The organism is Bradyrhizobium sp. Kon69 (assembly GCF_055807515.1).
In genome coordinates, this window is sequence record NZ_JBVVOS010000003.1 from 165,640 (window position 1) to 220,027 (window position 54,388).

The following is a 54,388-nucleotide window of genomic DNA, read 5'->3' on the forward strand; positions in this document are numbered from 1 at the left end:
TTTGGCAAAGACATCGCAAAATTCGTCGAACTGTTGATCCAGATTGCGCCCGGGCGAGTTCGTTTTTTCCCATTTGTCGAGTGGCCCAAACTCCTTCACCAAACGCTTGTAAAGCACCCGACGCACGTCGCCCGTCCAAATGTCCGGTTGCCAAGCCATCAAGCCCCCCCTGTTGTTTGGACCGCAGTATGCGGTAGCCGTTCCGATTCTCGCGGACGCGCTTAGGCGTCAATAAGACCACCTTTTGAGTGCCCAGTCCGCTATCGTTTTCGAACGATCCCGAATGGATTTTGAGTTCCAGATTTTTACCTTGGCTACGTCCCTGGCAGAAGCAAAAATAGAATCGGCGTAAGCTTTACGCTTGACGGCAAAATCACTTTGGCCAGCTGCTGGATTCATGGTCGGCGTAAGCGGAAGCAGGTTACCCCAAGTATGTACAAGGTTTTCGTAATCATCTGGAATAGCATTCTGCCACTCGCTTGTTGGCGTTTGCGGAGCGATATGTTCGATGTGATGATTGTCGGATGGGGATTCACCTTTAAGACTCAGTTCGTATTCACGAATGGCGTAATTGGCGATTTTTCGGTGATAAAGGTCCCCAGTCTCTATAGCGGCACGAAACTCCTCGTCATTGGGCCAGCTTATGGTCGGCTTGCTGCTGATGGATTGAAAAGTCCGTTCGGGCGTGACCACTTGATCTAAATTGCTGCTTTCGCCAACGAGGTCTTGCCAAAGACCCTTAAACACCGCGTGGAGGCCGGTGGGTTCGATTCCAGCAACCGCGCGCCGGATTAGAAAGGACTCTACGGCATCTAGGGTGGCGCACGCATTCCCTTCCGAGATAAGTCCAAGTTCAAAAGACCGAAGTACCTTGAGCAAGAACGGATAGACGGAGGACGGCCGACCTGACCTATAGATACGGTCAACGCGGAGGGCGACCTTGGGGTAATCGGACTTATACGGTTTTCCAGAATTCAATGCCAGGTAAGCCGGCTGATATTGTTCGAGATCATCTATGATCTGTTTGGGATCAAACTGTTCCCAGTGTTTCCGAAGAGCGCCAAAGAGATCTGCTTTCTTTACGTTTGAGTTATGTAACAGGCCATACGGAAACAGAAATCTATCGAGGTCGGTGTTTTTGTCTTCGAACCTACTAACGAACGGCTCCCATCGGGACTCAAAGAGATGAAGGGCTGTTTGCGGGTCGTCGCCTGAGCGGGCAAAGACCTCGTTTCTCACAAGGTCGGCGACGGTGACGGGTTCAGCACCGTAGTTCAATCTTTCGAAAATCTTAGGCGCGACCGTTGGATCGCGGAGAGAAATCGACACAACACTTAGTCGAGAGGTAATTATCTCAACGCGATGCCCGAGCGCGTCCAATCCTTTGTCACGCAACAGCTTGCTTAGATCGGCGCGAATCCGGTTGTACTGCGTGACCATTGTGCCTTCTGCCCTTCCGCTCGGAATGGGCGGCTTTGGCGGATTGGACGCAACAATCTGGTGCTGACTAAAATTTTTGATCTCAATGATCCGTTTCCAGAGCGCAGCAAACTGTGCGCGGTCATTAAATGAGGGAATGAGTTTGGTATTTACTGACAAGCCTGACATCGGCCTGACCAAGAGATAACGCCCCAAAATGTCGGACGCCCAGTTAAGTTCACCGGCGCGAGCGGCCACTTCGACGGCGGCCATTACGCTAAGATAGAGCGTAGTAATTCGTTGCTGGCCATCGACGATCATCCACGTCGGCGGACGGCCTGGACCCATTCCGATGCCAAATGAAACAACGACACCAAGGAACACGGCGGCATCGGTCTCTTCGTCGATAGTGCCAATGTCTTGCAACATCGTCTTGTAATGACTTTCCTTCCACATATAAGGTCGCTGGAAGAGCGGGATTGAAAGCGTGTTGTCCCCAGACAAGAGGTCATAAAAATTTGCCTCTTGAGGCAGGTCCGTCACCTTCAGTTTGTGATCCATTTCATCGCCCTTGCGCGCCCGTTTCGATCATCTTGCCATAGGATTTACGCTGACAGTGCACTAAACTCCAAATCCAAAGCATCAGTGGGAGATAAAGCATCAGTGCAGATGGTTTAGTGCACTGTCACCGTAATCCCGCACACGTATCGCTGTCGTGGACCATTTTTCGCTAGCGAACGGAGTTAACCGCAAAGCACATATGAGAGCACTCTCTCAGGACTTAGCGAAAACAAGGCGGCTGTATGAACGACCCTTGGTACGCCCCGAGGGAGATGGATTTGTGGTGTTCGACGGCAACCGGCGGACTTGCTGCATGAAGCTGCTCACTAATCCTCGGCTGGCGCCAAGCGAAGCCTGGGTCGAATTTTACTCTGAGCTGAGCTCACCTGAGGTAAATGAAGCATTTCTGCAAATCGAGTGCGAAGTGGAGGAGGATCTGGAGGTAATAGACGAGACCTTGTTGCGCCGTCACACTGGAAGTCAGGAAGGGGTCGGTCAAAGTCCTTGGGACCCAGAAGGTAAGTCGTTCTTTCTTCAGCGAACTGGAAAGGCCAGCGTCGGGTTGGGAGAGTCGATCGAACGAGCCTTGAAGACCGAACAGTTGATCCCCGCAGAGTTGAGTTTGCCTTGGTCCAACCTTGAACGACTTTTTAGTTCCGAGCCCATCCGGAAACGCGCCGGATTCTCATTTTCCGGCGGGGAACTAACCTATCTTACCGATAAGCAGAAGAATCTCGAGACGCTTCAGCGCGTCGCCACTGATCTTGCCGGTCGGGGTAGCAAAAGAATTGTGCTCAACGATCTGTGGAACAATGCAAAGAAAGGACAGTATTTAGACCAGCTCAAAAGCGAGGGGGTCATGATCGATGCGGTGACGATGCGCCCGGTGGCCCCCGAAACTCAGGACCCACCGATTGCGCATACGAGCTCTCCTGCCCGGACGTCGAGAGGCCCGGCTCCCAAGGACAAGCACCTAATCTCCAGCGCCGATCAAAATCCATTCATGGAACATCCTGGATCGGAGCGCGCGCAAAATATCTGGCGCGAGCTTCAGTTCTCGTTGCAGTTTGACCAGCATGACAACGCAATCGCGGTACTCATGCGCGTTCTCCTTGAGTTAGCGATCATCCACTACGCCCGAGAACACGGCCTTGTATTTGGACCTTCAGACTTTTTTGCGCGTCGCGTGTCTTCCGTTGCAGATTCAATGCTGAACCGTGGTCTAATTGATCAAAGAGCCCGCGCGATTATTCGAAAGTTCGAGAGCGATAAGCCGATCGTTTCGGCTCACTCAATGCATCAGTACGTTCACAATCCTGATTACCACCCTGCCAGATCGGATTTGAAGGCAATATGGACGGTGATTCGTGCAGTTGTGATTATCCAATAACCATTGAATCGATGATGCTTCATCTCTCAACGGACCATGGCGGTCGTTGTAGGGATTCAAACGCAAGCGCGATAATTCGATTTCAGCAATTTCCATGGAAATGCACATCAAAAATAGGAAAGGAATTGAACAACTTTGAATTGATTATTTCAGTAGGTCAACTGCCCCACGCGAGTTCAGCCAGCTAATTCTGCGTAAATGTGTCCAGCAGGGCTCCGGCGTCCTTGGACAGATCGATGTAGCGCAGGCTGCCACAGTTGCTTCCTCTTCGAGCCGCGAAAGCGGTGAATTGAACGAAGCTTGTTGGGTATCGGTGGCGAAGCAGTCTGGCTGATTAGTTCTTGTTTTATCAGTGTTTTTGAAGGCGGCCCATCGTCTCATCTAAGGGAGAGCGTCATTTCCAATCGACCTTTGGGATCATTGTTGCTTTTGTCGATTTCGCCGGACACTAAGATTGTCGCATTCTAAGAATGTGGGACGATTTCTGCCTGCGTTTCCGCCAAGGAGAAGCAAACTATGCGGGAGTTATTTCTCTGCAAGGCCGCCGCTCACTGGTTAGCATATAAGAAAGCTGCTGGCTTTGAGCACGCCCTTAGTGAAGCCCTTCTCATCGTTCCAATAGCCGAATGCTTAGCCGCCAATGGATATACCCTCAGGACAGAGACAGACACCACGAAGTACGACGTAGGGACGCCGGGTTTGTTCAACTACGACGTAATCGCTGAGAGAGCAGGCGCGATCGTATTTCTTGAGACTAAGTATCTAAAGACAAAGCCCAACGTAAATCGGTGCCTGACAGATTTGCTGAAACTGGCTCTGCCCCCCGCCGATAATTGTCAGCGTCTGTTGCTCGTCGCCGGCAAGGCGAAAGCTTTAGAACTTCTCCGATTGCAGCCGCAGTATCACGTGGATGATCTTGAGAGCGTAGCTAAGTCAGATAAGGAGTTCGGCCGCTTTCTGAACAAATTTAAGACCGAGAAAAGCAGTCCCAAACTTGTTTCTGTTCAGGCCTCAGACTCTATTGAAGCGGATGGCGAGGTCGTAAAGGCATTCACTGTTAGCCGCAAATAAAGTGGGTTTGGTGCCCGCGCTTCATTCAAGCTTCAAGATCACCTCTCCCGGGCATGCTGCTGGGCCTACCCCTGCTTCCCCGCAATAATCTCCTGCAACGTCGCCACATGCCGCGCGAACGCGCCGCGGCCCGTCGCGGTCGCGGTGACCGTGGTCTGCGGCTTCTTGCCGACGAAGGCCTTCTCCACGGACACGTAGCCCGCCTTGGCCAGCGTCTCGATATGCGCGCCGAGATTGCCGTCGGTCGCGCCGGTGAGCTTCTTCAGCCGGGAGAACTCCAATCCTGCGGAGACCGGCAACGCGTTCAGCGCCGCCATGATCTTCAGCCGCAACGGCTGGTGGATGATGTCGTCGAGCTCGGCCATCAGATCCGCCGCATCCAGAGGCCGCCGAGGATCAGGCCCCCGCCGTTGACGAAGGCCATCCAGAGCGGAAACGCCTCGCCGATGTAGAAGTAGCCGATCAGCGTCAGCGCGGAGATGCCGAGACCGATCGCGATGAAGGCATAGCCGAACCAGAGACCCGCCAGCGAATAGAACAGCATGAAGTAGAGCGGCCAGAACGTGCCGAGCTGGCGCGGACCGAAATGACCGAGCAAATTGGTGCAGAGATAACCGAAGGCGAAGAACAGCACGAACACCAGAAGGAGTCTGACGTTGAAGGCGGCGCCATGGGAGTGGTGCGGCGGATTGAAGATGCGCAGCGCCACCAGACCGCCGGCGCCCAGCGCGTCCGCGGCAACCCAGGCGTAGACCGCATAGACCGGCCAAAGCCAGGTCACGAGATTGGCCGCGAACACCAAGATGCCCCACCAGACGGCGGCGTGGCTCGCCAGCTCATAGAGCTGCGATTGCTTCACGCGCTGGACGATGTCGTCGATATCGGCCAGCGCCGCGGAGGCTTCCTTGCTGTCGATCATGTCGTCCCTTTCTGTCCCTGCGCTATCTCGTATGACGCTCGGTGACAGCTGAGCAAGCGCCTCGTCCTTCGAGATGACCGCTTGCAGCGGTCTCCTCAGGATGAGGCTCAGCTGCACCAGGCCCCGTTGCAGCGACCGCCGCACACTCCGCCCTCATCCTGAGGGCCCGCCGCAGGCGGGCGTCTCGAAGGATGGCCGCGAGCTCGGTGACAGCTGGGCAAGCGCCTCGTCCTTCGAGACGACCGCTGCGCGGTCTCCTCAGGATGAGGCTCAGCTGCGATTGCCTTGCCGTCAGCGGACCGCATCATGACTGCCCTGCCCCGCGCGTCGCCACATCGTCGGCGATGACCGAGATCGCCTTCGGGTTGGTGACGATGCCCATGTGGTTGATGCCGTCGATGACCTTGACGTCGACCGACGGTTTGATGGCCTGCACGACTTCCGCATACTTGTCCGAGATCATCATCTCGTCCTCGGCGCCGCCGAAGATCGTGACGGGGCGGGTCGTCGCCGGAAGATCGATGCGATAGCCGCGCGTCGCGAAATTGCGCGTCAGGCGATCGGAATAGGTGGCGACGAGGTACTTTGCCGAAGTCGCGGGCACGGCGAGCGCGAGCACCGGGAGCTGCGAACAGCAGTCGATGCCGAGCTTGCGCAGCGTGGCAAGCGCGAAGAAGCGCGGCAGGTCGACATTGGCCCAGCCGCCGGCATGCGGCTTATTGGTCGGCGCGTCATAGCCGAGATAAGGCGCGAGCAGCACGGTGCGCACGAACATGTCCTGCATGATCGGCGTCGCGGCGACGCGCAGCGAGAAGCCGGCGCCGGCGGAATGGCCGATCAAGGTGAGCGGCAGCTCCGGCGCGGTCTTGCGCACCTCGGCGACGAAGTCGACGAGGTCGTCCTCGAGCTGGCCGACATAGAAGATGTCGCCGCGCGTGCCGGAGCCGCCATGGCCGCGGATGTCGAGCGCCCAGGTCTCGACCCCGCGCGCGGCGATGGCATGGGTCAGGGCATGATTGACGGTGCCGCTGGAGCCGGACGAGCCGTGGATGAAGATCGCGCCGCGGCGCGTCGCACCGCCGCTGGCAGCGTAGTGGCGGAAACCGATCCAGGTGCCGTCGCGGGCCTGGAAGCGCTCCAGGGGCGGGAGGGTGGTCCAGTCGATGCCCTTGGCGGAGTCGGAGACCGATTTCATCTCCGGTGGTCGCTGGAGCGGGGTCGCGATCATCGCGGCCAGGATCAGCGCCACGGCGCCGACCGCACACAAGGCCCATTTCAGCCCGCTCAAAACACCGCGCAGCAGTCGAATTGCCATGATCCACTCCCCTCAAACTGATCAACTATAGAGCACTCTATAATACAGAGTACTCTTCTGATCAATCCCCGGATTGGCGCGGCGCTGCAAAAATCCTTAACGTCGGGTCTGATCCCCACATGCCGAATCGTTTGCCGATGCCTTCAGCGGAACCCCTGCTCAACACTCCCGAATTCACCGTTTCCGAGCTCTCGCAGTCCCTGAAGCGGACGGTCGAGGACACCTATGGCCATGTCCGGGTCCGCGGCGAGATCTCCGGCTTCCGCGGGGCGCATTCCTCCGGCCATTGCTATTTCGCGCTCAAGGACGAGAGCGCCAAGATCGAGGCGGTGATCTGGAAGGGCGTGCACGGCCGCATGCGCTTCAAGCCCCAGGAGGGGCTCGAGGTCATCGCCACCGGCAAGCTCACGACCTATCCGGGCTCCTCGAAATACCAGATCGTGATCGAGGCGCTGGAGCCGGCCGGCATCGGCGCGCTGATGGCGCTGATGGAAGAGCGCAAGCGGAAGCTCGCGGCCGAAGGCCTGTTCGACGAGGCGCGCAAGCAGCTGCTGCCGTGGCTGCCGGAGGTGATCGGCGTGGTGACCTCGCCGACCGGCGCCGTCATCCGCGACATCCTGCATCGGCTGGAGGACCGCTTTCCCCGCCACGTGCTGGTGTGGCCGGTGAAAGTTCAGGGCGAAGGCTCGGCCGAGCAGGTCGCGGCCGCGATCCGCGGCTTCAATGCGCTGCCGGAGGGCGGCAAGATTCCGCGCCCGGACGTGCTGATCGTCGCGCGCGGCGGCGGCTCGCTGGAGGACCTGTGGTCGTTCAATGAGGAGATCGTGGTCCGTGCCGCGGCCGAGAGCATGATCCCGCTGATCTCGGCCGTGGGGCATGAGACCGACATCACGCTGATCGATTTCGTCGCCGACAAGCGCGCACCGACGCCGACGGCGGCGGCCGAGATGGCCGTGCCGGTGCGCAGCGATCTCTTTATCGAGGTCGGCGATCTCGGGCGACGCACCCGGTCCTGCTGGCAACGCGGCCAGGAGAGCCGTCGCAGCGAGCTGCGTGCGGCCGCGCGCGCGCTGCCGGCCGCCGGCGATCTGCTGGCGATCCCGCGGCAGCGGCTTGATTCGGCCGGCGCGTCCCTGCCCCGCTGCCTCAAGGCCAACACCCATGCGCATTTCCGCAGGTTCACCGCCGCCAGCGCCAAGCTGACGCTGCGGGTGCTGCACGGCCAGATCGCGCAGGCCGATCATCGCCTCACCGTGTGCGGCGAGCGGCTCGGGCTGTCCACGCGCTCGCTGCTGCGGCGGCGGCGTGATCGTTTCGCCGGGCTGGAGGTGCGCTTGCGCGCCTCAAAGCTCTCCAATGCGCAGGCGCAGCGCAACGCGATTCACCGCCAGCGCGAACGCACGCATCGCCTTGCCGAGCGCGCGGGCCGCGCGCTGGCGACGCTGTTGCAGCGGCTGGATGCCCGCGTCGAGAACAGCGGCAAGCTGCTCTCCGCCTTGTCCTATCGCGGCGTGCTCGCGCGCGGCTTTGCGCTGGTGCGCGACGAGGCCGGCCATCCCTTGCATTCAGCGGACGCGATGGGGCCTGGTGCAAGGGTCGAGATCGAGTTTGCGGATGGCCGCGTGGGTGCGACCGCGGATGCGGATCGGCCCGCGGCTGCAGCGAAGCGCGCGCCGGCGCAAGCGAAGGCGGCTGCGCAGGAGGCGAAGCCAGCTCCGAAGCGCGTGGGCAAGCCGGTGGATCAGGGGAATTTGTTTTAGGCGGGAGGGTGGCGCTCCACCCTCGGTGTCATTCCCCGCGGAGGCGGGGAATCCAGTACGCCGCGGCTTCTCGATCGATCATATCCGTCTCGGAATACTGGATCGCCCGGTCAAGCCGGGCGATGACAGTGAGTATGTGGGACGCGTGCCACGAAATCGCTGTCGTAGCCCGCATGAACGTAGCGACATGCGGGACCAGTGGTCCCGGATATCGCTACGCTCATCCGGGCTACGAGTCTGCGCGTCTCAGCGGCAGGACAAGCCCGCGTCGATCGTGGTCCAGAAGCCGCAATGTTCGGGCACGAGTTGCGGCGCGCCGGCATGGGCTTCGAACAGATGGGCTTCGAACAGGAAGACCGCGACGGTGAAGACGATCAGGGCGGAGGAGAACAGGACGAAACGGTTGCGCATGGGATTGCGTTTAATCGACATCATGGTCGAATGATGGCGTCGTCACGGGCTGAAACCATCGCGGCGCGCGGCCCGTAGAGTCACGGTCGGCCATTTTCCGTGCAGGGCGGTGGTCGATGCGGGGCTGTCCGCTGTTGTTCCCTTGGGCGGCCCCGCCTTCGCTCTCACGAGCTACGGCGCGGCGAGCCCGCTCGGCACATGTAGCCCGCATGAGCGCAGCGATATGCGGGACGGACCTTCCCGGATATCGCTACGCTCATCCGGGCTACGGCACTGCCGTCACCGCGCCAGCCACTCGACGACCTCTTTCTGCGACTCCGCGCGCGCTTGCGCATCGGTGCCGAGATGGCCGTGCTCGGGCGCGGCGGCATCAAGGCTGCCGGCGGCGGCGTGCAGCGGCGTGTTGGCACGGTCGAAATCGTGATAGGCGCCGGGATAGACCAAGATGCGCGCAAGCGCGCTGCGGCCATGCGCACCATCGACCATCTGGCGGCAGGCCGGCGGCGACGAGACGTCGTCATTGCCGCCGATCAGCACCAGCGTCGGCACCCGTGTGCTCCACCCAAGGCCAGCGGAAATCCTGCAATCCGGATAGAACGCGATCGCGGCGCGGAAATCCGGGCCCACCTCGCGCGCGAGGTTTTGCGGACGCACGGCCCAAAGCAGCGCGCTGGCGCCATTCGCCCAGCCCATCAGGCTGACGCGGTCGCGCGCAACCCAACTCTGTTTCATCAACCAGGCGCGCGACGCCGCGATGTCGGTGACGCCTTCGCGCCGCGCCTTGACGTGGATGTCCTTGACGCGGCATTGCGGCCCGAGCTCGCGCGAGCCGTAGCTGTCAGGAAGCAGGACGGCGTTGCCGGATTTGAGCAGCCGCTCGGCCCAGTCGCGATAGCGCGGCAGGACGGAATCGGAATGGCCGCCGAGACCGCCGCAGCCGTGCAGCGCGATCACGGTCGGAAACGGCCCCGTGCCCTCGGGCTTGTAGAGCTGCGCATGCAGCACGCCGGACGAAAGCGGAATCTCGACCGGCTGCGGCGCCGGCGACGCTTGCGCGGCCGACATCAGCAACGTCAGGAACAGGGCGGTAAACGGAAGGCGCATCGAACTTTGCCGTTGGATCCTTCGCTCAAGCACTATCATGCGGAAACGGCGCCAAAACATCACAAACCGGTGGGTTTTACCGGGCGGACAAGCCACCCTATCTATGCTACATCCCGTCCAACACATCGTGCCCTCCATGTGATCCCGGAGCGGCCTTCCACGGAGACTTTCGACCGTGCTGAACAAGTTCGGCCCCTCGGGCCATGGCGAAGCGCAGGTGCAGTATCTCGACGGCGATTTCCGCGTGATCTCGCCGGGGACCTTCGTGCGTTGCGCGATCACCGATACGCGCATCCCGCTCGACGAGTTGAAATACTGGAGCGTAGATTTGCAGGAAGCCTACGCCACGCCCGCCGCCGTGCTCGAGCGGCATTACCCGGGCGCGCCCAAGCCGCAAGCTTGAGGCGGCGGGCGGTTGTTTCATTGAAGTCTCCTGATCGTGTGAGATCGATAGGAGCTTTGCGATGAATGTCGCGTGAATGGTGGTGCTGTAGGGTGGGCAAAGCGCAGCGTGCCCACCATCTCGACCGTCGAACCGGAAGCATTATTGGTGGGCACGCTTCGCTTTGCCCACCCTACGAGATCAACGCCTTGAAAAGCGCCGCTCGCGCGCCTTGTAGAGATGATCGCTGATCAGCTGCCGGAGCGCTGCCGGGTCGTCGAACTCGAGCTGGACCGCGAACGGCACGATGCCATCCGGCACGCCTTCGCGGCCGTGCAGACGGGCGAGATCCTTTTCCGTCGTCACCAGTGTTTGCTGCTCGCGCTGCGCCTCCGCGGCGAGGGCTGCGATCTCGTCATTCGAAAACATGTGATGATCGGCAAAGGCGCGGGTGCGCGCGAGCTCGATACCGCCAGCGCGCAACGTACGGAAGAACCGTTCGGGATCGCCGATGCCGGCGAACGCGAACACCGGCTTGCCCAACAGTCTTGCGACCGACCCGGCGTCGGGTTTCAGCCGCGCGCGCAGCACCGGCTTGTTGCGCCTGGCAAGCTCGGCGGCGACAGCGTCGGCGGCGCGGCCCCCGCCGATCAGGACCAGCGCGTCGGTGCGCGCGAGCTGCGCCTTCAGCGGCGCACGCAGCGGACCGGCGGGAAACACCTTGCCATTGCCGAGGCCACGCTCGCTGTCGATCACGATCAGCGAGGTGTCCTTGAGGAGACGCGGGTTCTGGAAGCCGTCGTCCATCAGGATCACGGTGGCGCCTTGCGACTTCGCCAGCACGACGCCGTCGAGGCGGTCGCGCGCGACCGTGACAGGAACGTCGCGCGCCATCATCAGCGGCTCGTCGCCGACATCGGAGGCGGTGTGACGCATCCGGTCGACCATCACCGGGCCCTTGAGGCTGCCGCCATAGCCGCGGCTGAGCACCACCGGCGTCTCGCCGAGCTCGCGCAGGAGCTTGGTGAGCGCCAGCACGGTCGGCGTCTTGCCGGCGCCGCCGACATGATAGTTGCCGACGCAGATCACGGGGATGCCGGCGTCGACGCCCTCGCGCAGCATCCGCCGTTCCGTGATCGCGCCATAGAGCGCACCCAGCGGCCCCATTGCGTAGGATTCGAGGGAACGTGGCCGGTACCAGAAGGCCGGCTCACGCATTGGCGGCCCCCATCTCGATCCGCAACTGCAGAAGATAAGGCTCGAGCGCGGTCATGGTGCGGTTGAGTGCGCCGCCGAGATCCTCGACCACGCCGGCGCCCGACTGCTGGATCTTCCGGCGCAGGGCAGGATCGGCGAGCAGCTGGCCGAGCTGCTTGATCAGCAGCTCCTGCGTGTCGGCCTGGCGCGCGCCGCCACTGTGATCGAGCGCCTCGTAGACATCGGCGAAATTGAAGACGTGCGGACCATGGACGATGGCCGCGCCGAGCTTGATCGCTTCGATCGGATTCTGGCCGCCATGGTGGATCAGCGATCCGCCCATGAACACGATCTCCGAGAGGCGATAGAACAGGCCGAGCTCGCCCATGGTGTCGGCGACATAAACGTCGGTGGTCGCCGTCGGCAGCTCGTCGCGCGAGCGCAGGGCCGGCTTCAGGCCGGACGCCGTGATCAGGCCCGCGATCGAGGAGCCGCGATCCGGATGGCGCGGCACGATCACGGTCAGGAGCTGCGGGAAGAAACCGCTGAGGCTGCGATGCGCCGCCACCAGCATCTCCTCCTCGCCCGGATGGGTCGAGGCCGCGACGATGATCGGACGCCCGCGCGTCATCGCCATCAACCGTTCGAGCTTGGCGGGGTCGGCCGGCGGCGCCGGCACGTCGAGCTTGAGATTGCCGGTGGTGACGACGTCGCGGCCGCCGAGCGCCGAGAAACGCTCGGCATCGGTCTTCGACTGCGCCAGACAAATGTCGAACCGCGACAGCAGCGCCGAGATGGTGCCCTGCATGCGGCGCCAGCGCGGGAACGAGCGCGGCGACATCCGCCCGTTGATCAGCACCATCGGCACGCGGCGCGCAGCGCCAGCCAGGATCAGGTTCGGCCACAGATCGGATTCGATGAACAATGCCAGCGACGGCTTCCAATGGTCGAGGAAGCGCGCGACATAACGCGGGGAATCATACGGCACGTATTGATGGATGACGTCGGGCGGAAAGCGCTTTGCCACAATGGCAGCCGACGTGACGGTGCCCGAGGTGAGCAGAATGCGCAGGTTCAGATCGCGCAAGCGCTCGATCAGGGCCGCCGCGGCGAGGACCTCGCCGACGCTCGCGCCGTGAATCCAGACCAGCGGACCGTGCGGCCGCACGTCCCGGGACAGGCCGCGCCGTTCGCCGACGCGCGCGGGATCTTCCTTGCCCTGCTTCAGGCGCCGCTTGATCAGCACAGGCGCGAGCGGCACCAGGCCGCGCGCCAGGCGCCGGTACATCCGCAGCGTCAACGGCAGCGAGCCGGGCAGCGATTTAGGCATCTGCAGGTCCCGGCCGGCCGAGTTGCGCATAGGCGCGGCGGGTCGCCTCGTTCAAGGTCTCCTCCAGCTCGAGCCGCAGCGCTTCCATGGTGGCGGCGTTCGCATCGGGCGGAACGTGGATTTCCTTGATGCCGACCAACGCGCCCCGCCCGAACGGCAGGTTGATGGTGGTGCGGTCCCAGTTCTTGAGCCGGACGAAGCGGCTGGTCGCCATCGCAAAAGGCATGATCGGCCGCCCCGATTCCCGTGCCAGCATGATGATGCCGAGCCCGGCCACGCGCGAGCGCTTGGGGACGTCGGCGGTCAGCGCGACATTACAACCGTCCTCGAGCGTCCGCACCATTTCCTTGAAGGCACCGACCCCGCCCTTGCGGTGAAACGCGCCGCCATGGTCGCCGGACCCGCGGATGGTGCCGATGCCGAGCCGCTCGGCGGCAATCGCGTTGAACTCGCCGTCGCGGTGACGGGAGATCAGGACCCTGGCCTTGTACCAGTCCTTGTTCTTGATGAAGGGGGTGAGGAAATGCTGGCCGTGCCAAAAGGCGAAGATCGCCGGGATCTGCGGCTCGACCCGGTCATAGACGTCCGGCGGGTCGAACGTGAATGTGTTCGTCCGCCAGACCAGGCGCAGATATTCCGCCGCCAGGATTCCGACGGCACGCTGGACGAAGCTGCTCCTCAGCGTATTGCGAAGCAGCTTTTTCAACGCGCCGGTTCTTGATTCGGGTCGAGCAGCCGGTGGAGATGGACGATGAAATAGCGCATCTGCGCGTTGTCGACCGTGCTCTGCGCCTTGGCGCGCCAGGCGGCGTGCGCGGTCGCATAGTTCGGATAGAGGCCGACGATCTCGACGTCGTCGAGGTTCTTGAAGGTGTTGTGCTCGAGGTCGACGAGCTCGCCGCCGACGACGAGGTGGAGCAGTTGTTGCGGGGCACTATCTGGCATCGGTTCTGTTCCTAACGGGCTGCCCGGCAAAGCAGTGTTCGACAAGCACGAGAAAGCGCTTCACGGCAAGGGGCGGTTTCGAAAATGCGAGACAATGTTCGCATGACGATCGCGCCCCGCTGCCACCAGCACCCCATGCGTGACTTGCCGGCGGTTATAGAGGATGGGATCTCCGGAGAGATCGCTCATCCTACCATCGGCTTCCTGCACGATCAAATCCGCCGCGGCAAGGTCCCAATCATGACTGTTGCCGCCCGCAAAAGCCGCATCCAGCGCGCCATGGGAGACCCGGCACAGCCGCAGCGCGAGCGAACCGATTCGCGGATGCAGCTTGATCTCGCCCAGTGACGGCTTCAGGCGCTCGACCAGGGGCTTCGGACCCGCGACCCGCGAGAAGTCGAGCTCGGACCCAGCCGTCGCCCGCACCGGCACATCGTTGAGGGTCGTGCCCTGGCCGCGGGCGGCGAAGAAGAACTCATCGCTCGTCGGCGCGAACACTGCGGCCAGCACCGGCGAGGCATCCTCGACCAGCGCAACGCTGACGCACCATTCGTCATGACCATTGAGGTAGTTGCGGGTGCCGTCGATGGGATCGACGATCCAGGTCAGCCGCCGCGACAGCCGCACCTCGTCGTCGGCGCTCTCCTCCGACAGCCAGCCATAGTCGGGCGTCGCCGCGCGCAGGCGCGATTCCAGCAGATCGTTGACGGCAATGTCGGCTTCCGAGACCGGCGAGGACGCGCCCTTGGTCCACTTCTTCAGCTCGGTGCGGAACATCGACTGCGCGAGTGCGCCCGCCTCCCGCACCGTGTCTTGCAGCAGCGCCGCGTCGCGCGTCAGGATGGCTTCACCTGTTGCGTTCGCGTCAACGTCCGCCAAGCGTCAAACCCTCGATGCGCACCGTCGGCGCATTGACGCCGTAGCGGAACTCGAGATTGTTCGCCGGCTGCATCGACTTGAATATCTCGAACAGATGGCCGGCGATCGTCACCTCGCTCACGGGATAGGTAAGCTCGCCGTTCTCGATCCAGAAGCCGGAGGCGCCGCGGCTGTAATCGCCGGTCACGCCGTTGACGCCCGAGCCGATCAGATCGGTGACGTAGAACCCCTGCTTGATGTCGGAGATCAGCTCGGCCGGGGTGGGCGTGCCGGGTTCAAGATGCAGATTGTACGGGCCGGGCGACGGCGAGGAGGAGACGCCGCGATGGGCGTGGCCGGTGGTGGTGAGACCGAGCTCACGCGCGGTGGCGCAATCGAGCAGCCAGGTCGTCAGCACGCCTTCGTCGATCAGCGCGATCTTCTTCACGGCGACGCCTTCGGCGTCGAACGTCTGCGAGCGCAGGCCGCGTTTGCGCAAGGGATCGTCGATGATGCGGATGTTCTTGGCGAACAGCTGCTGGCCGAGCTTGTCCTTCAGGAAGCTGGTCTTGCGCGCGATCGAAGCGCCATTGATGGCGCCGACGACGTGGCCGACCAGCGAGCCCGCGACGCGCGGATCGAACACCACAGGCACCTTGCAGGTCGCGACCTTGCGCGGATTGGCGCGAGCCACGGTGCGCTCGCCCGCGGATCGACCGACGATCTCCGGCGACAAGAGGTCGGCACCATGCGGCGCCGAGGTGAAATCGTAGTCGCGCTCCATGCCGGTGCCGTCGCCGACAATGGCGGTGGCGGAGATGCCCTGGCTGGACCGCAGATAAGAGCCGTGGAAGCCGGTGCTGGTGACGAGCACCATGCCGCCCATGCCGGCGGAGGCCGAGGCGCCGCCGGATTTGGTGACGCCCTTCACACCGAGCGCCGCAGCCTCGGCTTCGAGCGCGCGGCGCTCGAGTTCCGAGGTCGCGGGCACGTCAGGATCGAGCAGATCGAGATCGGGGAAGTCGCGCGCGAGCAGGGCGGGATCGGCAAGGCCGACATATTTGTCGTCGGGCGCGACACGCGCCATCGCAACCGCTCGCTCGGCAAGCTTGGTCACGGCATCGCCGCTGGCGTCATTGGTCGAGACCACCGCCTGGCGCCGGCCGACCAGCACGCGCAAGCCGACATCGTCGCCCTCGGAACGTTCGGATTCCTCGACCCGGCCGTCGCGCACCTCGACGCCTTGCGAGACGCCGCGCACGGCGACCGCATCGGCCGCATCCGCGCCGGCGCGCCTGGCAGCCTCCACCAGCCGCTGCGCGAGATCGGAGAGCGCAGACTGGTCGAACAGGTCGCGACCGGCTGTGGACGAATCCTTGGGCGAAAGCGTCGAGCTTGGTGAAGGGTTCACAAACGAAATCCTGTTGAGGCGGGCTGCGGGACCGGAACCCACAGATGTGCCCTGATCGCGCGGACTTCAAGCATTTTCAGCCCACCAAAAGCTCAGATTCGCAGCTTGCGCGCAACGTCTCGTCAATCATGCGTGCCAAGGTCTTGTCAATCATGCGCGGCGGTGAGGTTGGATTAACCAGCCTTTTTAAGCGGTTTCGGAAAGGCTCGCGCTAAGGTCCTCACATCGACCGGGAACATAATCCTGGCGGGGAGAACTAAAGCCGTGAGGCGTCAAACAGCAACAAGCGGGATCAATCCCGCCGGGTCGAGCCGCTCCCTGCGGCTCGACCCCCTTTCCCTTCCGGTCCGCTTCGATGCGCATGATCCGCGCGCCGACGGATATGTCCGGCAGATCGAGCTTCATCGCGAACGTGTCGTGCTGCACCGTGCCGTCCGCGGCATGCGGATGGCGATCAACGTCCGCGTCAGCGACTTCATCGGCGTCGCGCTGCGCGGCAGCCATGAGGCCCAGACCCTCGTCCTCGTGCATCGCGATCCCTCGCTCTCCATTCCGCTGCTGGTCAGCGCCGATGGAGACGAACTCGTTGAGGCCTGGGCGATCTGGAGCGAGCTGTTCGCGCTTCCGCAGCTCGACGAAGGCGCACGCAAGCCCGCGCCGCGGCGTCGCCGCGCCAACGCGATCCGCCACCGCCGTCCGAAATTTCTGATGCGCCGCCGCACCGGTGTCGCATGCGAGTTGTCGGTGCATCGCGATGAGCGCGAGATCATCGCACGGAGTTAAGCCGCCCGCATCACCGCGTCGGCCAATAAGCCCGCAAACAACAACAGCCCCGCGTCGCGGTTCGAATAGAACAGGCGCTTGCAGAGATCGCCGTCGCTGATATTCAGCCGCGCAATCTGCGAGACCAGATGCACGGCGAAGGCCCCAAGTCCGAGCCAGGCCGGCCAGCGCGCATCGCCCGACGCCAGCGCCACGCCGATCAGCAGCACCGCCAGGCCGTAGAACAGGATCAGCGCCTGGTGCGTATGCGCGCCGAACAGGCGCGCGGTGGACTTGATGCCGATCAGCGCATCGTCCTCGGCGTCCTGATGCGCGTAGATCGTGTCGTAGCCGATTACCCAGGAAATCGCGCCGGCATAGAGCACGAGTGCGGTGACGTCGATGCGCCCGAAGGTGACGGCAAATCCCATCAGGGCGCCCCAGGAGAACGCGAGCCCGAGCACGATCTGCGGCCACCAGGTGATGCGCTTCATGAACGGGTAGATCGCGACGATCAGCAGTGAGGCAATGCCGGTCAGGATCGCGAAGCGGTTGAACTGCAGCAACACCACGAGCCCGATCAGCGCCTGCGCGACCATGAAGGCCAGCGCCTGCTTCGCGCTCACCTGGCCCGACGGCAGCGGCCGCGAGCGGGTGCGCTCGACCTTGTCGTCGAGATCTCGGTCGGTGATGTCGTTCCAGGTACAGCCGGCCCCCCGCATCACGAAGGCGCCGATGAAGAACAGGACGATGGTGAGCGGCAGGCCGCGGACGTCATGCGCCATGCCGGCGGCGAGCGCCGCCGACCACCAGCACGGCATCAACAGGAGCCAGGAGCCGATCGGACGATCGAAGCGGGACAAGCGCAGATAAGGCCGCGCCCATTGCGGCGCACGCGTATCGACCCAGTTGCCGGTGGAATCGGCAACTCGGGCGGATGTGTCGCTCATCGGGTCAGGACGTTGCCGTTGAGTGTATCGAAGGTGCTGCCGCCCTTCTTGCCGGCATTGGCCTCGGGCGCCGAGCCCGAACCCAGCACTTCGCTCAGCGACGGACCGGCCGGACCGCGCGGCTGGTTCTGCATCTGCTGCGCGACGTTGCAGACCTTCGCCGTCATGGCTTCGGTGTTCTTGTGGCCGTCCTTCATCTGCGCGCCGACCTGCGCCGGAATCCCGCACTTCGAGGCATTGGCCTCGATGTACTTGATCATCTTGGTCTCAGCCTGGCTGAAATTGCGGATCAGCTTGCAGGCCTCGTCAGGCGGGGCGTGACGGTCGCTCGCGGCCTTGATCAGCTTCCCGCGCTTTTCGGCATCCTCGCGCAGAGGCATGAAGGCCTTCATGCAGTCCTCGCCGGGACCGGCTTGCGTCGGCGGGGCCGCGCTGAAGGCGCCGGCGCCACCGACGGGTGCGGCGCCGTTCACGGGGAAGGAGGATTGCGGCGCGCCGCCGACGGAGGCGACTGGCGCCGAGCCGTTCACGGGCGGAAACGCGGAACTCGTTGGGGCCTGGCCCGGCAGCGGCGCGGGGAAACCCTGCGCATAGGCACAAACGGCGCCCATCGTGACCATGGCGGCAGTGATCGGAACCATCAAATGACGGATCATCAAGGCAGTCTCTCCGGCAGGAGCTTGCGGGGTTCGGCGTCTTCCCAATTGAAGCGCAACCAGCGTGCTCGCGATTTTACGATTCCCGCCGGCGCTTAACAACCCGTTGAATAGGGCAGGAGCGCGGCGCGCCGACGCACCAATTTGGCAAAATTTACCCCCGAAACTACTGCTTTCGGCTAAGAACGGCGCCAAATCGGACCTTTGAACGATGCCCTCTCACGATTTCCGCGGCCCCCGCCTGTTCGTCGATGCCCCCCTGGCCCAGGACGGCAGGGTCGAGCTCGACCGCGACCAGAGCAATTATCTCGGCAATGTGCTGCGGCTTGCCGCCGGGGCCGAGGTTTTGGCGTTCAACGGCCGCGACGGCGAGTGGCAGGCGGCCATTGAAGGCCGCAAGCGGCCGGACGGCCTCGTCATCCTCCAGCAGACCCGGCCACAGGACCGGCTGCCCGACCTCGCCTACGTCTTCGCCCCGCTCAAGCATGCGCGGCTCGACTACATGGTGCAGAAGGCCATCGAGATGGGCGCGGCCTCGCTTCAGCCGGTTCTGACCCGGTTCACCCAGGCCTCCCGCGTCAATACCGATCGGATGCGCGCCAATGTCGTCGAGGCAGCCGAGCAATGCGGCATTCTCAGCATCGCCACCGTTGCCGAGCCGATGCCGCTGGAGCGCTTCCTCAGCCAGCGCGCCGCCGGCAGGCTGCTGATCTTCTGCGACGAGGCGGCGGAACTCGAAAACCCCATTCAGAGCCTGCAAGGTGCACAGGGGGCGGACGGAATCGACGTGCTGATCGGCCCCGAAGGCGGCTTTGCCGATGAAGAGCGGGCGCTGCTGCTGCGGCAGCCGAAAATCCTGCGACTGGCGCTGGGACCCCGGATCATGCGGGCCGACACGGCCGCAGTGGCCGCGCTGGCGCTGGTGCAGGCGGTGCTGGGCGACTGGGATGGCGAACGCGGCTAAGCCAATGATTAGTTGGCCTTCCGGCTGGCGGCCTATCGTCTGGACAGACCCAGGCCATCGAACCAGTTAGACGGCGACCGCACGTTGCTATTCGCCTCGTAGCGATCGGTTCAGGGTCTCCGAAGGCAACTCTCCGAAAGCCTCTCTGTAGCTCGCTGCGAACTCGCTTAGATGCCAGAAACCATGCGCAAGCGCACAGGACTTCACACTCCGTCCCGCTCGGCCGGTGCGCAGTTGCTTGCGCACCGACCAGAGGCGCAAGACCCGGCTATAGCGATGTGGGCTCATGCCGCAGATGGCCCGTGTCGCACTCTGGAGAGTCCGGACCGACACACCCGCCTGTTCCGCCAGTTCGGTCGTCTTGTGCCAGATCATCAGATCGCGCCGGATCAGTTTCTCCATATCAGCCACGATCCGCCGATAATGCTCGGTGGTGGATGACACAGGTCCGCTTGCGACACTGGACCAGATCGCCGCATCCATCGTGCTGAGCAGCGACTGTTCGACAATCGTTTGCGAAGCCGGCTCGTTCAGGAAGTCTGGGTCATTTGCTGCGGTTTCAAGCGAGATCGAGATCAGACGGCGTAGCGAGGCAAGCACGTCCGGCGCCGGATTCAGCAAATGGCATCCATCGCCTAATTCAGGCAATGGCTCCCGCCCGGATGGACTGAAGTAGACCACTGCCAGCAGACGCCCCTCCGGCTCATGCACCAGGCAATCTGAATCACCTTTCAATACGAGGACAGAACCGCCCATCGATTGCCCGTTGATGCGGGCAGAGGTCACGTGATCCATCGGTACCGCCACTGCGGCAGCATTGGTGAACTGATAGCCTCGAATGATCCGGGGGAAGGTTTTCAACAGCGACAGGGTCAGGGTCGGCAAGGTGAGCCGGGCACGCATGATCGCGGTAGCCCCGGCCGATAACGGCATGCTCGATGCGCCGGCGTATTTCTCGGTCTCGCCGAAATGATCGATGTCATAGGAATTGAGCTCGAGCGCCGAGGACGGCTTGAGATCCTGGAACGACATCAAGCGATCCGCCGCTCTCTTTTGAATTCCCTCGCGAGCAGGGACTAGACGGCTTTGATCCATGTTCTGCTGCTTACCTGGCCTTCTTCTTGGAAACGGCGATTTTAGCGCCCCGCAAATCATCCGGCCCGCTGACGCCGGCGCGCCGCAGGTCGCGGAGCATTGAGATGGCATGAACGATCAGAAGGTTGAGCGGATCGAATTCGTCTTAGTGCCGGAAACGTCGCAGATCGAAAACAGCATATAGGCCAGCGTGTGTCGCGCGACCGGATACCATCGGTTGCGTTGCACATGAATCGGAAACCAACTCGCATTGTAAACGAAGGCTCTGCGAACGGATCGTCCCCCTACCCAAATTGAGTATGCGACCGGTGGAGCATTCTCAAACCGGCCGAGCAGCTCGCGGGTGAAGTTGCGGCCGAGCTTTCCGCCGCCTCAGGCGACCCATTCATCTTGGTAGCGCCCTGAGACGTCCCTGCCCCGAAATGATGAAGGTCCCTATTCATCTGGGTCCACGCAGCGGGATGTACAGGTATTATATTACCCGAACTGGGAGAGACGTAATTCAAGCTTCGCCTCCTGTGCTGACTGCGCGTCGCTCCGACGTTGTTAAGCGATTGATCCTTTGGAGGTCGAAACCGCTTTCGGGCCATGCTAAGGCCTGCGGCAATTCGCTTCCCCTGCTTGCCCTGCCCGGTTCCACCGGGACGATGGACCCTGAGATGACCGCGACTGCCACCTCAAATGCTGCCGGCTCCGCCGCCTGGGCGGACACGCTGCTGCTGTCGTTCGCGCAGGCCGGCTATGTCAGGGCCGAGCCCGCCATCCTGCAGCCGGCCGAACCGTTCCTGGATCTCTCCGGAGAGGACATCCGCAAGAGCCTGTACCTGACCACGGACCTCTCCGGCGAAGAGCTGTGCCTGCGCCCGGACCTGACCATTCCGGTGGCCCGCGATTACCTCAGCTCTGGCCGTGCCGGCCAGCCGGCCGGATTCAGCTATCTCGGCCCGGTGTTCCGCTACCGCAACGGCCAGAGCAGCGAATTCCTGCAGGCCGGCATCGAATCGTTCGGCCGCCAGGACCGCGCCGCGGCCGATGCCGAGATGCTGGCGCTGGCGCTGGAGGCGACCGCAGCCTTCGGCGTCCGCGATGTCGAGATCCGCACCGGCGACGTGGCGCTGTTCAACGCGCTGCTCGACGCGCTCGACCTCTATCCGGTCTGGCGCCGCCGCCTGGTCAAGGACTTCAACCGCAAGATCAGCCTGCAGCAGGATCTGGAGCGGCTGGCAGCGGCGACCACCGCGACCCGCAGCGAATATGAGGGCGTGCTCGCGGCGCTCGCCGGCTCCGACCGCAAGGCGGCACTCGCTTTCGTCACCGATCTGATGTCGATCGCCGGCACCACCAATGTCGGCGGCCGCACTACCGCCGAGATTGCCGACCGCTTCCTCGAGCAGTCGACGCTGAAGGGCGGCGCGCTGCCGCGCGAGGCCATCGCCGTGCTCAAGCGTTTCCTGTCGATATCGGGTAACCCCGACGACGCCGTCGCCGAGCTGCGCGCGCTGACCAATGATGCAAGGCTCGACCTCAGTGCTGCGATCGACCAGTTCGAAAGCCGGGTCGGCTTCATGGCGGCGCGCGGCATCGATGTGAAGGCGACGCGCTTTTCGACCTCGTTCGGACGCGGGCTCGACTACTACACCGGCTTCGAATTCGAGCTGCATCACCGCGGCAACGGCGCCGAGCCGCTGGTTGCCGGCGGCCGCTATGACGGGCTGATGACCCAGCTTGGATCGGCCGAGCCGATCCCCGCGGTCGGTTTCTCGGTCTGGGTGGATGCGCTGACCCGGATCGGCCGCAAGGTGGGAGCTTAAGTCATGAGCGCGCCATTCGTTCTGGCCGTTCCCTCCAAGGGCCGCCTGCAGGAAAACACCGAGGCCTTCTTCGCCCGCGCCGGGCTGAAGCTGTCGAAGGCGGGCGGCGCCCGCGACTATCGCGGCACGCTCACGGGCCTCGATAATGTCGAGGTCGCCTATCTCTCGGCGAGCGAGATCGCCTCGCAACTGTCCCGCGGCTCGGCGCATCTCGGCGTCACCGGCGAGGATCTGGTGCGCGAGACCATCGCGGACGCCGACAAGCGCGTCTCCCTGATCGAAGGCCTCGGCTTCGGCTATGCCGACGTCGTCGTCGCGGTGCCGCAGGCGTGGATCGACGTCCGCACCATGGCCGACCTCGACGACGTCACCACCGGCTTCCGCGAGCAGCATCACATGCGGATGCGGGTCGCGACCAAGTTCATCAACCTCACCCGCGCCTTCTTCCAGAGCCAGGGCATCACCGATTACCGCATCGTCGAAAGCACGGGCGCGACCGAAGGCGCGCCGGCCGCCGGCAGCGCCGAGTTGATCGTCGACATCACCACGACCGGCGCGACCCTCGCCGCCAACGGATTGCGGGTGCTCGACGACGGCGTGATCCTGCGCAGCCAGGCCAATCTGGTCGCCTCGAGAGACGCCGATTGGTCGCCGCAGGCGCGGGAGACCGCGCGAATCATCCTCGATCACATCGCGGCGCGGGCGCGGGCCAACAAATACCGCGAAGTCCGCACCCGCTTCCGCCAGTGCGACGCGGCCATGCTCACCGAGGCCCACGAGCGCTTTGGCGTCGAAGCCCCGTTCGGCGGACCGACCTCGTCAGGCATGCTCACGCTGCACTGCCCGCCGGGCCAGCTCTACGCACTCGCGAGCTTCCTGCGCGGGCATGGCGCCGAGACCGTCTCGGTGGTTTCGCTGGATTACGTGTTCGACCGGGACAACCCGCTGTTCGCCAGGCTCGAGGCGTTCCTGCGGCAGTGAGCCCAAAGTTTGTTGAGCAATTCCGTTCAGCGTAGCGACAGCAAACGGCAGCTACCATATGCTGTCGAGATGACCTTGCAAGAAAACCTGATCGCCTCTGGAACCTTGATCGATGACGCTGGGCTCTGACGTTTCCGGCATGACGACCATCGCGGCAAGCACTGCCGCGAAGGGACTGTCGATTGTCGTCCCGCTCTACAACGAAGCGGCGGGCCTTGCCGCCCTGCACCAGCGCATCTGCGATCTCGCAAAGACCTTGCGGCAGCGCTATCGCTTGGCTTGCGAGGTCGTCTATGTCGACGACGGCAGCGCGGACGCGACGCTGTCGATCGCCCGCTCACTGCCGGCCGACGCGGTCGACGTCCAGGTGGTGTCGCTGTCGCGCAATTTCGGCAAGGAGGCCGCGCTGATGGCCGGCCTCGACCATGCCCGGCTCGGCGCGGTGCTGTTCATGGACGGCGACGGCCAGCATCCGCCGTCGCTGGTCGAGCGACTGGTGCGGCACTGGATCGAGGACGGCTACGACGTCGTCTATACCGCCAAGGCGCATCGCGACAACGAGCCGTTCCTGCGGCGGCTCGCCGGACGGGGCTTCTATGCGCTGATCAATTGGGGCGCGCGCCAGAAGATTCCCGAAGACGCCGGCGACTTCCGCCTGCTGTCGCCGCGCGCGGTCGCAGCACTGAGGCAGCTGCCGGAGCGCAACCGCTTCTTCAAGGGCCTCGCGAGCTGGATCGGCTTCCGCCAGATCCGCGTCGATTACGAGCCCGCGCCGCGCACCCATGGCGTGACGACCTTCAGCGCCGCGCGCCTGCTTGGTCTTTCGATCGAAGGCGTCACCTCGTTCTCGGTGGCGCCGCTGCGCTTCGCCAGCCTGCTCGGCGTGATCCTCGCCGGCGGAGCGTTCCTGTTCGGCCTGTCGATCCTGTGGGAGGTCTTGACCACCGGCAAGCAGGTGCCCGGCTATCCCTCACTCGTGATCGGCCTGATGACGATCGGCGGCGTGCAGCTCATCATGATCGGCATCGTCGGCGAATATATCGGCAAGATCCTCTCCGAGCTGAAGGCGCGCCCGATCTACTTCGTCGCCGAGCACAGTGAAAAGCATTTCGAGACCGACAAGGCCCAGGACGCTTCAACCCTGGACGCCTCGAAGAGGACGGCGGCCGAATGAGCGCGGCCGCGACGCCGCGGCGGATCTGGCTCTGCGCCGACGATTACGGCATCAGCCCGGGCGTCAATCGCGCCATCCGCGACCTGATCGAACGCGGCCGTCTCAACGCCACCTCGGTGATGATGGTGGGACCTGCGGTCGAGCGCAGCGAGATCGAGGCGCTCCAGACGGCAGCGCGAGCGAGCCCGCGCTGCGCGATCGGATTGCACGTGACATTGTCGGCACCGTTCCGGCCGCTCACCATGCATTTCCGCCCGCTCGACGGCGACATGTTTCTCCCGTTTCCGAAGCTGCTGCGCGCGGGTCTTGCGCGAAGGCTCGACCGCGAATTCTTTCGCAACGAGGTCAAGGCGCAGCTGGCAGCCTTCGCGAAAGCGTTCGGACGCGCGCCTGACTTCGTCGACGGCCATCAGCATGTGCAGCTCTACCCGCAGGTGCGCGACGGCTTTGTCGACGCAGTCGCCGAAGTCGCGCCCAAAGCCTGGGTGCGCCAGGGCGGCCGCGACCTGCCGCTGATGCAGCGGCTGGCTTCACCGAAAGCCATGGTGCTCGATATCCTGAGCGCGCAATTCCGCCGTCGTGCCGGCAGCGCGGGCCTCAGCTTCAATCCCGGCTTCGCCGGCGCCTATGATTTCACGCAGGCGGCCGATTTCGGTGCGCTGATGCGGCAATTCCTCGAAGGCCTGCCGGATGGCGGCCTCATCATGTGTCATCCCGGCTTCGTTGACGACATCCTCACCGGGCTCGACCCGATGACGGATGTCCGCGAACGCGAGCACGCCTATCTCGCCGGCGATGCCTTCGCGCGCCTGCTGACGGACAGCGGCGTCACGCTGGGGTGAAACCGAAGAAAGTTTGCGAGAAAGCCGCCCGCGAGGCAGCTTGTCGCATACCGAAATTTAATCCTGCCGGCACTGTTGGGGCCACAATGGAACCCTACATCTGCCTCGCGCTTGTTTTGCGCGAAGGAGACTGACCATGACGCCGCAGGAACGCCAGCTCGTTGACGAGCTTTTCGACCGGCTTTCGAAACTGGAAAATGCACCGCGCGATCCCGACGCGATCGCCGCGATCTCCGACGGCCTGCGCAAGGCGCCCGGCGCGATCTATGCGCTGGTGCAGACCACGCTGTTGCAGGACGAGGCGCTGAAGCGCGCCCACAACCGCATCCAGGAGCTGGAGGCGGGGCAGGCGCCCGAGCAGGCGCAATCCGGCGGTTTCCTGGACACCATGCGCGACACGCTGTTCGGCGGGGGTCCGTCGCGCGGCTCGGTTCCGAACGTACCGCCGCGTGATTCGCGGCCGGTGTGGAACAGCGGCCAGGCGATGCAGCAAAGCCAGCCCGGTTATGGCCAGCCGCCCTACGGGCAGGCTTACGGTCAAGGTCCAGGTCAGGGCTATGGCGCGCCGCCGGTCGGCGGTGGCGGCGGCTCGTTCCTCGGCACGGCGGCGGCAGCCGCGGCCGGCGTCGTTGGCGGCTCGCTGCTGCTCTCCAGCATCCGCGGCATGATGGGCGGATCGCATCAGCAGGCTTTCGGCGACACCAATGCCCTGGGCGACCGTAGCGCTGGTGGAGGTCCCTGGAGCGGCAGCGATCAGTCCGGCGGCTCGCTCGCGCGCGATGCCGGCCTCGACGACATCGGCTCGAACCGCGGTGATGCGTCCCGGCAGGGCTTCGCCGATCACGCTTCGAACGACGACCAGAATTACAACGATCAGAACGACAATGACGGCGGCAATGTCGACCTCGCCGACGACAGCGATTTCGGCGGCGGAGATGATGGCGGCAGCGATTACGCCTGACGCTTTTTATCCTTACTCCAAACGAGAACGGCCGCCGATGAGGCGGCCGTTTTGGTTCCGAGCGCTATGCGCCTACATCACCACGACCTTGGTGCCGACATTGACGCGACCGTAGAGATCGATGACGTCTTCGTTGCGCATGCGGATGCAGCCCGAGGAGACGTTGGTGCCGATGGTCCAGGGCTCGTTGGAGCCGTGGATACGGTAAAGCGTCGAGCCGAGATACATCGCGCGCGCGCCGAGCGGATTTTCCGGGCCGCCTTCCATGTGCCGGGGCAGGTCGGGACGGCGCGCGATCATTTCCGCCGGCGGGGTCCAGGCCGGCCATTCGCGCTTGGCCGTGATCGATTTCACGCCGGACCAGGTGAAGCCGGGGCGGCCGACGCCGATGCCGTAGCGCATTGCCCGGCCGTTGCCCTCGACGAGATAGAGAAACTTGTTCGGCGTATCGACCACGATCGTGCCGGCACTTTCATTGCCGCTATAGTCAACGAGTTGTTTCTCGAATCTCGGGTCGAACTGACGCTGCCGCGGATCGACTGCCTCCTGCTGGAGACCTGCGCCCTGCATCTGCGGTTCGCCCATCGGCGGCAGGCGGCGCTGGTCATAATAACCTGGCTGCTGCTGATACACCGGCTGCTGCGGAGCGTAGGCCGGACCGCGACCGGGCCCGTCGCCGAACATGAACTCGATGAAGCCGCCGCCCATGTTCGAACTGGAGGCGACACGCACCGGCGCAGGCGGCACCTGCGGCTGGTAGAGCACCGCGGGCGGATCGTTCGGCACGCTATTGTCGAAGGCGCTGGCGCTGTTGACGCCGGCAATGAAGGTGCAAGCGCTGCCAAGCAGCGCAACAGACATTTTCTTGAACATCGACGTACTCTGTACTGTTTCGTCTAGATCACATGCGTCGTGGCGAGGTGGTGGCTGATCCGCACCCGCGACGTGGTCAATAAAGAGCAAAAGCCGTTTTGTTTGGTAAACGGAAACGCCATTTCGATTCACCACGTCGTCGGCAGCGGTGCAATTTGGCGATCAGCGTTTATTTTCGATGAACGTCGCGCACGCATGGTTAATCGCCCGTTTGCAAGCCGTCGCGCACAACCGAGACGACAGTTCCGGCTGTGAACTTCGTGTTAAATCGCTTCTGCCTACAAAGACGCGTGAGTGAGGTGGGGGGAGTTCTTGATGGCTATTCACCGCAAACGTTTTCGTGTCGAGGAGGCTATTGTCGGCGAGATGCCCAGCCCCGAAATGATTGAGGAGGCTGCGCCGATGCATAGCGAGATCATGGCCGAGTTGCGTGCGATCCGTGCACAGATGGCGAAGGGCACCGCGCCCTTGTCCGGCAGCGCCGCCATGGCGGCGATCGACGCCTCCACCGCCCACGAGCTCTCCGAAGCCCGCACCATGCTCGATACTTACCGGGCGCAGATCGAGCAGTGCGAGAAGCTGAAGGTCGAGCTCGACCTCATCCACGACGCCATCGACCGCACCAAGCGCGAGATCGCGACACTGCATGGCAAGAGCTTCGACGGCGGCGAAATGGCCAAGGTCAATGGCGAGCTCGGCGCGGTCGTCGGCGGCACCGAACAGGCGACCCAGCAGATCCTCGAAGCCGCCGAGTCGATCGACCAGGCGGCCAGCGCGATGGCCAAGGTGCAATCGGCCGATCAGCAGAAGCGGCTCGCCGACGATATCCAGGAACGCGTCATCTCGATCTTCGAAGCCTGCAACTTCCAGGACCTGACCGGCCAGCGCATCAGCAAGGTCATGAGCACGATGAAGTTCATCGAGCAGCACATCAATTCCATGATGGAGATCTGGGGCGGCGTCGACGCGATCAAGTCCCACGTCGTGCCGCAGGTCGACACCCGCAGCGACGACGACAAGCTTCTCAACGGCCCGAAGCTCGCCGGCGACGTCGGCCACGCCTCGCAGGACGACATCGACGCGCTGTTCGACTGAGCGGACGCGACACTACGGAAAAACAAAACGCCGGCGAGAGCCGGCGTTTTTTTGTTTTGGACGTCATTGCGAGCGAAGCGAAGCAATCCAGACTGTGTCCGCGGAGGCAGCCTGGATTGCTTCGTCGCTTCGCTCCTCGCAATGACGAGTGGCTAGGCCGGCGCCCCGATCACGCCCTCGGCGCGCAGCGAACGTAGACCATGTTGCCGTAGCGGGTGGCGGCGTCCTTGTCGATGAAGCGGGTGATGAGGACGCGGCCGTCGAAGGAGACGATCTCGCGGTCCTGCTCGCCGGGCGTCGGACCCGCCGGCCCGATATAGTTCTTGCCGCTGGGCGAACCCTTCAGCCGCAGCTCCTGCGGTGTTGCCTGGTCCGCCAGATGCATGATCACGCCGCCGGAGGAGCCGGCGGTGATCACGTAAGGATTTTTGCATTGGGCCCGGGCGGCAGCCTCGGTGCGGGCGCGGTCGGCCGGGTTCTGGAACGAGGCGAGGCCCCAGCGGCCGACGATCTCGTCGGCGCGGATCGAGGCGGGCATTTCCGGACCGGTGCCGGGCTCGGCCTCGGGGGGCGGTGAGGACGAAGAGAAGGACGGCAGGCTCATGCCGCCGCCGCAGGCGCCAAGCAGCAGCGCCAGGCAAGAAGCCGCCGCCAGATTGGCGACCGTGCGCGCGTGAGCTGAACTGATCATGGCATTCCCCCGGACAAAACCATGGCCGCACCCCTTCCGCAGCCAAGCGCAAAACCGCTGCCGGAGCAATGACGTCCTTTAATACGCCGGCGCCCCGAACAAGTTTCCAATGTCACCATCCTATATCCGTCTCACCAATCGCTTAACCACCTTTGCTTGACAGGATCGCGGCCAAGCCATATTCCCGGACGCACCATTAGCACTCTGAAAGATGGATTGCTAACGCGCACCGATCGATCCTCGGGAAGGGTGGACGGAAGCGCCGCCCGCCCACTTTCACTCCTTCCGAAACGAGCCTCCAAAGGGAAACGTCATGACTAAATCCAAATTTCGTCCGCTGCATGACCGTGTCGTGGTCAAACGTATCGACGCCGAGTCAAAGACCAAGGGCGGCATCATCATTCCGGACACGGCCAAGGAAAAGCCGTCCCAGGGCGAAGTCGTCGCCGTCGGTCCCGGTGGCCGCGACGAGGCCGGCAAGCTGATCCCGATCGACCTCAAGGTCGGCGACCGTGTGCTGTTTGGCAAGTGGTCGGGCACCGAGGTCAAGATCGACAACGATGAGCTCCTGATCATGAAGGAGTCGGACATCATGGGCGTGATGGCCTAAGGCCAAACGCCTGAACGGCCGCTGAATGCATGCCCGGGTCACTCGATCCGGGCATGCATCATTCCGCCGGGTTCGATCGCGGACCCCGGAATGAGGCGGCCCAATAAGCAAGACACATCACGAAACAAGAGGAATTGCAGACCATGGCTGCCAAAGACGTCAAGTTTTCCGGAGACGCGCGCGATCGCATGCTGCGCGGCGTCGACATTCTCGCCAACGCCGTCAAGGTGACGCTCGGCCCGAAGGGCCGCAACGTGCTCATCGAGAAGTCGTTCGGCGCGCCCCGCATCACTAAGGACGGCGTCACCGTCGCCAAGGAGATCGAGCTCGAGGACAAGTTCGAGAACATGGGCGCCCAGATGGTCCGTGAGGTCGCCTCCAAGACCAACGACCTCGCCGGCGACGGCACCACCACCGCGACCGTGCTGGCCCAGTCCATCGTGCGCGAAGGCGCCAAGTCGGTTGCCGCCGGCATGAACCCGATGGACCTCAAGCGCGGCATCGACATCGCGGTCGCCGCCGTCGTCAAGGACATCGAGAAGCGCGCCAAGCCGGTCGCCGCCTCCTCCGAGGTCGCCCAGGTCGGCACCATCTCGGCCAACGGCGATGCCGCCATCGGCAAGATGATCGCGCAGGCGATGCAGAAGGTCGGCAACGAGGGCGTCATCACCGTCGAGGAGAACAAGTCGCTCGACACCGAGGTGGACATCGTCGAGGGCATGAAGTTCGACCGCGGCTATCTCAGCCCCTACTTCGTCACCAACCCCGAGAAGATGACCGCCGAGCTCGAGGACGCCTACATCCTCCTGCACGAGAAGAAGCTGTCCGGCCTGCAGGCCATGCTGCCGGTGCTGGAAGCCGTCGTGCAGTCGGGCAAGCCGCTCGTCATCATCGCCGAGGACGTCGAGGGCGAGGCGCTGGCCACCCTGGTCGTCAACCGCCTCCGTGGCGGCCTGAAGGTCGCCGCCGTCAAGGCGCCGGGCTTCGGCGACCGCCGCAAGGCCATGCTCGAGGACCTCGCGATCCTCACCGGCGGCCAGCTGATCTCCGAAGACCTCGGCATGAAGCTCGAGAACGTCACGGTGAAGATGCTTGGGCGCGCGGGCAAGGTGGTGATCGACAAGGAGAACACCACGATCGTCAAGGGCGCCGGCAAGAAGCCGGAGATCGAGGCCCGCGTCGGCCAGATCAAGGCCCAGATCGAGGAAACCACCTCGGATTACGACCGTGAGAAGCTCCAGGAGCGCCTCGCCAAGCTCGCAGGCGGCGTCGCGGTGATCCGCGTCGGCGGTGCCACCGAGATCGAGGTCAAGGAGAAGAAGGACCGCGTCGAGGACGCGCTCAACGCCACCCGCGCCGCGGTGCAGGAAGGCATCGTTCCCGGCGGCGGCGTCGCGCTGCTCCGCGCCAAGAAGGCGGTCGGCCGTCTCACCAACGCCAATGCCGACGTCCAGGCCGGCATCAACATCGTGCTGAAGGCGCTGGAAGCCCCGATCCGCCAGATCTCCGAGAACGCGGGCGTGGAAGGCTCGATCGTCGTCGGCAAGATCCTGGAGAACAAGTCCGAGACCTTCGGCTTCGACGCCCAGACCGAGGAGTATGTCGACATGGTCGAGAAGGGCATCATCGACCCTGCCAAGGTGGTGCGCACCGCGCTCCAGGACGCCGCCTCGATCGCCGGCCTGCTGGTGACCACCGAGGCCATGGTTGCCGAGTCGCCGAAGAAGGACGCCGCGCCCGGCATGCCGGCCGGTGGCGGCATGGGCGGCTTCTAAGGCCGATCCTTAGCCCACAGTGTTGCGAAGGCCGCCTCCGGGCGGCCTTCTTTTTTGGCAATCATGGCCCGTGCTTTCCAATTCAACCGGCGGCCAAAACCCACTACGGTGACGCCCGATTCGAATTGTTTGGGCATGATCTCAACGGAAGACCGCTTCACATTTTCCGGATCATGCCCCATTGCCTGGGGATTTCGTCGATGCGCGCGCTTCTTGTTTGCCCGACGGTTTTGTTGGCGGCTCTGCTTGCAGTTTCGCCTGAGGTCGCATCCGCCCAGATGAAGCTGGCGCCGAAGGCCACGGCGCCCGGCGGCGTCGAGACGCGCTATTTCACCTCGATCGACGGGCTGATGGACGGCAATGCCGACGTGATCCTGAAGGAGACACGCCAGGGCAAGACCGTCACCGCAGCCGTGCTCGACGTCTGCTATCCCGTCGCGAAGAATTCCGACCGCAAGGACCGCTTCGTCGTCAATCTCCAGGTCGCGGGCCAGAACCTGACGGGTACGACGCAGAGCCTCGGCGCGAAGGCGCCGGTCACCGTCAAGCTGCTGCGCAAACAGGCCGGAGACACGTTCGAATTCCGCGGCCAGATCAGCATTGGCCAAGCCGTGACCGAGGTCACCTCGCCCGACAATTCCGATCTCAGCGAGAAGGAATTCCTCGACAACCAGACCTCCGACGACGGCATCACGCCGCAGCCGAAGGATTTCACCGACGTCTCGCCGGAAGCGATCGCGGTCAAGGTCAAGCTGGATGCCGCGACCGAGTTCCTGAAGAGCCTGAAGGGCCAGGACGTCGAGGTGACGCTGGCGAGCCTCACCGTCGGCTGCGACGCGCTGCGCGCGGGCGAGCAGACCATCAACATGTCGGTCGATCCGGAGCGCGCCGGTGCCCTGCTGGCAAAATTCAAGGCGACGCCCGGCGTCACCGCCGCGGGCTGGACCGCGGGCATGACCGAGATGGATCGCACCATCCGCATTGCCGCCGCCGACTGGCGCGAGGGTGACAAGATCAACCGCGACAAGCTCGCGGCCGCGGCGGCTGGCGTGCTGAGCAGGACGCTCGCGGCAAAGCCGGTCTCGCAAAGCTTCAACCCGGCGACCGGCAAGCTCAAGCTGGTGTTCAAGCGGCCGAACCAGGATTTTCCCGCGCTCGAGCTCACCGACACGATCGAGGTCGCCGGCCTCGTCTCGCCCGACAAGCCCGGCACGACCGACAAGCTCATGCTCTGGGTCGGGAGTCCCGCGACCACGACCACCGACGAGAGCAGCGGCGCCAAGCTCAATCTCTCGGACGAAGCGACCGCTGACGAGGAAGGCGATCAGCCCGACGACAACGGTTCGGTCGAGGCGCTCGCCAAGGAGCTGAAGGGCCAGCGCTGGGACGCCGACAAGTCGGTGTGGAAGTGATGTAGCCCGCACATCAACTCTCGGTCATCGCCCGGCTTGACCGGGCGATCCAGTACTCCGAGACGGTTTTGATGAGTCGAGAAGCCGCGGCGTACTGGATTCCCCGCTTTCGCGGGGAATGACAGCGTTGGCTAATTGCCGTTGACGCGAAAACGCAGCGGCTTGGGGCCGACGAGCGTCAGCACGTCGCCCTGGCGCTTCCAGGTCTCGACGCTGCCCAGCGCTGCAACGAGATCATCGTCGGCCTGGGCCCGCGCCGGCGGGCAGGAGCGGTCCTGGATCTGGCCAGGGACGAAGATTACGGTGTTGCCGGCGACCGAGAACTGGCCCTTGCCGCCCTTGCACCAGAGCTCCAGCACGACCTCACCATTATCGCCGATCTCGATGTTCGGAATCCGCTTCGAGCCCGGCTGCGGCAGCGCCTCCAGCGTCATCTCGGTGCCGAACGGAAAACCGTCCTCCGCACGCGCGAGCGTGGACATCGCGAGCATTGCAACCGCCGCACACACCGTCTGCCTGAACGAAACCATGAGACCTCTCGACCGACCTGATTTGCGGGACCTTCTATAAGACGGCGGCGCCGTTGAGAAGGTTCGCCATGCACGACGCAAAAATCCCCGCGAGGAGCAACCTCGCGGGGATTTGCGTTGAAGCCGGGCGTGGCCTGCTACTTCAGCACCATCGCCGTGAACGGATAGACATAGGCCTGCAGCGTCACGAGCACACCGACGAGGCAGGCCAGCACGATCGAGTGCCAGAACACGAAGCGCAGGATCGTGCCCTCATGGCCGTACCAGTTGGTCGCGGTGGACGCGACCACGATCGATTGCGCGTCGATCATCTTGCCCATCACGCCGCCGGACGAGTTCGCCGCACCCATCAGGATCGGCGACAGGCCGAGTTGCTCGGAGGTGATCTTCTGCAGGTTACCGAACAGCACGTTGGAGGCGGTGTCCGATCCCGTCAGCGCCACGCCCAACCAGCCGAGCAGCGTGCCGAAGAAGGGATAGAGCACGCCGGTTGCGGCGAAGGCGAGGCCGAGCGTCGCGTCGACGCCGGAGAGCCGCGTCAGCGTGCCGATGGCGAGCATCGCCGAGATCGTGATCAGCGAGATCGCGCACAGCCGGATGGTGCGGCCGTACTGGATCAAGAGCTTGCCGGGCCCGACGCCCATCAGGAAGCCGGAGATGATCGCGGCAATCAGCATGCCTGTGCCGGTGAACGAGAGATAGGTGAAGCCGAACACCGCGCTCTCTTTCGTCGGTCCTGGCGCGACCGGCGGCATCTTGTTGATCATCTGATGCAGCTCGGGAACGGGATAGCTCCAGGTGAAGATCGAGTTTGCCCAGGTCTTGAATCCACCATTGCCCCAGATCAGCATCACGATACAGACGATGATCCACGGCAGCAGCGCACTGAACAGCTCGCTCTGCGTCAATGGCGTCTTGTCCATCGGTTTTGCCGCGGCCATGGTGGCGGCCGATTCATCACGGCCGCGCAGCGCCGGCGACAGCCAGAGCTGCCTGGGCTGCCAGACCTTCAGGAACAGGATCAGCGCCCCCATCGAGATCAGCGACGCCCCGATGTCGACGATCCAGGGATTGACGTAGTTCGAGATCACGAATTGCGGGACTGCGAACGATACGCCGGTGACCAGGATCGCCGGCCAGACGTCCTTCATGCCTTTCCAGCCCGCGAACGCCCACACCACCCAGAACGGCACGATCAACGAGAAGAACGGCAATTGCCGACCGACCATCGCGCCGAGGATGTAGGGGTCGAGGCCGGTGACCGAGGCTAAGCCCTGGATCGGCGTGCCCAACGCGCCATAGGCGACCGGCGCAGTGTTGGCGATCAGCGACAGGCCGCTTGCTGCAAGCGGCGAGAAGCCGAGGCCGATCAGGACGGCGCCCGTGATCGCGACCGGCGTGCCGAAGCCCGAAGCGCCTTCGAAGAAGGCGCCGAACGAGAACGCGATCAGCAGCAATTGCAGCCGCCGGTCCTCGGTAACGCCGCCGACCGCGCGCTTGAGCAATTCGAAGCGTCCGGTGGTGACCGTTACCTGGTAGAGGAAGATGACGTTGAGAACGATCCAGCCGATCGGGAAGAAGCCGGTGACGATGCCCAGCACCGAGGCGCGGATCGACATGTTCGCCGGCATGGTGAAGACGAAGATCGTGATCAAATTGGCCACGATCACGGCGATGACCGCCGCGATATGAGCCTGGACGCGGCCGCTCGCGATCAGGACCAGCAATGTGACGACAGGGACTGCCGCCGCGATCGTCGACAGCACAGGGCTGTGCAACGGGTCATAAACTTGATTCCACATGATCTTCCTCCCCCACGCATGTGTGCTGCAGGCGGCCCGCGTGGACAGCCGATCCTGCTTGACGCTGAAGCGATAACCCCCGAGCTGGACGCGAATTCCTCGCGAATGCAGCGGTTCCCGTCCGCTCACAAGCTCGCGAAATCCCGGAGGCCCCCACCCCGCGCCGATGAGCCCCATGCTAGGGTTGCAAGCTGCGACAAGCCAACGCAAATTGCAGGACTTGCGACTTTAGTCTAAGCGCGCCGATTTCCGCCATCGTCTCAGGTCTTTGGCCCGGGCAGTTGTGCACATCCCCTCAGGAGACAGAGCTCTGTGAAGAACATCAGCGCCACGCTCGCGATCGTCTGGCGAATCGCCGCCCCGTATTTCCGGTCGGAGGACAAATGGGCTGGCCGCGGCCTGCTCGCCGCCGTCATCGCGATGGAGCTGGCGCTGGTCGCGATCGACGTCCTGGTCAATCAATGGCAGAACCGGTTCTACAGCTCACTGCAGGCAAGTGACTGGGATAGTTTCGTCAGGGAGATCTGGATCTTCATCGGCCTCGCCTCCGCCTTCATCGCGCTGGCGGTCTACAAGCTGTACCTGAACCAGTGGCTTCAGATCCGCTGGCGGCAATGGCTGACCCGGCACTATTTGGGCGAATGGCTGCAAGGCGCCACCCACTACCGCATGCAGCTCAAGGGCGATGCGGCCGACAACCCGGACCAACGCATCACCGAGGACGTCAAGAACTTCGTCGAGCAGACCCTGACCATCGGGCTCGGCCTGCTCTCGTCGATCGTGACGCTATTCTCCTTCGTGATCATCCTCTGGGGGCTTTCCAACGCCGCGCCGTTGCACCTGTTCGGCGCCGATCTCATGATCCCCGGCTATCTGTGCTGGGGCGCGCTGGTCTACGCGATCTTCGGGACGGCGCTGACGCACTGGATCGGCGCCCCGCTGGTCAATCTCAATTTCGAGCAGCAGCGCTATGAAGCCGACTTCCGCTTCAATCTCGTCCGCGTCCGCGAAAATTCCGAGCAGATCGCGCTGCTCAAGGGCGAAGGCGCCGAGCGCGGCCGGCTGCTGGAGCGCTTCGGTTTCGTGATCGGCAATTGGTACGCCATCATGAGCCGCACCAAGCGACTCACCGCGTTCACCGCGAGCTATCAGCAGGCCGCCGTGATCTTTCCCTATGTGCTGGTAGCGCCGGCCTTCTTCGCCAAGAAGATCCAGCTTGGCGACATGATGCAGACCGCCTCCGCCTTCTCGAGCGTGCAGGGCGCATTGTCGTTCTTTGTCACGGCGTACCGATCGCTGGCGGAATGGCGCTCGATCGTCGCGCGCCTCGACGGCTTCGAGATGTCGGTCGACGTGGCCGCGCACCTGCCGCCGCACGAGCCTGCGATTGCCCTCAAGGCCGCCGGTGGCAATCGCAATATCGCCCTCGAACAGCTCTGCGTGAACCTGCCGAGCGGCACGCCGCTGGTCGCCGCCGACGCCTTCTCCGTCCAGACGCCGGAGCGCGTGCTGGTGACCGGACCGTCGGGCTCCGGCAAGTCGACGCTGTTCCGGGCCATCGCCGGCATCTGGCCGTTCGGCACCGGCAGCATCTTCGTGCCGGAAAAGGCGAAGCTGATGATGCTGCCCCAGCGCCCCTATTTCCCGGTCGGCGTGCTGCGCGACGCGGTGGTCTACCCGGCCGCGCCGGGCGCGTTCGAAACCTCACGCGTCAGGGACGCGCTGATTGCGGTCGGGCTGCCTGACCTCGCCGAGCGGCTTGAGGAGGACGGTCATTGGAACCGGATGCTGTCGCTGGGCGAGCAGCAGCGCCTCGGGCTCGCCCGCGCGCTGCTGCACGCGCCGGACTATCTGTTCCTGGACGAGGCCACGGCCTCGCTGGACGAGCCGTCCGAGGCCCGCCTGTACCGGTTGCTGGCGGAGAAGCTGCCACAGGCCACCCTCGTCTCGATCGGCCACCGCTCGACGCTGGAAGCCTTCCATACCCGCAAGGTGACGATGGTGAAGCACAGCGCGATCCACGTCCTCGGTGACGGTGGTGTGCCGGTCGAGAAGGAGCCGAGCGCGGCACGCTGAGACGGCCCGACCAACCCTGAGGCTATGGCCCTTCGTTGCAGCCATCCTTCGAGACGCCCGCCTTTGGCGGGCCCTCGGGATGAGGTCTGTCCGCGCGCTGAAATCCGTGCCCCCTCATGGTGAGGAGCCCGCCGGAGGCGTCTCGAAGGACGCAGGCCCCCAGCCTGCGCCCCACACGCCCAAAGCAAAAGGGCGGCAGGTTGCCCTGCCGCCCTCAATCAAGTCGCTTCGGGAAGAAGCTTACTTCAAGTTGCTCATCGCCGTCAGGTCGAACGACAGCTTGGCAATGCCGGCAGCGCCGCACCAGTTGGAGCCAGCGCCGCCCGGATTGATCGCGGTGACGTTGGTGGTTCCGGTGGCGTTGAAGGCGCTGGTGAAGGCGTTGCAATCACCCTTGTTCAGGTCGGTGTCGGAGTAACGCAGGTCCAGCGTGAACACCTTGTAGGTGAAGCCGATGCCGATGTTCCAGGTGTTGTAGTCCTTGTAGGGGATGCCGTTGGCGAAAACAGTGCCGACGCCGGTGCCGTAGAAGGCGTCCGAAGTACCGAACCACTGGCGGCCGAACTCACCCGACACGTACATACCCATGCCGGAGGGACCGAAGGCCGTGCTGGGCGCCGTGTACTTGGCGGTCAACGAAGCGTAGTTGCCCCAGGCACCCGAGTTCAGGAAGTTCGGCGAGTAGTACTCGGTCGCGCCGACCGTGAAGCTGTCGTTGATGGTGTAGTTCACCTTGCCGTAGACTTCGACGAAGCTGACGTCCTTCTTCATGACGTTGCCGTCGGCGAGGAAGATCGTGGTCGTGCTGACGCCGCAGACGTTGCCGCCGGGAATGCCGCCGGTGAGCACGTTGTCGGCGCAGCTGCCGCCCGGATACAGGTAGCCCCAGACACCGATGTCGAACGCGAAGGCGCCGAAGGTCGGGCGGATACCGCCGTAGATATCGACTTCAGCAGCGGCGCGATTGGCGAAGGAGATGCTCTCGGCGGACACGCCGACGTAGAGCTGGAGGTCCTTGTTGACGTTGTAGCGCGGCTCGAAATAGGCCGCGACCGACGGCTTGTGGTTCGACTGCGTGACGCCGCGGAAGATGTAGTCGCTCATGATGGCGCCGCCGAAGGCGATATCCCAGGGGTCAAACGCGACCACCGGCGGGGCCTTCAGTGCCTTCACTCGCATGTCTGCCGCGAAAGCCGAGCCCGTCACCATTGCCAGCGCCGTTGCCAACAAAGCCACTTTTTTCATTTCGATCCCCATCACCAGTTCTAAGACCCCAGCCGGATCCCGGAAGCCCCCGGAACGCACGACCTGATTGCAAATTTCGTAACTGCGGCAATCTGGATGGAGTGGCGTAAACCGAGAAGCAAAAAACGCGGGCATCTGCCGACTTTTTGGGCGTTCTGACGATTCCACGAAAGGTTGTCAGGCTGTGTGTCTTCTCGACCACATTATTTGCACTCCAAAGTGCACCGGACGGCCCGGGTTAGTACGGGTCCGGCGGTACCGTGCTGCCCGCGCCACGAATCAGGCTGCTTCCCGACGAGACCATCCCTCGCGCGCCGTCACGCCGATGCAAAAAGGCCGCAGCATCACCGCTGCGGCCTTCCTGTCGTCGATCATGGTCGTCGGATTGGATCCAGCCTTTGGCCTAAGCTTGGGCCTAACTTTGGGCCTAACCTTGTCCTTCGGCTGGGGTCGTGTCCGCAGAAGACGAAGGCATCGCCCAGCTTGTCTCGGCGGCGGGCTCGGGAGCCGGAGCTGCCGGCGTTGACGGCTTCGGCGCGGGAGCTGCCTTCGCCTTCTTCGGCGCCGCTTTCTTCACAGCCTTCTTGGCGGCCTTCTTAGGGGCAGCCTTCTTAGCGGCTTTCTTGGCCGACTTCTTGGCGGCCTTCTTCGGCGCGGCCTTCTTGGCAGATTTCTTTGTGGCTTTCGCAGACTTCTTCGCGGACTTCTTGGCTGCCTTCTTTGAGGTCTTCTTCGCCGCTACCGCCTTCTTGGCCTTTTTGGCCTTCTTGCTTTTTTTCTTCTTCGCTTTCGCCATCGTGGTCCTCCTGTTGCCGCCGAACAATGGTCGATCCGGGCGTCTTCAGCCGTCACCTCTGGACGAAAGCTCAGCCCTCGAAAGCTCAGTCTTCGAAAGCTCAGTCTTGCGCGTTCAATGCCGGCCGCGACCCGCCCGTAGCCCAATCGAGAAGCTCAATCGTGTGTACGACCGGAACTAACGTGCCACTGGCAATCTGCACCATGCAGCCGATATTGCCTGCGGCAATCATGTCCGGCTTGACGCTCGCGATGTTGGCGACCTTGCGATCGCGCAACCGGCCCGCAAGCTCGGGCTGGAGAATGTTGTAAGTCCCCGCCGAACCGCAACACAAATGGCTCTCCGGCACATCTTTCACCACGAATCCATTATTGGAAAGCAATTCTTTCGGAAGGCCCGTGATTTTCTGCCCGTGCTGCAACGAACACGCAGAGTGATAGGCGACGACGATGTTGTCCTGTCGCGCGGTGGCCACGAGTCCAAGGCCGGCGACGTATTCAGTGATGTCCTTGGCGAGCGCGGAGACCTTCGCCGCATCGACGGCAAACGCAGCGTCCTCGCGCAGAAGATAGCCGTAGTCCTTGATCACGGTGCCGCAGCCGGACGCGGTCACCAGGATGGCGTCGAGCCCCTCGCCGGCCGCTTCCGCGCGCCACGCCGCGACATTGGCGCGAGCCCGCCCTAATGCGTCCTGGTCGTTGCCGAGGTGATGGGTCAGCGCGCCGCAGCACTGCTCGTCCCTGACGAGGACGACCTCGATGCCGTGGCGCGTGAGGAGACTGATGGCGGCCTGGTTGATGCGCGGGGCCAGCACCTGCTGGGCGCAGCCCTGGAGCAGCGCGACCCGGCCGCGCTTCTTGCCGAGTGCCGCGAACACACTGCCGGCGGCGGGCCCCGGTGGCGGCAGCCGGTCCGGCGCCAGCGCCAGCATCGCCTTGAGGCGCAGGATCAGGCCTGGCGTCGCCGACGGCCGGGGCGTCGGCAGGAACGCGGCCAGCGGGCGGGCCAGCCGCGCCAGCCACATGCTGGCGCGGAAACGCCGTGGGTCCGGCAGGACGAAGGCCAGCACCCGGCGCAGCAGCCGCTCGGCCAGCGGCCGCTCGTAACGCTGCTCGATCCTGACCCGGGCCTGATCGACCAGATGCATGTAATTCACCCCCGAGGGGCAGGTCGTCATGCAGGCCAGGCACGACAGGCAGCGGTCGACATGTTTGACCACTTCGGCCGTCGGCGTCTGGTCCTTCTCCAACATCTCCTTGATCAGATAGATGCGGCCGCGCGGGCTATCGAGCTCGTCGCCAAGCAGCACATAGGTCGGACAGGTTGCGGTGCAGAAGCCGCAATGGACGCAAGCGCGCAGGATCTTGTCGGCTTCCGCGATGTCGGGGTCGGCGAGCTGCGCGAGTGAGAATTCGGTCTTCATTCAGCAAGCGTCCCGCGTCAGCCGGCCCCGGTTGAGGATGGTCTTCGGATCGAAACTGGCGCGGACCCGCTCGCTCAACGCGGCAAGGCCAGGGGCTTGCGGGTGGAATACATCGATCGTGCGCCTGATGTCCTCGGCCGCCCGGATCAGCGTGGCGTGCCCGCCGACCGCATTCGCACGTTCGCGCACGGCCGTGGCATGCGCGTCCGGCTTCGGTGGCAACGCCGCCCAGATCAGTCCACCACCCCAATCGTAGATCAATTCGCCGCCGGTCTCGCGCCCCAGCAGCGTCCCGAGCGCCGCGCCCGACGCCGGCGGACAGACGATCCGCCAGACCGGCCAGGCCCCCAGCGCGCCGTCAGCCGCGAACGGCAGGACGTCGCGGATCGTGGTCCATAGCGCCGCTGACACCGTGTCCTCGACCAGCGTTGCGGTTCCGAACGGTGCCAGCAATTCGCGCAGCGAGCCGGCACGGTGGGCGGCCGAGGCGGTAATGCCCTCGAGCCGCAGCACGGTCAGCGCCTCGCTTTGGCCTGCGATATCGCCGAGACCTTCGATCTTGGTCCGGAACGCCGATGTCGGCAGATGCGCGGCACCGGAGACGTCGAAGGGCGAGCCGAGCGCCGCGGTCATCGCCTTGTTGGCGGCAGCATCGTCGAGGCCGCGCAGCAACAGCGTCCGCTCGGCCTCCGGCTTCGGCATCACCTTCAGCGTGACCTCGGTCATGACCGACAGCGTGCCCCAGGAACCGGCGAGAAGCTTGCAGAGGTCGTAGCCGGTGACGTTCTTCACCACCTTGCCGCCGGTCTTGAAGCTGTCGCCGAAACCGGAGACGGCATGCGCCCCGAGCAGATGGTCGCGCGCCCCACCCGCCTTGATCCGGCGCGGACCGGCCAAGCCAGCCGCAATCATGCCGCCGATGGTGCCTGATACCGGCGTGCCGAGCAGCGGCGCGGTGTTCATCGGCTCGAAGGCGAATTGCTGGTTCTTGGCGTCGATCAGCGACAGCACGTCGGCCAGCGGCGCCCCGGCCTGGAGCGTGACAATGAGTTCGTTGGGCTCGTAGGCGGTGATGGCACTCAGCGCGGAGACGTCGAGCACCGCATTGGTCGCCATCGCATGACCGATGCCACGCTTGGAGCCATGGCCGATGATCTCGAGCGGCTGCTCATTGGCAATCGCCGCGCGCACCACCTCTTCGACGTCTTTGGCGTCTCGTACCTTGAGCGTATCCACGCCTGTAGCGGGTAACGAAGTTTGCAGCGAAAATCAAATTTGGCGCGCTGCAGCGAGGCGACGCTAGAAACGCGGGATGTCGGGAAACGCCAGCTTGCCGGCGTGGACGTGCATGCGTCCGAGCTCGGCGCAGCGGTGCAGGGTCGGAAACACCTTTCCGGGATTGAGCAGGCCTTGCGCATCGAAGGCGCATTTCAGGCGCTGCTGCTGGTTGAGGTCGATCTCACTGAACATCTCCGGCATCAGATCGCGCTTCTCGATGCCGACGCCGTGCTCGCCGGTGAGCACGCCGCCGAACTCGACGCAGGCGCGCAGGATGTCGGCGCCGAAGGCTTCGGCGCGCTCGATCTCGCCGGGCTTGTTGGCGTCATAGAGGATCAGCGGATGCAGATTGCCGTCGCCGGCATGGAACACGTTGGCGCAACCGAGCTGGTATTTTTCCGATAGCTCGCGGATGCGCGCCAGCGCCTTCGGCAGCGCACCGCGTGGGATGGTGCCGTCCATGCAGAGATAGTCCGGGGAGATGCGGCCCACGGCGGGGAACGCGGCTTTCCGGCCGGCCCAGAAGAGATTGCGCTCGGCCTCCGAGGTCGAGATCTGGCAGGTGGTCGAGCCGCAAGCGTTGGCAATTGTCTCGACCCGCGTGATCAGCTCGTCGACCTCGATCTTGGGTCCGTCGAGCTCGATGATGAGGAGGGCCTCGACATCGAGCGGATAGCCGGCGTGGACGAAGGCTTCCGCGGCGTGGATCGCGGGCTTGTCCATCATCTCCATGCCGCCGGGAATGATGCCGGCGCCGATGATGCGCGCCACGCATTCGCCGGCCGCCTCGACTTGCGCGAATCCGACCATCAGCGCGCGCGCCGTCTCCGGCTTTTGCAGGATCCGCACCGTGATCTCGGTGATGACGCCGAGCAGGCCTTCCGAGCCGGTGATGACGCCCATCAGGTCGTAGCCGGAGTTCTCCGCCGATTTGCCGCCAATGCGCAGGATCTCGCCGCTCATCAGCACGATCTCGCAGCCGAGCACGTTGTTGGTGGTCATGCCGTATTTCAGGCAGTGCACGCCGCCGGAATTCTCCGCGACATTGCCGCCGATCGAGCAGGCGATCTGCGAGGACGGATCCGGCGCGTAGTAGAACCCGGCATGAGCGACGGCCTGGCTGATCGCGAGGTTGGTGACGCCGGGTTCGGTGACGACGGCGCGGTTGTCGAAATCGATCTCGCGGATGCGCTTGAACTTGCCGAGCCCCAGGAGCACGCCGTCTTCCAGCGGCAGCGCGCCGCCGGACAGTGAGGTGCCGGAGCCGCGCGGCACCACCTTGATGCCCTGCCCTGCACAATATTTCAGGATGAGCGAAACCTGCTCGGTCGTGTCGGGCAGCACCACGACCATCGGCGGCTGCCGATAGGCCGTCAATCCGTCGGATTCATAGGCCCGCATCTCGGCGACACTGTCGATCACGCCTTCGCCCGGCACGATTGCGCGCAATGCAGCCACGATCTCGGCGCGGCGCGCGAGCACGGCCTGGTCACTCGCGGGCATCATGATGGCCATAACATTTCCTTCGCGCCATATTCTTCCGGCCGAGGCCGCACGATCGATTTGTCGCGGTAAATCAACCACGTCCGCGGTGGTTTGGGTAGGCCATTCGAAAGTCGGAGCGACGATCTTGCGCGAGTTCGCTCTGGGACAAGTAGGAAATCGTGAAACCTGCCATGGTTTGGCGGCTTGTCCAATCCGAGCAGGCCTGCCAAAACCGGCGGGTCCGACCATTGCCGATCAGGCATGCAACTAACCAGCCCCCAGGGAAGAGACGAAGAGCACCCGATGACAAAACTGATTTTTGGCGCATTGACCATCCTCACCGCGATTGCCACCGCACCCGCCGCGATGGCGCAGGATGCCGCGGCCGGCAAGTCGTCGTTCAACAAATGCCTGGCCTGTCACGCGATCGGCGAAGGCGCCAAGAACAAGGTCGGCCCCGAGCTCAACGGCCTCGACGGCCGCAAGTCCGGCACCGCGCCCGACTACAATTATTCCGACGCCAACAAGAATTCCGGCATCACCTGGAACGAGGCCGTGTTCAAGGAATACATCAAGGACCCCAAGGCCAAGATCCCCGGCACCAAGATGGCGTTCGCCGGCATCAAGAACGAGACCGAGATCAACAATCTCTGGGCCTATGTGTCGCAGTTCGACAAGGACGGGAAGATCAAGCAGTAAGCGCGTGCGAGAGGGTCGCTGGAGCTTCGGTTCTGAACCGAAGCTCCAGCTTCTTGTTTTGACGCGTTTTCTTCACGCGAACCGGCATCCACTTCGCTCGAAAACGCTCTAATCGGCGACCGCCTGCGCCGATACGATGTTCCCGATCATCGTCTCGATCTCGGTCTTCACCAGATCGGGCACCGCGTTCTGCACCATGTGGCCGAGATCGGGCAGCACGATCAGCTTCGCATTCTGCACGGTGGCGGCGAACGGGCGCGCGTGAATGGCGGTCTTCACCGTCTTGTCAGGTTCGCCGGCGATGATCGTGACCGGCGCCGATATCTCGCCGTAGCGCGCGACCTGCGCAGCGACCGCTTGCTTCAGCGTCACCAGATCATAGGCATTGGCGATGAACTCGCGCGGGCGCAGCAGCAGCGGCGTCGCGGAGTCCTGCACGAAACCATCCGGCATCATTTGCGGCAGGAAGACGTTGCGCGCGCCGGGCTCGCTCAGGAAGTAGCCCAGCGGCAGCGTTATGGTGTAGGCGAGCAGCGGGCCGATCACGGGCGTTGCGATGATCTCGTTGTAGCGGCCGACGCCGCCGCGCCAGGGATGGGTGACGGGCGCGAGCATCACAAGGCCCGCGACGCGGCCGGGATGATCGAGCGCCAGCCGCGCGCCGAGCGCGCCGCTCCAGGAATGCACCACGAAGACCGCGCGATCGATCCCGAGCTTGCCGAGCGCCTCATCGATCATCCGCGCCTGCACCTCCGGGGTCGAATCCTGCCGCCGCGCCCGCGTGCTCCAGCCGTGGCCGGGACGGTCGATCAGGATGACGTGATGATCCCTGGCGAGGAGATCGCCGAGCGGCCGCCGCATCGCTTCGAGGTTGGAGCTCGCGCCGTGCAGCATCACGACCGGCAGGCCCGAATCGCGCGGGCCGAGATCGACGAGGTGAAGCACGGCCCCATCGACCTCGATCATCCGGCCTTGCGGTGGAAAGGCGCGTTGCACAGCGAGGACGCCGGCCTGCGTGACCAGCGCCAGCACAAGCAGTGCGGTCACGACTGACATCACGATCATGGATGGAATCCGGGCGATCCAGGGCACAGGGCAGTTACGTGGCTTGCGGGCGGCAGTTTCGCCCGGGGAGCCCCCGCGCTCCACTTGAAATGCCGGGGCTGTGGATATGTGCATAATTGAAGCGGGAAAAACGCAACGAAATCAATGCTGCTCCCCTTAGCAAGCAAGCTTCGAAACAGCTTCATGCCTTCGTCATCGCGGCTTCCTTATAATCGCCACGGTCGGTTCCGCCATTTAGACGCGGGTGGGCGCCGATCGTGCTCGCAACCCTCGAGGATGCGGGAAAGACCGGCAGGATTTATCCTGATTTGAACCGGAGAATTTCGATGAGCCTGAGATCCAAAGACACTGCGATCGACGAGATCGTGGCAAGCTGCCACGGCGACCTGCGCGGTGCCGTGCGCGCGCTGCTGCTGATCAACGAGCATCTCGAGACGGAGCTTGCAAAGGCCTACGCCGCAGCGGTCGATCGCGGCCTCGCCGAGCGCGAAGGCAGCGTTTTGCACTAGGTTGCTGTCGACCTAGTTCGTGCTGTCCTCGTCCTTTTCCTCGTCAGGCGTGGGTGCGGGACAGGCGCGGATCGTCGAACGGGCAAGCTTGGCGTCGGCCTTCGATTTGTAAGGACCGTCACCGAACCAGACGTCGCCGATGATCACGGGATTGCTGGTCACGATGTTGCATTTTCCGGTGGCGCGGTTGCCGACCACCCAGAACAGTCCGTCGGCGAGGCTCGCCGTGCCCGACGCCAACAGCAATGTACCTGCAAAGATCAAACGCTTCATGGCTGTGCTCCCGCCATCAAGGTAGGCCTGCGGCGGTGCCACCCATACCCCTTGTGACGCGGCGCGTGTCGTCGTGGTTAATCGGCTTGCGCCGCATTCGCTCGAGCAATGATCGACTTGTCCGCTAAATATCGCGGCCTTCGACCTTCTCGGTCAGCGCCTTGACCTGATCGGGGATCTTCTCGAGGTGCGGGTTGACGGCGAGCGCTTTGCGGTAGGCCTCGAGTGCGCGCTTTTCGTCGCCGACCTCCTGCATGATCATGCCGAGGCCTGCGAGCGCGCCGAAATGGCGGGGCTCGCGGATCAACACCTCGCGAATGTCGGCGAGCGAACGGCCATAATCGTTCTGCATGTAGTAGAGCGTCGCGCGACGATTCCAGGCCTCGATGTAGTCGGGCCTGAGCTTGACGACCGAATCCAGCAGCTTGATCGCAACCTCGATCTTCTTTGCGTCGACCGCAGTCTTGGCCCGCGCCATCAACAGCGCCGCGGTGTCGCTCGGGGTCTGGATCCAGATCGCCCAGATCCGCGCCTCGACATGCTTGGCGCTGGCTTCGTCGGGCGCAGCTTTCAGCGCGCCGAACAGGAAATCGAGATTCTTGGTGCGATCGACCTTGGGCAGCTTGGCCAGCGCTTCCGGAAGTTTCTTCTGCTTGCCGGGGGGGGCCGGTGGATCAATCTGCTGTGCTGGCGCCGGAGCGATGCCGGCGGCTCCCAGCACAAGAGCCAGACACAGGGTGCGGGCGACGAAGAATCTCACTGCCATGGTCGAAGTCTAAACGCGCAAAGCCGCCCTTGCAAAGCGGGGGCGGCGTCAAACTCGTGTGAGACGGTGGTCTTGCGGGGCGCGCGCGGGCGTCCGGCAGGGCGAAATCAGCCCTGACGCGCCTTGAAGCGGCGCTGCACCTTGTTGATCACATAGACCCGGCCCTTGCGGCGGACCAGGCGGTTGGCGCGATGGCGACCGCGCAGCGATTTCAGCGAGTTACGGACCTTCATGGCAGAATCCTGAACGTTCGAAAGGCCGTGTTCGGCACTACCGTTTCGGCACGCGCGAATGAGGCAAAATGAGATTTTCCCGCTGGCGGACCGACCGCCCGGGACGGGGCGGTTCTTAAGGCATGGGAGGACCGGATGTCAATGTTAACTGCCCCGATCCCACCCACCAAATTCTGGAAAACAACCCCATGCAAAGTAGAAGCGGCCGGATCGGCCCAATCTGGCGCGGACGACGCCTGTCCTACAACGCCTTGTCCCACAATGCCTTGCCAAGTTCGTTATATCATATAATCAATTCGGCAACCCGTCGGGAGGAAACCCATGCCGAAGCTGAAGCTGCCGAACATCGACGACGTCGTCGCCATCGACATTCACACCCACGCCGAGGAGCCCTGCGGCACCCATCCCGACGACGGCTATGACGATTTTCAGGCGCAGATGGCGGACTATTTCAAGTCGCCGCACAAGCATCCGCCGACCGTTCCGGAGACCGCCGCCTACTATCGCTCCAAGAACATCGCCGCGGTGATCTTCCCGGTCGACGCCGAGCGCGAGACCGGCTTCCGCCGCTACAAGAATGAGGAGATGCTGGAGATCGCCTCCGACCATCTCGACGTTCTGATCCCCTTCGTCTCGATCGACCCGCACAAGGGCAAGCTCGGTGTGCGCGAGGCGCGCAAGCTGATCGAGGAATACGGGGTGCGCGGCTTCAAATTTCATCCGACCATGCAGGGCTTCTACGCCAACGACCGCATGGCCTATCCGCTCTATGAAGAGATCAACAATGGCGGCGCAATCGCGCTGTTCCACACCGGCCAGACCGGCGTCGGCTCGGGCATGCCCGGCGGCATGGGGATGCGGCTGAAATATTCCAACCCGATGTACATGGACGACGTCGCGGCTGATTTCCCCGACCTCAAGATCATCCTCGCCCATCCCTCCTTCCCCTGGCAGGAAGAGGCGCTGTCGGTCGCGACCCACAAGCCCAACGTCTACATCGACCTCTCGGGCTGGTCGCCGAAATATTTCCCGCCGATCCTGGTGCGCTACATCAACTCGATCCTGCAGGACAAGATGCTGTTCGGTTCGGACTGGCCGGTGATCACACCGGACCGCTGGCTGTCGGACTTCGCCAAGATCGAGATCCGCGACGAGATCCGGCCGAAGGTGCTGAAGGCCAACGCAAGGAAGCTGCTGGGGATCTAGGCGCGATCCCATGAACTGACGGAGCCGCTTGCTCGCTTGCAGCGGCTCCGCAGCGGTAGAGGGCTGGGCCTTAAGCGCGCATGCCTATCGCCGGCCGAAACGGCGGATCGCTCTCGGGTGATTCAATCGCAGCGTAATGATCGAAGCGCATCGCGGAACTCGCCCGCCCGCGGCTCATCAAGCCTAGACTTGCCGAATAGCCGAACATGGTCATGAGCGGAACGATTGCGTCGATCGCGACAACCTCGTTCTCGATGTCCCTGAAGCGAATGTGCGCACGCCGTAATTTCAAATCGTCGGCGATAGATGATGCGAATGCTCCCGGCGTCACCACCTCGACCTTCATGATTGGTTGGAGCAAGACCGCCTTCGCCATTTTCAGGGCTTCGCGGAAGGCCGCCCGCGTCGCGACCTCGAAGGCAAGCACTGATGAGTCGACATCGTGATATTTGGCGTCAATCAGTTCGACGCCGACATCGACCACCGGAAAGCCCGCAACGACGCCGCAAGCAAGGACGTCTCTCAGACCTTTCTCGACGCCAGACAGATACTCTCTCGGCAGCACATCCTCGTTGACCTTTGACTCGAAGTGAAAGCCCTTTCCGGCATCGATTGGCGCGACGCCGAGCTTCACGGCGGCGAACTCGCCTTTGGGGCCGTAGATCTTCCTATGGGTGTAGCCCCCCTCAGCGCGCGTGGTTGGGCGCTCGATCAGTGCGACCTGCCACGCGCCGACATTGACGACGATCCCATGGGCACGGCGAAGAATATCGATTTTGCCTTCGAGATGCCCTTGGCTCACCCCTTTCAGCACCGCCTGCCCCGACTCGGGATCGAGCGACACAATGAACAAGTGATCCTCGGCGGAAAGCTTGGCGAGCGCCGTCACAAGTTTATCATGCTCCGCCCGAGACGCCGCCTCGATGGCGAGCTCGACCAGCAACGGTTGCCTGACGACATCATCTTGCATTGCTCGATCTCAAACCTGCGTTCTCGGATCGCTTTCTACTCTATCATCGGTTGATTCACTATTCCTGCAGAACAAGATGCTGTTCGGCTCAGACTGGCCGGTGATCACGCCGAGCCTCGCTGCAACCTCTCCCGCTTGCGGGGGAGGTCGACGCGCGAAGCGTGGCGGGTGGGGGCTTTCTCCACACGATGATTTTCCCGATGCGGAGACACCCCCACCCCAGCCCTCCCCCGCAAGCGGGAGAGGGGGCGCACCGTCCTCGTGGCATCGGCGGAAGTCGTCCGACCGAAGGCCTCAGACCTGTGCCAAGCCTCCATCGACGAAAACCTCGCCGCCGGTCATGAAGCTGCTGTCCGAGGACGCCAGGAACGCCGCAACCGCCCCCGTCTCGCTTGGGTCGCCCACGCGCCCGATCGGCGTCATGCTTCCAAGCGCGTCGAACGCTTCCTCGCCGACGATCTCCAGCGCCAGCTCCGTCTTGGTCGGCCCTGGTGACAGCACATTGACGCGGATGCCGGTGCCGCGCAGGTCCTGCGCCCAGCTGCGCGCCAGATTGCGGATCGCAGCCTTGGTCGCGCTGTAGATACTGAACTGCGGCGTTCCCATCACCCCCGTGCTCGATCCGGTCAGGATGATCGACGACCCCTTCGTCATCAGCGGCAGGGCTTTCTGCACCGTGAACACCAGCCCCTTCACATTGACGTCGAAGATCTGATCGTAATGCTCGACCGTGATCTCGCCGAGCGGCGCAAACAATCCGGTCCCAGCATTGGCGAACAGGATGTCGAGCCCGCCGCGTTCGGCCTTCACCGTCGCGTACAGCCGATCGAGGTCGGACATATCAGTCACCGAGCCCCTGACCGCGCGCGCCGAGGAACCGAGCTGCGCCACGGCGGCATCGAGCGGCTCCTGCCGCCGCCCGAAGAGATAGACGAACGCGCCTTCGTCGATGAACCGTTTGGCCGCTCCAAATCCGATGCCGGTTCCGCCGCCCGTAACCACCGCCGTCTTGCCTTGTAGTCTGCTCATGATGTGCTCCTTCACTAGGGTTGCACTGAGCTGGCGGCCTACCCACCTATCGACAAGTATGCACCTTTTGGTAAGTGCCCAAAAATGTCAGACACGATCTCTCCACCTGCGCAGGCTTCGCCACCTGTCCAAAGCTGCACCCCGACTTTGCCCGGCTTCACTTGCGGCCTCGACGCGACCCTGCGGGTCATCGCCGGCAAGTGGAAGCCGCTGATTCTGTACTTCCTCGCCCAGGGCGGGCCGACCCGCTACGGCGAGCTGCGGCGAGCCGTGCGCGACGTCAGCGACAAGATGCTGATCCAGCAACTCAAGGAGCTCGAGGCCGATGGTCTCGTGAAGCGGACCGACTACAAGGAAGTGCCTCCGCGGGTAGACTACGGTCTCACCGCTTTGGGCCACAGCCTCGCTCAGGCCCTCGTGCCGCTGTGCTCGTGGGGCACGGAGCACATGGCGGAGGTCAGCCGCGTTTTCGCCGAGCGGGACGCCTGGAATTCCAAGAGCCGGTGAATCTGATGGCTACGTTATGCGATCAGTTCACGCTTGCCAGATAGCCCGCCAAAATTGTCCGGCTTTCGCTGAGCGTCTCGATACGCTCATCGATCAGGCCGACCTGCTGCGTGAGTATTTTTCGCAGCTCGTTGCACGGCGTGAAAGCCGGATCGTTGTTCCTTACGCATGGGAGTAACCGCTTGATGGTTTCGAGCGTCATCCCCGCGCCGCCGAGCATCTTGATCCGCCGCACCGTTTCCTCTTCGGCCAGGCCATAATCGCGATAGCCGGAGTTCGTCCGCTGCGGCGCAAGCAGTCCTTCGCCTTCGTAGTAGCGTAGCATTCGGACGCTGACCCCCGTCCGCCGGGACAGTTCGCCGATTTTCATCTGAAGCCTCTTGACCCTGACAGCACTGTCAGACCCTACAGACTTTGCTCGTCCAAGTGAATGCCACTTGTGAAGGGAGCAACGATGAAAGCCTACCATTTGAATGGCCATGCTGGTGCTGGTCGCCTTGCGCGCGTCGAAATCAGCAAACCCGAACCCGCCGATGGCGAGGTCCGCATTCGGGTCGAGGCGGCAAGTCTGAATTACCGTGACCTCCTGATCCTCGACCGTGCAGGCCAAGGCGAGCTCAAGGGCCGCGTGCCACTCTCCGACGGTGCGGGTGTCGTTGACGCCATCGGCGCCGACGTCTCGCAATGGCGACTCGGGGACCGCGTCGCTGCATCGTTCTTCCGCGATTGGATCTCGGGGCCATTCAAGTCCAGCTATATTCCCTCATCCCTCGGTGGCAACACGATGGACGGAATGCTGGCTGAGTATGTCGTGCTGCCGGCGACTGCGCTGGTCTCAGTGCCGGCGCATTTGTCCGCGGTTGAGGCCGCGACCCTGCCCTGTGCCGGCGTCACGGCTTTCCATGGCCTCATCGCACGCGGCGGGATGCGCAAAGGCGACACGCTGTTGGTCCAGGGAACAGGCGGCGTCGCGCTGTTCGGGCTTCAATTCGCGGTGGCGCTGGGGGCGCGTGCGATCGTGATATCCTCCTCGGATGAAAAACTCGCCCGCGCCAAGGCGCTGGGCGGCTCGATCCTCATCAACTATCGCGAGACGCCTGACTGGGATGTCGCCCTGATGAAGGCAACGGATGGCAGAGGTGCCAGTCACATCCTCGAACTCGGCGGTCCCGGCACCTATGATCGATCGCTGCGATCGGTCGCTTCGGGTGGCAAGATCGTCCAGATTGGTGTCTTGACGGGGTTCGGTCCCAAGCCCGACCTCGCGCGCCTTCAGTGGGAGAATGCCGACATCATCGGTGTCACCGTCGGATCAGTCGAACACTTTGCCGCGATGAATCGCTTCCTGACCGAACACGCGATCCACCCGATTGTCGATCGGGTCTATGGTTTCGACGAGGTCCCCGAAGCCTATGCGCACCTGCGGACCGGCTCACACTTCGGCAAGGTCGTGATCAGATTTTAGAAACCAGGGCCCAAGTCGCGATTCCGTCTTGGACCGATTTCGCGGCGCCTTGTATAGTCCGTGGACCGCAACGATCCCGGAGGACAGGTCAATTGAGCCTCAAAGCCGTTGTCTTCGACGCCTACGGAACGCTCTACGACATCCAGTCGGTCGCCGAGACCACCGAGGATGCGTTTCCGGGCTACGGTGAGATCATCACGCAGATCTGGCGGATCAAGCAGCTCGAATACACCTGGTTGCGCTCGCTGATGCGGCGCTACCAGGACTTCGCAGCCATCACGCGCGACTCGCTTTCCTATACGCTGCGCGTGCTCGGGCTCGCTTACGAGAACGAGGCATTCGAGCGCGTGATCGAGAAATATCTGCATCTCGATCTCTATGCGGATGCGACGGCAGCGCTCACGGCTCTGAAACCGCGAAAACTCGCCATCCTCTCCAACGGCAGTCCGGATATGCTGAATGCGCTCGTGCGCAACTCCGGCCTCGACGCCCTGCTCGACGCCACGATCAGCGTCGACGCGAAGAAGATCTTCAAGCCGAGCCAGGAAGCCTATGAGCTGATCGGCGAGGTGCTCGGCACCGCGCCGGATGAGGTGCTGTTCGTCTCCTCCAACCCCTGGGACATCGCGGGCGCGAAAGCGTTCGGACTGAACGTTGCCTGGATCGAACGGGTGACGCCCGAAGCGATGGCGCTGGCTTGCGTCGAGAACGAACTCGTGGCACCGCTGACGATGTTCAAGGCGATCCGCACCCAGATGGACGAGCTCGGCTTTGCGCCCGATCATCGCGTCCGGGCGCTCTCGGAGCTGCCAAGGATTGCTTAGGCATCGCCGCGCGCCCGCAAGTCTGGAATGAGCTGACTGGAATGAGCCTGGAATCCGTTCGCGCCTTCTTCGCCGAAAAAGCCCCCGACATCACAGTCATGGAATCGCCGATCAGCTCCGCAACTGTGGCGCTGGCCGCCGAAGCCTATGGCGTCGAACCCGGAATGATCGCCAAGACGCTCTCATTGCGGATCGGCGAGCGCGTGATCCTGATCGTCGCGGCCGGCACTTCGCGCATGGACAACAAGAAGGTGAAGGCGGCATTCGGCGGCAAGCCGAAGATGCTCGGGCTGGAGGAGGTCGCCGAAATCACCGGCCACGAGGTCGGCGGCGTCTGCCCGTTCGGACTGAAGGCGCCGCTGCCGGTCTATTGCGACGTCTCGCTGAAGGCGTTCGATGTGGTGGTGCCGGCCGCTGGCTCGACCCATAGCGCGGTGCGCATCCCGCCCGATCGCATGGCCGAGCTGACTGCGGCGGAATGGGTCGATGTCTGCGAAGTCAGGTCGGAAGCGCCCTAATCATCCTCGTCGTAAGGCCGGGGCTGGGTCGCCGGAGGCGGCGGCGCATTGTTATAACGTGGCGCCGGCGCGGCGCGATTGCCCGGGACCTGCTGCTGCGGCGGCATCTGGTTGTTGGACTGGAACACCGCGCGACAACCGCTGGAGAGCTGGGGCGTGTTCTGCCGCAAGCAGGCCGTAATGCGGCTCACATCAGGGATCTGATCGCTGCACAGCCGCCACACATCCGGCGTGCAGGCCATCTGCTGCTCCATGGTTCCGCGATACTCTTCAGCGGATGCAGCGCTTTGCGCGACGATGCCGCCGATCGCAAGCGCCACACCCAGCGCAATCCGCTCTGTTCGCATGTCCGATTCCTTCGCGAGTCTCTCGAATTCTGTTCAATCAATGAGACGCGGAGAGGTTCTGGACCAACAAAAAATTGTGAAAACGGGCCAGGAACCTATTCGACCTTGCCGATCTTCTTCACCGCCGTAATCAGCCGCGCGCTGTCGACCGCCACGAATTCGGCAAACGCCGGCGCGTCCTGATAGGCGACGAGACTGCCCGACGTTTCGAAGGCCTTGAGCACGTCCGGGCTCGTCATCACCTGCGCCATCGCCTCGCGCAGGCGAGTCGCGATCGGCGCCGGCAGCGCGCTCTGCGCAAACAGCCCGGCCCAGATGTACATCTCGACGTCCTTGTAGCCGAGCTCCTGGAAGGTCGGCACATCGGGGAAGCTTGCGATGCGCTTGGCGCCGCAATTGCCGAGCACGCGCAGCTTGCCGTCCTCCACTTGCGGCTTCAGCGTCCCCGGTGCGGCGGCGATCGCCTGCACGGTGCCGCCGAGCAGCGCGGTGAGCGCCGGTCCGGCGCCGCGAAACGGCACATGCAGCAGCTTGATGTCGGCGCTGCTCGCGAACATCTCCATCGCCACATGCAACGTGCCGTAAGGCCCCGACGAGCCATAGGTGATCTGGCCGGG

Annotated in this window: 57 protein-coding genes (2 of these 57 running past the window's edge); 23 read left to right on the plus strand and 34 right to left on the minus strand. The window is 63.6% G+C overall.

Going from position 1 to position 54,388, the window contains the following annotated elements; all coding sequences use genetic code 11:
* On the minus strand, nucleotides 1–159 hold the start of the coding sequence (locus AC0L3U_RS05215; protein WP_473360938.1) for a hypothetical protein. It extends 204 nt beyond the left edge of the window; 159 of the gene's 363 nt are visible here — the first part of the coding sequence; its start codon is at nucleotides 157–159; its stop codon lies off the left edge, out of view.
* Between the two features lie 69 nt (nucleotides 160–228).
* On the minus strand, nucleotides 229–1,980 hold the full coding sequence (locus AC0L3U_RS05220) for a DUF262 domain-containing protein (RefSeq protein ID WP_473360939.1): 1,752 nt from the start codon (nucleotides 1,978–1,980) through the stop codon (nucleotides 229–231).
* Nucleotides 1,981–2,293: 313 nt separating this feature from the next.
* On the opposite strand from AC0L3U_RS05220, the gene AC0L3U_RS05225 reads away from it, so the two are divergent.
* Together AC0L3U_RS05225 and AC0L3U_RS05230 are read left to right on the plus strand one after the other, a co-directional pair.
* A complete protein-coding gene (locus AC0L3U_RS05225) occupies nucleotides 2,294–3,370 on the plus strand; it encodes a hypothetical protein (protein ID WP_473360940.1) in 1,077 nt (358 codons plus the stop codon).
* A 516-nt stretch (nucleotides 3,371–3,886) separates the two neighbouring features.
* On the plus strand, nucleotides 3,887–4,441 hold the full coding sequence (locus AC0L3U_RS05230) for a hypothetical protein (RefSeq protein ID WP_473360941.1): 555 nt from the start codon (nucleotides 3,887–3,889) through the stop codon (nucleotides 4,439–4,441).
* Between the two features lie 65 nt (nucleotides 4,442–4,506).
* Here the strand turns inward: AC0L3U_RS05230 and AC0L3U_RS05235 are convergent, their stop codons facing one another.
* The 3 genes from AC0L3U_RS05235 to AC0L3U_RS05245 all read right to left on the minus strand — a co-directional run bounded on the left by AC0L3U_RS05235 (nucleotide 4,507) and on the right by AC0L3U_RS05245 (nucleotide 6,675).
* Complete coding sequence (locus AC0L3U_RS05235) at nucleotides 4,507–4,806, minus strand: winged helix-turn-helix domain-containing protein (RefSeq protein ID WP_473360942.1); 300 nt, start codon at nucleotides 4,804–4,806, stop codon at nucleotides 4,507–4,509.
* Nucleotides 4,806–5,360 carry a hypothetical protein gene (locus AC0L3U_RS05240; RefSeq protein ID WP_473360943.1) on the minus strand — a complete coding sequence of 185 codons (555 nt, stop codon included), beginning with the start codon at nucleotides 5,358–5,360 and terminating at the stop codon, nucleotides 4,806–4,808. The genes AC0L3U_RS05235 and AC0L3U_RS05240 overlap by 1 nt, the downstream gene beginning before the upstream one ends.
* A 304-nt stretch (nucleotides 5,361–5,664) precedes the next feature.
* Nucleotides 5,665–6,675 carry an alpha/beta hydrolase gene (locus AC0L3U_RS05245; protein WP_473360944.1) on the minus strand — a complete coding sequence of 337 codons (1,011 nt, stop codon included), beginning with the start codon at nucleotides 6,673–6,675 and terminating at the stop codon, nucleotides 5,665–5,667.
* A gap of 137 nt (nucleotides 6,676–6,812) precedes the next feature.
* On the opposite strand from AC0L3U_RS05245, the gene xseA reads away from it, so the two are divergent.
* On the plus strand, nucleotides 6,813–8,435 hold the full coding sequence (xseA, locus tag AC0L3U_RS05250; RefSeq protein WP_473360945.1) for an exodeoxyribonuclease VII large subunit: 1,623 nt from the start codon (nucleotides 6,813–6,815) through the stop codon (nucleotides 8,433–8,435).
* 246 nt (nucleotides 8,436–8,681) lie between these two features.
* Here the strand turns inward: xseA and AC0L3U_RS05255 are convergent, their stop codons facing one another.
* Nucleotides 8,682–8,870, minus strand: coding sequence for a hypothetical protein (locus tag AC0L3U_RS05255; RefSeq protein ID WP_473360946.1), 189 nt, complete (start codon nucleotides 8,868–8,870; stop codon nucleotides 8,682–8,684).
* A gap of 255 nt (nucleotides 8,871–9,125) precedes the next feature.
* On the minus strand, nucleotides 9,126–9,950 hold the full coding sequence (locus AC0L3U_RS05260; protein WP_473360947.1) for a dienelactone hydrolase family protein: 825 nt from the start codon (nucleotides 9,948–9,950) through the stop codon (nucleotides 9,126–9,128).
* A 175-nt stretch (nucleotides 9,951–10,125) separates the two neighbouring features.
* Here AC0L3U_RS05260 and AC0L3U_RS05265 point away from each other — a divergent pair, with 175 nt between their 5' ends.
* On the plus strand, nucleotides 10,126–10,353 hold the full coding sequence (locus AC0L3U_RS05265) for a DUF2093 domain-containing protein (protein WP_007596922.1): 228 nt from the start codon (nucleotides 10,126–10,128) through the stop codon (nucleotides 10,351–10,353).
* Between the two features lie 180 nt (nucleotides 10,354–10,533).
* On the opposite strand, the gene lpxK is transcribed toward AC0L3U_RS05265, so the two are convergent.
* From lpxK to AC0L3U_RS05295, 6 genes are read right to left on the minus strand one after another with little or no spacing between them, the layout of a single operon-like run.
* Nucleotides 10,534–11,550, minus strand: a complete 1,017-nt coding sequence (lpxK, locus tag AC0L3U_RS05270) for a tetraacyldisaccharide 4'-kinase (RefSeq protein ID WP_473360948.1) — start codon at nucleotides 11,548–11,550, stop codon at nucleotides 10,534–10,536.
* Nucleotides 11,543–12,889, minus strand: coding sequence for a 3-deoxy-D-manno-octulosonic acid transferase (locus AC0L3U_RS05275; protein ID WP_473360949.1), 1,347 nt, complete (start codon nucleotides 12,887–12,889; stop codon nucleotides 11,543–11,545). Before AC0L3U_RS05275 ends, lpxK begins: the two co-directional genes overlap by 8 nt.
* Nucleotides 12,852–13,565, minus strand: a complete 714-nt coding sequence (locus tag AC0L3U_RS05280) for a lysophospholipid acyltransferase family protein (RefSeq protein WP_473360950.1) — start codon at nucleotides 13,563–13,565, stop codon at nucleotides 12,852–12,854. The genes AC0L3U_RS05275 and AC0L3U_RS05280 overlap by 38 nt, the downstream gene beginning before the upstream one ends.
* Nucleotides 13,562–13,804, minus strand: a complete 243-nt coding sequence (locus AC0L3U_RS05285) for a DUF4170 domain-containing protein (RefSeq protein ID WP_007596929.1) — start codon at nucleotides 13,802–13,804, stop codon at nucleotides 13,562–13,564. The genes AC0L3U_RS05280 and AC0L3U_RS05285 overlap by 4 nt, the downstream gene beginning before the upstream one ends.
* Nucleotides 13,805–13,864: 60 nt before the next feature.
* Nucleotides 13,865–14,683, minus strand: coding sequence for an inositol monophosphatase family protein (locus AC0L3U_RS05290; RefSeq protein WP_473287955.1), 819 nt, complete (start codon nucleotides 14,681–14,683; stop codon nucleotides 13,865–13,867).
* Nucleotides 14,670–16,073: a TldD/PmbA family protein gene (locus AC0L3U_RS05295; RefSeq protein WP_473360951.1), complete on the minus strand. Its 1,404-nt coding sequence runs from the start codon at nucleotides 16,071–16,073 to the stop codon at nucleotides 14,670–14,672. The genes AC0L3U_RS05290 and AC0L3U_RS05295 overlap by 14 nt, the downstream gene beginning before the upstream one ends.
* Nucleotides 16,074–16,337: 264 nt before the next feature.
* Between AC0L3U_RS05295 and AC0L3U_RS05300 the strand changes: the two genes are divergently transcribed.
* The gene (locus tag AC0L3U_RS05300) at nucleotides 16,338–16,856 is read left to right on the plus strand and encodes a DUF6101 family protein (RefSeq protein WP_473360952.1); all 519 of its coding nucleotides are present in this window, start codon (nucleotides 16,338–16,340) and stop codon (nucleotides 16,854–16,856) included.
* Here the strand turns inward: AC0L3U_RS05300 and ubiA are convergent.
* Together ubiA and AC0L3U_RS05310 are read right to left on the minus strand one after the other, a co-directional pair.
* Complete coding sequence (gene ubiA / locus AC0L3U_RS05305; protein ID WP_473360953.1) at nucleotides 16,853–17,785, minus strand: 4-hydroxybenzoate octaprenyltransferase; 933 nt, start codon at nucleotides 17,783–17,785, stop codon at nucleotides 16,853–16,855. The genes AC0L3U_RS05300 and ubiA overlap by 4 nt on opposite strands.
* Nucleotides 17,782–18,441, minus strand: a complete 660-nt coding sequence (locus AC0L3U_RS05310) for a hypothetical protein (protein WP_007596938.1) — start codon at nucleotides 18,439–18,441, stop codon at nucleotides 17,782–17,784. The genes ubiA and AC0L3U_RS05310 overlap by 4 nt, the downstream gene beginning before the upstream one ends.
* 211 nt (nucleotides 18,442–18,652) lie before the next feature.
* On the opposite strand from AC0L3U_RS05310, the gene AC0L3U_RS05315 reads away from it, so the two are divergent.
* The gene (locus tag AC0L3U_RS05315; RefSeq protein WP_473347130.1) at nucleotides 18,653–19,405 is read left to right on the plus strand and encodes a 16S rRNA (uracil(1498)-N(3))-methyltransferase; all 753 of its coding nucleotides are present in this window, start codon (nucleotides 18,653–18,655) and stop codon (nucleotides 19,403–19,405) included.
* 87 nt (nucleotides 19,406–19,492) lie between these two features.
* Here AC0L3U_RS05315 and AC0L3U_RS05320 read toward each other — a convergent pair whose 3' ends face one another.
* Nucleotides 19,493–20,437 carry a helix-turn-helix domain-containing protein gene (locus tag AC0L3U_RS05320; protein ID WP_354208252.1) on the minus strand — a complete coding sequence of 315 codons (945 nt, stop codon included), beginning with the start codon at nucleotides 20,435–20,437 and terminating at the stop codon, nucleotides 19,493–19,495.
* A 722-nt stretch (nucleotides 20,438–21,159) separates the two neighbouring features.
* On the opposite strand from AC0L3U_RS05320, the gene AC0L3U_RS05325 reads away from it, so the two are divergent.
* The 5 genes from AC0L3U_RS05325 (at nucleotide 21,160) to AC0L3U_RS05345 (ending at nucleotide 26,269) form a co-directional block, all read left to right on the plus strand.
* Nucleotides 21,160–22,311, plus strand: a complete 1,152-nt coding sequence (locus tag AC0L3U_RS05325; RefSeq protein WP_473360954.1) for an ATP phosphoribosyltransferase regulatory subunit — start codon at nucleotides 21,160–21,162, stop codon at nucleotides 22,309–22,311.
* Nucleotides 22,312–22,314: 3 nt separating this feature from the next.
* On the plus strand, nucleotides 22,315–23,292 hold the full coding sequence (gene hisG, locus AC0L3U_RS05330) for an ATP phosphoribosyltransferase (protein ID WP_473360955.1): 978 nt from the start codon (nucleotides 22,315–22,317) through the stop codon (nucleotides 23,290–23,292).
* A gap of 112 nt (nucleotides 23,293–23,404) precedes the next feature.
* Nucleotides 23,405–24,466: a glycosyltransferase family 2 protein gene (locus AC0L3U_RS05335; RefSeq protein ID WP_473287948.1), complete on the plus strand. Its 1,062-nt coding sequence runs from the start codon at nucleotides 23,405–23,407 to the stop codon at nucleotides 24,464–24,466.
* Nucleotides 24,463–25,308, plus strand: coding sequence for a ChbG/HpnK family deacetylase (locus AC0L3U_RS05340; RefSeq protein WP_473360956.1), 846 nt, complete (start codon nucleotides 24,463–24,465; stop codon nucleotides 25,306–25,308). The genes AC0L3U_RS05335 and AC0L3U_RS05340 overlap by 4 nt, the downstream gene beginning before the upstream one ends.
* A 136-nt stretch (nucleotides 25,309–25,444) precedes the next feature.
* Entirely contained in the window at nucleotides 25,445–26,269 is an 825-nt protein-coding gene (locus AC0L3U_RS05345) for a DUF2076 domain-containing protein (protein ID WP_473360957.1), read from the plus strand.
* A 72-nt stretch (nucleotides 26,270–26,341) separates the two neighbouring features.
* On the opposite strand, the gene AC0L3U_RS05350 is transcribed toward AC0L3U_RS05345, so the two are convergent.
* The gene (locus tag AC0L3U_RS05350) at nucleotides 26,342–27,142 is read right to left on the minus strand and encodes a L,D-transpeptidase (RefSeq protein ID WP_473360958.1); all 801 of its coding nucleotides are present in this window, start codon (nucleotides 27,140–27,142) and stop codon (nucleotides 26,342–26,344) included.
* Nucleotides 27,143–27,457: 315 nt separating this feature from the next.
* On the opposite strand from AC0L3U_RS05350, the gene AC0L3U_RS05355 reads away from it, so the two are divergent.
* A complete protein-coding gene (locus AC0L3U_RS05355; protein WP_007614982.1) occupies nucleotides 27,458–28,237 on the plus strand; it encodes a protein phosphatase CheZ in 780 nt (259 codons plus the stop codon).
* Between the two features lie 169 nt (nucleotides 28,238–28,406).
* On the opposite strand, the gene AC0L3U_RS05360 is transcribed toward AC0L3U_RS05355, so the two are convergent.
* Nucleotides 28,407–28,928: a hypothetical protein gene (locus AC0L3U_RS05360; RefSeq protein WP_007596953.1), complete on the minus strand. Its 522-nt coding sequence runs from the start codon at nucleotides 28,926–28,928 to the stop codon at nucleotides 28,407–28,409.
* Between the two features lie 313 nt (nucleotides 28,929–29,241).
* Here AC0L3U_RS05360 and AC0L3U_RS05365 point away from each other — a divergent pair, with 313 nt between their 5' ends.
* The 3 genes from AC0L3U_RS05365 (at nucleotide 29,242) to AC0L3U_RS05375 (ending at nucleotide 32,725) form a co-directional block, all read left to right on the plus strand.
* Complete coding sequence (locus AC0L3U_RS05365; RefSeq protein WP_007596954.1) at nucleotides 29,242–29,538, plus strand: co-chaperone GroES; 297 nt, start codon at nucleotides 29,242–29,244, stop codon at nucleotides 29,536–29,538.
* Nucleotides 29,539–29,681: 143 nt separating this feature from the next.
* Nucleotides 29,682–31,313, plus strand: coding sequence for a chaperonin GroEL (groL, locus tag AC0L3U_RS05370; RefSeq protein ID WP_027520435.1), 1,632 nt, complete (start codon nucleotides 29,682–29,684; stop codon nucleotides 31,311–31,313).
* A gap of 200 nt (nucleotides 31,314–31,513) precedes the next feature.
* Nucleotides 31,514–32,725 (plus strand): hypothetical protein, encoded by a 1,212-nt coding sequence (locus tag AC0L3U_RS05375; protein ID WP_473360959.1) that lies wholly within the window; start codon nucleotides 31,514–31,516, stop codon nucleotides 32,723–32,725.
* Between the two features lie 131 nt (nucleotides 32,726–32,856).
* Here the strand turns inward: AC0L3U_RS05375 and AC0L3U_RS05380 are convergent, their stop codons facing one another.
* Both AC0L3U_RS05380 and AC0L3U_RS05385 read right to left on the minus strand, forming a co-directional pair.
* Nucleotides 32,857–33,255: an META domain-containing protein gene (locus AC0L3U_RS05380; protein ID WP_007614988.1), complete on the minus strand. Its 399-nt coding sequence runs from the start codon at nucleotides 33,253–33,255 to the stop codon at nucleotides 32,857–32,859.
* Between the two features lie 137 nt (nucleotides 33,256–33,392).
* Nucleotides 33,393–35,057: an L-lactate permease gene (locus AC0L3U_RS05385; RefSeq protein WP_063993974.1), complete on the minus strand. Its 1,665-nt coding sequence runs from the start codon at nucleotides 35,055–35,057 to the stop codon at nucleotides 33,393–33,395.
* A 312-nt stretch (nucleotides 35,058–35,369) separates the two neighbouring features.
* Here AC0L3U_RS05385 and AC0L3U_RS05390 point away from each other — a divergent pair, with 312 nt between their 5' ends.
* A complete protein-coding gene (locus tag AC0L3U_RS05390) occupies nucleotides 35,370–37,133 on the plus strand; it encodes an ABC transporter ATP-binding protein/permease (protein WP_473360960.1) in 1,764 nt (587 codons plus the stop codon).
* 240 nt (nucleotides 37,134–37,373) lie between these two features.
* Here AC0L3U_RS05390 and AC0L3U_RS05395 read toward each other — a convergent pair whose 3' ends face one another.
* The 5 genes from AC0L3U_RS05395 to AC0L3U_RS05415 form a co-directional block, all read right to left on the minus strand.
* Nucleotides 37,374–38,378, minus strand: a complete 1,005-nt coding sequence (locus tag AC0L3U_RS05395; RefSeq protein ID WP_027520439.1) for a TorF family putative porin — start codon at nucleotides 38,376–38,378, stop codon at nucleotides 37,374–37,376.
* Between the two features lie 427 nt (nucleotides 38,379–38,805).
* On the minus strand, nucleotides 38,806–39,174 hold the full coding sequence (locus tag AC0L3U_RS05400) for a histone (protein ID WP_473361105.1): 369 nt from the start codon (nucleotides 39,172–39,174) through the stop codon (nucleotides 38,806–38,808).
* Between the two features lie 100 nt (nucleotides 39,175–39,274).
* Entirely contained in the window at nucleotides 39,275–40,597 is a 1,323-nt protein-coding gene (gene glcF, locus AC0L3U_RS05405) for a glycolate oxidase subunit GlcF (RefSeq protein WP_473360961.1), read from the minus strand.
* On the minus strand, nucleotides 40,598–41,833 hold the full coding sequence (locus tag AC0L3U_RS05410) for an FAD-binding protein (RefSeq protein WP_473360962.1): 1,236 nt from the start codon (nucleotides 41,831–41,833) through the stop codon (nucleotides 40,598–40,600).
* A gap of 63 nt (nucleotides 41,834–41,896) precedes the next feature.
* Entirely contained in the window at nucleotides 41,897–43,390 is a 1,494-nt protein-coding gene (locus tag AC0L3U_RS05415; RefSeq protein WP_473360963.1) for an FAD-linked oxidase C-terminal domain-containing protein, read from the minus strand.
* 273 nt (nucleotides 43,391–43,663) lie between these two features.
* On the opposite strand from AC0L3U_RS05415, the gene cycA reads away from it, so the two are divergent.
* Entirely contained in the window at nucleotides 43,664–44,059 is a 396-nt protein-coding gene (gene cycA, locus AC0L3U_RS05420; protein ID WP_456767691.1) for a cytochrome c-550 CycA, read from the plus strand.
* Between the two features lie 108 nt (nucleotides 44,060–44,167).
* On the opposite strand, the gene AC0L3U_RS05425 is transcribed toward cycA, so the two are convergent.
* A complete protein-coding gene (locus AC0L3U_RS05425) occupies nucleotides 44,168–45,124 on the minus strand; it encodes an alpha/beta fold hydrolase (protein ID WP_473360964.1) in 957 nt (318 codons plus the stop codon).
* A gap of 326 nt (nucleotides 45,125–45,450) precedes the next feature.
* Between AC0L3U_RS05425 and AC0L3U_RS05430 the strand changes: the two genes are divergently transcribed.
* Entirely contained in the window at nucleotides 45,451–45,633 is a 183-nt protein-coding gene (locus AC0L3U_RS05430) for a hypothetical protein (protein ID WP_007596968.1), read from the plus strand.
* Between the two features lie 12 nt (nucleotides 45,634–45,645).
* Here the strand turns inward: AC0L3U_RS05430 and AC0L3U_RS05435 are convergent, their stop codons facing one another.
* The 3 genes from AC0L3U_RS05435 to ykgO all read right to left on the minus strand — a co-directional run bounded on the left by AC0L3U_RS05435 (nucleotide 45,646) and on the right by ykgO (nucleotide 46,905).
* A complete protein-coding gene (locus tag AC0L3U_RS05435) occupies nucleotides 45,646–45,906 on the minus strand; it encodes a hypothetical protein (protein WP_007596971.1) in 261 nt (86 codons plus the stop codon).
* 124 nt (nucleotides 45,907–46,030) lie between these two features.
* On the minus strand, nucleotides 46,031–46,672 hold the full coding sequence (locus AC0L3U_RS05440) for a tetratricopeptide repeat protein (protein WP_473360965.1): 642 nt from the start codon (nucleotides 46,670–46,672) through the stop codon (nucleotides 46,031–46,033).
* Between the two features lie 107 nt (nucleotides 46,673–46,779).
* The gene (ykgO, locus tag AC0L3U_RS05445) at nucleotides 46,780–46,905 is read right to left on the minus strand and encodes a type B 50S ribosomal protein L36 (RefSeq protein WP_006611362.1); all 126 of its coding nucleotides are present in this window, start codon (nucleotides 46,903–46,905) and stop codon (nucleotides 46,780–46,782) included.
* Nucleotides 46,906–47,226: 321 nt separating this feature from the next.
* Between ykgO and AC0L3U_RS05450 the strand changes: the two genes are divergently transcribed.
* The gene (locus AC0L3U_RS05450) at nucleotides 47,227–48,111 is read left to right on the plus strand and encodes an amidohydrolase family protein (RefSeq protein WP_027565452.1); all 885 of its coding nucleotides are present in this window, start codon (nucleotides 47,227–47,229) and stop codon (nucleotides 48,109–48,111) included.
* Between the two features lie 70 nt (nucleotides 48,112–48,181).
* On the opposite strand, the gene AC0L3U_RS05455 is transcribed toward AC0L3U_RS05450, so the two are convergent.
* Nucleotides 48,182–49,081 carry a translation factor GTPase family protein gene (locus AC0L3U_RS05455; RefSeq protein ID WP_473360966.1) on the minus strand — a complete coding sequence of 300 codons (900 nt, stop codon included), beginning with the start codon at nucleotides 49,079–49,081 and terminating at the stop codon, nucleotides 48,182–48,184.
* Nucleotides 49,082–49,375: 294 nt separating this feature from the next.
* On the minus strand, nucleotides 49,376–50,110 hold the full coding sequence (locus AC0L3U_RS05460; RefSeq protein WP_473360967.1) for an SDR family NAD(P)-dependent oxidoreductase: 735 nt from the start codon (nucleotides 50,108–50,110) through the stop codon (nucleotides 49,376–49,378).
* Between the two features lie 84 nt (nucleotides 50,111–50,194).
* Here AC0L3U_RS05460 and AC0L3U_RS05465 point away from each other — a divergent pair, with 84 nt between their 5' ends.
* Nucleotides 50,195–50,617 carry a winged helix-turn-helix transcriptional regulator gene (locus AC0L3U_RS05465; protein ID WP_473360968.1) on the plus strand — a complete coding sequence of 141 codons (423 nt, stop codon included), beginning with the start codon at nucleotides 50,195–50,197 and terminating at the stop codon, nucleotides 50,615–50,617.
* A 22-nt stretch (nucleotides 50,618–50,639) separates the two neighbouring features.
* Here the strand turns inward: AC0L3U_RS05465 and AC0L3U_RS05470 are convergent, their stop codons facing one another.
* The gene (locus AC0L3U_RS05470) at nucleotides 50,640–50,987 is read right to left on the minus strand and encodes a MerR family transcriptional regulator (RefSeq protein ID WP_473360969.1); all 348 of its coding nucleotides are present in this window, start codon (nucleotides 50,985–50,987) and stop codon (nucleotides 50,640–50,642) included.
* Nucleotides 50,988–51,071: 84 nt separating this feature from the next.
* Here AC0L3U_RS05470 and AC0L3U_RS05475 point away from each other — a divergent pair, with 84 nt between their 5' ends.
* The 3 genes from AC0L3U_RS05475 (at nucleotide 51,072) to AC0L3U_RS05485 (ending at nucleotide 53,424) form a co-directional block, all read left to right on the plus strand.
* Nucleotides 51,072–52,082, plus strand: coding sequence for a zinc-dependent alcohol dehydrogenase family protein (locus AC0L3U_RS05475; RefSeq protein ID WP_473360970.1), 1,011 nt, complete (start codon nucleotides 51,072–51,074; stop codon nucleotides 52,080–52,082).
* Nucleotides 52,083–52,174: 92 nt separating this feature from the next.
* Nucleotides 52,175–52,906 (plus strand): haloacid dehalogenase type II, encoded by a 732-nt coding sequence (locus AC0L3U_RS05480; protein WP_473360971.1) that lies wholly within the window; start codon nucleotides 52,175–52,177, stop codon nucleotides 52,904–52,906.
* Nucleotides 52,907–52,947: 41 nt separating this feature from the next.
* The gene (locus AC0L3U_RS05485) at nucleotides 52,948–53,424 is read left to right on the plus strand and encodes a YbaK/EbsC family protein (RefSeq protein ID WP_473360972.1); all 477 of its coding nucleotides are present in this window, start codon (nucleotides 52,948–52,950) and stop codon (nucleotides 53,422–53,424) included.
* Here AC0L3U_RS05485 and AC0L3U_RS05490 read toward each other — a convergent pair.
* Together AC0L3U_RS05490 and AC0L3U_RS05495 are read right to left on the minus strand one after the other, a co-directional pair.
* Nucleotides 53,421–53,771, minus strand: a complete 351-nt coding sequence (locus tag AC0L3U_RS05490; RefSeq protein WP_473360973.1) for a hypothetical protein — start codon at nucleotides 53,769–53,771, stop codon at nucleotides 53,421–53,423. The genes AC0L3U_RS05485 and AC0L3U_RS05490 overlap by 4 nt on opposite strands.
* A gap of 95 nt (nucleotides 53,772–53,866) precedes the next feature.
* Nucleotides 53,867–54,388 carry the 3' portion of a tripartite tricarboxylate transporter substrate binding protein gene (locus AC0L3U_RS05495; RefSeq protein ID WP_473360974.1) on the minus strand. Its footprint extends 462 nt past the window's final position, so the window shows 522 of its 984 coding nt (coding positions 463–984); its start codon lies off the right edge, out of view — the gene reads right to left on this strand; its stop codon occupies nucleotides 53,867–53,869.

Bases quoted from the DNA above. Each gene is read 5' to 3' on its own strand.
- cycA (WP_456767691.1), top strand. From the start codon at position 43,664: ATGACAAAACTGATTTTTGGCGCATTGACCATCCTCACCGCGATTGCC.
- AC0L3U_RS05440 (WP_473360965.1), bottom strand. From the start codon at position 46,672: ATGGCAGTGAGATTCTTCGTCGCCCGCACCCTGTGTCTGGCTCTTGTG.
- AC0L3U_RS05380 (WP_007614988.1), bottom strand. From the start codon at position 33,255: ATGGTTTCGTTCAGGCAGACGGTGTGTGCGGCGGTTGCAATGCTCGCG.
- AC0L3U_RS05230 (WP_473360941.1), top strand. From the start codon at position 3,887: ATGCGGGAGTTATTTCTCTGCAAGGCCGCCGCTCACTGGTTAGCATAT.
- AC0L3U_RS05335 (WP_473287948.1), top strand. From the start codon at position 23,405: ATGACGCTGGGCTCTGACGTTTCCGGCATGACGACCATCGCGGCAAGC.
- AC0L3U_RS05485 (WP_473360972.1), top strand. From the start codon at position 52,948: ATGAGCCTGGAATCCGTTCGCGCCTTCTTCGCCGAAAAAGCCCCCGAC.
- AC0L3U_RS05450 (WP_027565452.1), top strand. From the start codon at position 47,227: ATGCCGAAGCTGAAGCTGCCGAACATCGACGACGTCGTCGCCATCGAC.
- AC0L3U_RS05220 (WP_473360939.1), bottom strand. From the start codon at position 1,980: ATGGATCACAAACTGAAGGTGACGGACCTGCCTCAAGAGGCAAATTTT.
- AC0L3U_RS05415 (WP_473360963.1), bottom strand. From the start codon at position 43,390: ATGGCCATCATGATGCCCGCGAGTGACCAGGCCGTGCTCGCGCGCCGC.
- groL (WP_027520435.1), top strand. From the start codon at position 29,682: ATGGCTGCCAAAGACGTCAAGTTTTCCGGAGACGCGCGCGATCGCATG.
- AC0L3U_RS05310 (WP_007596938.1), bottom strand. From the start codon at position 18,441: ATGATCCGTCATTTGATGGTTCCGATCACTGCCGCCATGGTCACGATG.
- AC0L3U_RS05225 (WP_473360940.1), top strand. From the start codon at position 2,294: ATGAAGCTGCTCACTAATCCTCGGCTGGCGCCAAGCGAAGCCTGGGTC.
- AC0L3U_RS05460 (WP_473360967.1), bottom strand. From the start codon at position 50,110: ATGAGCAGACTACAAGGCAAGACGGCGGTGGTTACGGGCGGCGGAACC.
- AC0L3U_RS05315 (WP_473347130.1), top strand. From the start codon at position 18,653: ATGCCCTCTCACGATTTCCGCGGCCCCCGCCTGTTCGTCGATGCCCCC.
- AC0L3U_RS05430 (WP_007596968.1), top strand. From the start codon at position 45,451: ATGAGCCTGAGATCCAAAGACACTGCGATCGACGAGATCGTGGCAAGC.
- AC0L3U_RS05475 (WP_473360970.1), top strand. From the start codon at position 51,072: ATGAAAGCCTACCATTTGAATGGCCATGCTGGTGCTGGTCGCCTTGCG.
- glcF (WP_473360961.1), bottom strand. From the start codon at position 40,597: ATGAAGACCGAATTCTCACTCGCGCAGCTCGCCGACCCCGACATCGCG.
- AC0L3U_RS05260 (WP_473360947.1), bottom strand. From the start codon at position 9,950: ATGCGCCTTCCGTTTACCGCCCTGTTCCTGACGTTGCTGATGTCGGCC.
- hisG (WP_473360955.1), top strand. From the start codon at position 22,315: ATGAGCGCGCCATTCGTTCTGGCCGTTCCCTCCAAGGGCCGCCTGCAG.
- AC0L3U_RS05365 (WP_007596954.1), top strand. From the start codon at position 29,242: ATGACTAAATCCAAATTTCGTCCGCTGCATGACCGTGTCGTGGTCAAA.
- AC0L3U_RS05425 (WP_473360964.1), bottom strand. From the start codon at position 45,124: ATGATCGTGATGTCAGTCGTGACCGCACTGCTTGTGCTGGCGCTGGTC.
- ykgO (WP_006611362.1), bottom strand. From the start codon at position 46,905: ATGAAGGTCCGTAACTCGCTGAAATCGCTGCGCGGTCGCCATCGCGCC.
- AC0L3U_RS05285 (WP_007596929.1), bottom strand. From the start codon at position 13,804: ATGCCAGATAGTGCCCCGCAACAACTGCTCCACCTCGTCGTCGGCGGC.
- AC0L3U_RS05240 (WP_473360943.1), bottom strand. From the start codon at position 5,360: ATGATCGACAGCAAGGAAGCCTCCGCGGCGCTGGCCGATATCGACGAC.
- AC0L3U_RS05470 (WP_473360969.1), bottom strand. From the start codon at position 50,987: ATGAAAATCGGCGAACTGTCCCGGCGGACGGGGGTCAGCGTCCGAATG.
- AC0L3U_RS05395 (WP_027520439.1), bottom strand. From the start codon at position 38,378: ATGAAAAAAGTGGCTTTGTTGGCAACGGCGCTGGCAATGGTGACGGGC.
- AC0L3U_RS05385 (WP_063993974.1), bottom strand. From the start codon at position 35,057: ATGTGGAATCAAGTTTATGACCCGTTGCACAGCCCTGTGCTGTCGACG.
- ubiA (WP_473360953.1), bottom strand. From the start codon at position 17,785: ATGAGCGACACATCCGCCCGAGTTGCCGATTCCACCGGCAACTGGGTC.
- AC0L3U_RS05255 (WP_473360946.1), bottom strand. From the start codon at position 8,870: ATGATGTCGATTAAACGCAATCCCATGCGCAACCGTTTCGTCCTGTTC.
- AC0L3U_RS05320 (WP_354208252.1), bottom strand. From the start codon at position 20,437: ATGTCGTTCCAGGATCTCAAGCCGTCCTCGGCGCTCGAGCTCAATTCC.
- AC0L3U_RS05345 (WP_473360957.1), top strand. From the start codon at position 25,445: ATGACGCCGCAGGAACGCCAGCTCGTTGACGAGCTTTTCGACCGGCTT.
- AC0L3U_RS05490 (WP_473360973.1), bottom strand. From the start codon at position 53,771: ATGCGAACAGAGCGGATTGCGCTGGGTGTGGCGCTTGCGATCGGCGGC.
- AC0L3U_RS05245 (WP_473360944.1), bottom strand. From the start codon at position 6,675: ATGGCAATTCGACTGCTGCGCGGTGTTTTGAGCGGGCTGAAATGGGCC.
- AC0L3U_RS05340 (WP_473360956.1), top strand. From the start codon at position 24,463: ATGAGCGCGGCCGCGACGCCGCGGCGGATCTGGCTCTGCGCCGACGAT.
- lpxK (WP_473360948.1), bottom strand. From the start codon at position 11,550: ATGCGTGAGCCGGCCTTCTGGTACCGGCCACGTTCCCTCGAATCCTAC.
- xseA (WP_473360945.1), top strand. From the start codon at position 6,813: ATGCCTTCAGCGGAACCCCTGCTCAACACTCCCGAATTCACCGTTTCC.
- AC0L3U_RS05455 (WP_473360966.1), bottom strand. From the start codon at position 49,081: ATGCAAGATGATGTCGTCAGGCAACCGTTGCTGGTCGAGCTCGCCATC.
- AC0L3U_RS05350 (WP_473360958.1), bottom strand. From the start codon at position 27,142: ATGTTCAAGAAAATGTCTGTTGCGCTGCTTGGCAGCGCTTGCACCTTC.
- AC0L3U_RS05325 (WP_473360954.1), top strand. From the start codon at position 21,160: ATGACCGCGACTGCCACCTCAAATGCTGCCGGCTCCGCCGCCTGGGCG.
- AC0L3U_RS05275 (WP_473360949.1), bottom strand. From the start codon at position 12,889: ATGCGCAACTCGGCCGGCCGGGACCTGCAGATGCCTAAATCGCTGCCC.
- AC0L3U_RS05355 (WP_007614982.1), top strand. From the start codon at position 27,458: ATGGCTATTCACCGCAAACGTTTTCGTGTCGAGGAGGCTATTGTCGGC.
- AC0L3U_RS05375 (WP_473360959.1), top strand. From the start codon at position 31,514: ATGCGCGCGCTTCTTGTTTGCCCGACGGTTTTGTTGGCGGCTCTGCTT.
- AC0L3U_RS05465 (WP_473360968.1), top strand. From the start codon at position 50,195: ATGTCAGACACGATCTCTCCACCTGCGCAGGCTTCGCCACCTGTCCAA.
- AC0L3U_RS05360 (WP_007596953.1), bottom strand. From the start codon at position 28,928: ATGATCAGTTCAGCTCACGCGCGCACGGTCGCCAATCTGGCGGCGGCT.
- AC0L3U_RS05235 (WP_473360942.1), bottom strand. From the start codon at position 4,806: ATGGCCGAGCTCGACGACATCATCCACCAGCCGTTGCGGCTGAAGATC.
- AC0L3U_RS05435 (WP_007596971.1), bottom strand. From the start codon at position 45,906: ATGAAGCGTTTGATCTTTGCAGGTACATTGCTGTTGGCGTCGGGCACG.
- AC0L3U_RS05400 (WP_473361105.1), bottom strand. From the start codon at position 39,174: ATGGCGAAAGCGAAGAAGAAAAAAAGCAAGAAGGCCAAAAAGGCCAAG.